At 46.0% G+C, this 57,671-nt stretch carries 32 protein-coding genes (1 of these 32 running past the window's edge); 9 read left to right on the forward strand and 23 right to left on the reverse strand.

Annotated elements, in window-relative coordinates:
* On the reverse strand, positions 1–1,104 hold the full coding sequence (locus tag BT112_RS17875; protein WP_072316171.1) for an IS4 family transposase: 1,104 nt from the start codon (positions 1,102–1,104) through the stop codon (positions 1–3).
* 203 nt (positions 1,105–1,307) lie between these two features.
* On the opposite strand from BT112_RS17875, the gene BT112_RS17880 reads away from it, so the two are divergent.
* Both BT112_RS17880 and BT112_RS17885 read left to right on the forward strand, forming a co-directional pair.
* Complete coding sequence (locus BT112_RS17880; RefSeq protein WP_072318835.1) at positions 1,308–2,363, forward strand: GntR family transcriptional regulator; 1,056 nt, start codon at positions 1,308–1,310, stop codon at positions 2,361–2,363.
* A 39-nt stretch (positions 2,364–2,402) separates the two neighbouring features.
* Complete coding sequence (locus tag BT112_RS17885; RefSeq protein WP_072318836.1) at positions 2,403–3,326, forward strand: DUF6807 family protein; 924 nt, start codon at positions 2,403–2,405, stop codon at positions 3,324–3,326.
* 4 nt (positions 3,327–3,330) lie between these two features.
* Here BT112_RS17885 and BT112_RS17890 read toward each other — a convergent pair whose 3' ends face one another.
* On the reverse strand, positions 3,331–4,248 hold the full coding sequence (locus BT112_RS17890; protein ID WP_072318870.1) for an alpha/beta hydrolase: 918 nt from the start codon (positions 4,246–4,248) through the stop codon (positions 3,331–3,333).
* A 467-nt stretch (positions 4,249–4,715) separates the two neighbouring features.
* Here BT112_RS17890 and BT112_RS17895 point away from each other — a divergent pair, with 467 nt between their 5' ends.
* From BT112_RS17895 to BT112_RS17905, 3 genes are all read left to right on the forward strand, one after another.
* Positions 4,716–6,842: a M3 family metallopeptidase gene (locus BT112_RS17895; RefSeq protein WP_072318837.1), complete on the forward strand. Its 2,127-nt coding sequence runs from the start codon at positions 4,716–4,718 to the stop codon at positions 6,840–6,842.
* A gap of 83 nt (positions 6,843–6,925) precedes the next feature.
* Positions 6,926–7,990: an NADH:flavin oxidoreductase/NADH oxidase gene (locus BT112_RS17900; protein WP_072318838.1), complete on the forward strand. Its 1,065-nt coding sequence runs from the start codon at positions 6,926–6,928 to the stop codon at positions 7,988–7,990.
* A gap of 274 nt (positions 7,991–8,264) precedes the next feature.
* On the forward strand, positions 8,265–10,004 hold the full coding sequence (locus BT112_RS17905; RefSeq protein WP_072318871.1) for a thiamine pyrophosphate-dependent enzyme: 1,740 nt from the start codon (positions 8,265–8,267) through the stop codon (positions 10,002–10,004).
* Between the two features lie 68 nt (positions 10,005–10,072).
* Here BT112_RS17905 and BT112_RS17910 read toward each other — a convergent pair whose 3' ends face one another.
* From BT112_RS17910 to BT112_RS17940, 7 genes are all read right to left on the reverse strand, one after another.
* Positions 10,073–11,038 (reverse strand): helix-turn-helix domain-containing GNAT family N-acetyltransferase, encoded by a 966-nt coding sequence (locus BT112_RS17910; RefSeq protein ID WP_072318839.1) that lies wholly within the window; start codon positions 11,036–11,038, stop codon positions 10,073–10,075.
* Between the two features lie 92 nt (positions 11,039–11,130).
* Positions 11,131–11,784: an HAD family hydrolase gene (locus BT112_RS17915; RefSeq protein ID WP_072318872.1), complete on the reverse strand. Its 654-nt coding sequence runs from the start codon at positions 11,782–11,784 to the stop codon at positions 11,131–11,133.
* Positions 11,785–11,944: 160 nt separating this feature from the next.
* Positions 11,945–12,709 (reverse strand): LytR/AlgR family response regulator transcription factor, encoded by a 765-nt coding sequence (locus BT112_RS17920; RefSeq protein WP_072318840.1) that lies wholly within the window; start codon positions 12,707–12,709, stop codon positions 11,945–11,947.
* Positions 12,710–12,888: 179 nt separating this feature from the next.
* Entirely contained in the window at positions 12,889–14,208 is a 1,320-nt protein-coding gene (locus tag BT112_RS17925; protein ID WP_072318841.1) for a RagB/SusD family nutrient uptake outer membrane protein, read from the reverse strand.
* A gap of 10 nt (positions 14,209–14,218) precedes the next feature.
* Positions 14,219–17,560, reverse strand: a complete 3,342-nt coding sequence (locus BT112_RS17930; RefSeq protein ID WP_072318842.1) for a SusC/RagA family TonB-linked outer membrane protein — start codon at positions 17,558–17,560, stop codon at positions 14,219–14,221.
* 21 nt (positions 17,561–17,581) lie between these two features.
* On the reverse strand, positions 17,582–20,128 hold the full coding sequence (locus BT112_RS17935; RefSeq protein WP_072318843.1) for a zinc-dependent metalloprotease: 2,547 nt from the start codon (positions 20,126–20,128) through the stop codon (positions 17,582–17,584).
* 106 nt (positions 20,129–20,234) lie between these two features.
* The gene (locus BT112_RS17940; protein WP_072318844.1) at positions 20,235–21,893 is read right to left on the reverse strand and encodes a sensor histidine kinase; all 1,659 of its coding nucleotides are present in this window, start codon (positions 21,891–21,893) and stop codon (positions 20,235–20,237) included.
* A 102-nt stretch (positions 21,894–21,995) separates the two neighbouring features.
* Here BT112_RS17940 and BT112_RS17945 point away from each other — a divergent pair, with 102 nt between their 5' ends.
* Positions 21,996–22,616 (forward strand): hypothetical protein, encoded by a 621-nt coding sequence (locus BT112_RS17945; protein WP_072318845.1) that lies wholly within the window; start codon positions 21,996–21,998, stop codon positions 22,614–22,616.
* Positions 22,617–22,832: 216 nt separating this feature from the next.
* On the opposite strand, the gene BT112_RS17950 is transcribed toward BT112_RS17945, so the two are convergent.
* The 7 genes from BT112_RS17950 to BT112_RS17980 form a co-directional block, all read right to left on the reverse strand.
* Positions 22,833–25,052 carry a hypothetical protein gene (locus BT112_RS17950; RefSeq protein WP_083564986.1) on the reverse strand — a complete coding sequence of 740 codons (2,220 nt, stop codon included), beginning with the start codon at positions 25,050–25,052 and terminating at the stop codon, positions 22,833–22,835.
* 109 nt (positions 25,053–25,161) lie between these two features.
* A complete protein-coding gene (locus BT112_RS17955; protein WP_072318847.1) occupies positions 25,162–26,718 on the reverse strand; it encodes a DUF6850 family outer membrane beta-barrel protein in 1,557 nt (518 codons plus the stop codon).
* An 18-nt stretch (positions 26,719–26,736) separates the two neighbouring features.
* Positions 26,737–27,948 (reverse strand): DUF4876 domain-containing protein, encoded by a 1,212-nt coding sequence (locus BT112_RS17960; protein ID WP_072318848.1) that lies wholly within the window; start codon positions 27,946–27,948, stop codon positions 26,737–26,739.
* A gap of 19 nt (positions 27,949–27,967) precedes the next feature.
* Positions 27,968–30,724 (reverse strand): TonB-dependent receptor, encoded by a 2,757-nt coding sequence (locus BT112_RS17965; RefSeq protein ID WP_072318849.1) that lies wholly within the window; start codon positions 30,722–30,724, stop codon positions 27,968–27,970.
* Positions 30,725–31,046: 322 nt separating this feature from the next.
* Positions 31,047–32,069: a phytase gene (locus BT112_RS17970; RefSeq protein WP_072318850.1), complete on the reverse strand. Its 1,023-nt coding sequence runs from the start codon at positions 32,067–32,069 to the stop codon at positions 31,047–31,049.
* 31 nt (positions 32,070–32,100) lie between these two features.
* Positions 32,101–34,950 carry a TonB-dependent receptor gene (locus BT112_RS17975; protein WP_175545820.1) on the reverse strand — a complete coding sequence of 950 codons (2,850 nt, stop codon included), beginning with the start codon at positions 34,948–34,950 and terminating at the stop codon, positions 32,101–32,103.
* Positions 34,951–35,160: 210 nt separating this feature from the next.
* Positions 35,161–36,744, reverse strand: coding sequence for a tetratricopeptide repeat protein (locus BT112_RS17980; protein ID WP_139276301.1), 1,584 nt, complete (start codon positions 36,742–36,744; stop codon positions 35,161–35,163).
* Between the two features lie 147 nt (positions 36,745–36,891).
* On the opposite strand from BT112_RS17980, the gene BT112_RS17985 reads away from it, so the two are divergent.
* The 3 genes from BT112_RS17985 (at position 36,892) to BT112_RS17995 (ending at position 40,525) form a co-directional block, all read left to right on the forward strand.
* Entirely contained in the window at positions 36,892–37,530 is a 639-nt protein-coding gene (locus BT112_RS17985; RefSeq protein ID WP_072318852.1) for a DUF4377 domain-containing protein, read from the forward strand.
* A gap of 373 nt (positions 37,531–37,903) precedes the next feature.
* Entirely contained in the window at positions 37,904–38,743 is an 840-nt protein-coding gene (locus BT112_RS17990; RefSeq protein ID WP_072318853.1) for a sialate O-acetylesterase, read from the forward strand.
* Between the two features lie 45 nt (positions 38,744–38,788).
* On the forward strand, positions 38,789–40,525 hold the full coding sequence (locus BT112_RS17995) for a glycoside hydrolase family 43 protein (RefSeq protein ID WP_072318854.1): 1,737 nt from the start codon (positions 38,789–38,791) through the stop codon (positions 40,523–40,525).
* Between the two features lie 371 nt (positions 40,526–40,896).
* Here the strand turns inward: BT112_RS17995 and BT112_RS18000 are convergent, their stop codons facing one another.
* From BT112_RS18000 to BT112_RS18030, 7 genes are all read right to left on the reverse strand, one after another.
* Positions 40,897–43,038: an endo-1,4-beta-xylanase gene (locus BT112_RS18000; RefSeq protein ID WP_072318855.1), complete on the reverse strand. Its 2,142-nt coding sequence runs from the start codon at positions 43,036–43,038 to the stop codon at positions 40,897–40,899.
* A gap of 17 nt (positions 43,039–43,055) precedes the next feature.
* Positions 43,056–44,087 (reverse strand): DUF5627 domain-containing protein, encoded by a 1,032-nt coding sequence (locus BT112_RS18005; protein WP_072318874.1) that lies wholly within the window; start codon positions 44,085–44,087, stop codon positions 43,056–43,058.
* A 30-nt stretch (positions 44,088–44,117) separates the two neighbouring features.
* Complete coding sequence (locus BT112_RS18010; protein WP_072318856.1) at positions 44,118–45,857, reverse strand: RagB/SusD family nutrient uptake outer membrane protein; 1,740 nt, start codon at positions 45,855–45,857, stop codon at positions 44,118–44,120.
* A 16-nt stretch (positions 45,858–45,873) separates the two neighbouring features.
* Positions 45,874–48,897, reverse strand: a complete 3,024-nt coding sequence (locus BT112_RS18015; RefSeq protein WP_072318857.1) for a SusC/RagA family TonB-linked outer membrane protein — start codon at positions 48,895–48,897, stop codon at positions 45,874–45,876.
* Positions 48,898–49,043: 146 nt separating this feature from the next.
* Positions 49,044–50,924: a RagB/SusD family nutrient uptake outer membrane protein gene (locus BT112_RS18020; RefSeq protein ID WP_072318858.1), complete on the reverse strand. Its 1,881-nt coding sequence runs from the start codon at positions 50,922–50,924 to the stop codon at positions 49,044–49,046.
* Between the two features lie 11 nt (positions 50,925–50,935).
* Complete coding sequence (locus BT112_RS18025; protein ID WP_245777067.1) at positions 50,936–54,148, reverse strand: SusC/RagA family TonB-linked outer membrane protein; 3,213 nt, start codon at positions 54,146–54,148, stop codon at positions 50,936–50,938.
* 1,095 nt (positions 54,149–55,243) lie between these two features.
* A protein-coding gene (locus tag BT112_RS18030) for an ABC transporter permease/M1 family aminopeptidase (RefSeq protein WP_072318859.1) crosses the window boundary here: on the reverse strand, positions 55,244–57,671 show its 3' portion. It continues 746 nt past the right edge of the window; 2,428 of the gene's 3,174 nt are visible here — the last part of the coding sequence; its start codon lies beyond the right edge, outside the window; the stop codon is at positions 55,244–55,246.

Consider the following 57,671-nt stretch of genomic DNA (forward strand, 5'->3'; position numbering starts at 1 on the left):
CTAAGTACATGACAAAAAATTTATGAAATTGATTTTCAATTTGTTAAAATTTGTCAGCAACCAATTAGATAGGCAATCCAGTCCATTTTTAAAGACACTCACGGCCCTTCGCCCATGTTTTTTGATGGTAATGGGTTTAATGTTCCTATCGATAAAGTCCCCAATTTTGTAACACCATACAAAGGCAATCATAGTAAGCATAAAAAGCTTTTCCACCCTGTCTAATTGTGTTACATGGGTGTCCTCAATATTGAACCCGCTTGATTTGAGTGCTTTAAACAAGGTTTCAATTTGCCATCTTTCCCGATAATATTCCAAAGCTTCTTCAGGTTTGTTATAAGAGACAATGATCAGGTATTCTATGTTCCCGTTCCTTACGGTCTTAACCCCTGAAAGGTAGCACAATTCCCCATGCATCCTGACTATTTTCGGGGAATGGCAACATTGGTTTATCTTCAGATGGTGGAACCAATGAAAGGCCGTTACCTTCCTGTTCTTTTTAAAGCAATAGACCTTAAAATTGTTCCGGATACGGATGTGATACCGAATGCCATTTTCATTGAGGAACCCTATCCAATGTTGGCCAACAAACTCCCTATCAGCTAACAGGCAATCGATACGCTCGCGGCCAAACCACTGGATAAACCGCTTCACAAGCGCAATGCGTTCTTCCTCGTTGGAATTTCCCCTTTTGTCCAGCATAGTGAACATCAGTGGGAAAGCCACATTCCGGTAACTCACTCCCAACATTAGTATATTGATGTTTTTTTGGCCGAACTTCCAATTGGTCCTATCCATGACCAATGTAAGGGCACTTTTTTCAGGCAATAGCTCAAAGATGAACTTAGCCACCATTTCCATAGAAAGGCTGGACTCAGCCATGAAGCGTTGAATACGCCTAAAACAGCTTAAAGTCGAGGCCTTACTGTCAAATCCAACACTAAGTTTGGAATAATTGACAGACTTTACCTTGCATAAAGCCGTGATAAAATGACAGATCAGGCGGATCCTGGACAAATGGAGTTCCCCTTTAAAATGGGCTTTAAATATTGATAGCAATTGCGTATCTTCCGTGCGGAGACTGGTATTCTTTTTTAAAGGCAATTTGTGGTGAATTTTCCTTTAATATACTGAATATCAGTCTTTTTGACAAATTATCAAAGAGCTATTTTATTGGTTTTTAATCAATTAGAGTGTTTTGTCATGTACTAAAAAAAAATACATAAAATTATTTAATTTTACTTTTAATAATCAAACACAGGCTAAAAAATCAAAATTACTATAAATTAACACAAAAACCGCCAACTATGAATACCATTCCGGCTATTGCTGATATCAGGATAAATGAAGATTCCCGGGTGCCGAAATACAAACAGATCGTAGACTCTATCATAGAAGGTATTGCCAGGGGAGACCTCAAAATCGGACAAAAGATCCCCTCTATCAATGAACTCAGTGAGGAGTGCTATCTTTCCAGGGATACCGTGGAAAAGGCCTACCGGCTTTTAAAAGAGAAAAAGATCATTGTGTCGGTAAAAGGCAAAGGATATTACACCGCGCGTACGGATCTTATTTCGCGGATTAATATTTTTTTTATGGTAAACAAGCTGAGCTCATACAAAATGCGTATCTACAACTCTTTTGTAGACCGCATAGGGGTTAACGGACATGTAAACCTGTTTATCTATCATTGTGAAGAAAGCCTTTTTGTCAGAACGCTTGAAAAAAATATAGGAGCCTATGATTATTACGTGATCATGCCTCACTTTAAAAATGAAAAGATGATGCACGTGAGTAATACGGACGAAGTGGTCAACGCACTGGAAAAGATCCCTAAAGACAAACTCCTCTTGATGGATAACCGGAAACCGGCTGTTTCCGGAACATACGCCTCGATCTTCCAGGATTTTGAGAACGACATCTACCAGGCCCTCACGGAAGGCCTGGAAAAACTAAACCGCTACGACAAGCTCATCCTGGTATATCCGCAAAAATCGGTATATCCTTATCCGCTTCGCATACTTCACGGGTTTCGCAAATTTTGTGTGGAATATTCCTTTGATTTTGAGATCCTGGATGAAATTTACGATGATATGCCCCTGCAATCGCGCGATGCCTACGTCATTATAGAAGAAACAGACCTCGTTAACCTGGTAAAGCAGGTACGGGAAAAAAGGCTTCGACTCGGAAAAGACATCGGGATTATTTCCTATAACGACACCCCACTGAAAGAATTACTGGGCATTACTGTTATCAGTACAGATTTCAAGGTTATGGGCGAAACTGCGGCCGATATGATCCTCGCCAACAAAAAAGACCAGGTGAGAAACGTATTTCGCTTTATGGACAGAAACTCTGTTTAGACAACTTTCATAATCACTGTTATTTCAACGTATACACTTATGCCCTATTTAAAAAATGTCTGTTCATTGCTGCTGTTTTCCATGGCATGTTTTTCGTGTTATGCCCAACAATTACATTTTGAGCGGGAGAACGACATCATAACATTGTACGATGGTACGGAACCCTGCTTTTCATACCAGATAGAAACCAAAACCCTAAAAGGAAAATACGGCAGGGCCAATTATATTCATCCGCTTTATGACAGGAACGGGGTCATACTCACCGAGGACTTTCCGAAAGATCATCCGCACCATCGGGGTATCTTCTGGACCTGGCACCAGTTATTTGCCCGTGGTGAGCGAATGGCTGATCCTTGGTTATGCGAGGGAATTACCTGGGATGTAGATAATGTACATACCGAAATCAAAGAGCATTCGGCAATACTACACACTGTGGTGTACTGGATGAGCGGAAGGGATAAAGACCAGCCGGTCATCCGGGAAAACGGCACGATTACCTACACCCGGAACGGGGATTATGATCTGGTAGATTTCGATATTACACTGACGGCTCTTACAAACGATGTAAAAATCGGCGGGTCGGAAGACGAGAAAGGCTACAGTGGCTTTTCGCCGAGGATCAGGCCCGGAGAAGGCCTTACTTTTTTCAATACGCAGGGAGAAGTTTCTCCTAAAAACACTCCGGTAAAGGCCGGGGGATGGATAGAAGCTGTCCCGGACTACGACACTTCAAAAAAGGAGCAGGTCAGGATCGTTATGATGTGCAATCCGGAAACACTCCCCTCTTTTCAGGGCTGGATATTGCGAAAAGACAATAGCATGCAGAATGCCGCTTTCCCGGGAAGAACCCCTATATCCATCCCGAAAGACCAACCCCTGCATTTTCGCAATGCACTCCTTATCCATTCCGGAACACTTACTGCCCCCGAGGTTACGGACATTTATAACAGCCTCTTCCGTTGACTTTTTACAGCCAGCCGTTCATTTTCATCCAGCGCTCCAGTGCTCCGGGCCACGAAGACTCGGTATTTTGGGATCTTCCCATACCGTACCCGTGTCCTCCGTTTGTGTACACATGCATTTCCGCAGGTACCTTATGGTTTTTCAAGCCCAGGTAATAACGGATACTGTTCTCTACCGGAACAGCCGTATCATCGGAAGAATGTACCAGAAAAGCAGGTGGTGTTTCCCCGGTGATCTGAAGTTCATTTGAAAAGCGCTTTGCAAGTTCGGCTGAAGGGTGTTCTCCTATAAGATTGTTTCTCGACCCTATATGCGTGATCTCCGTATCCATGGAAATTACCGGGTAAATCAGGATTGAAAAATCCGGCCGTGCTGTTGTACCGTCATCTGCATATACCCGATCCATATAATGGGTCGAGGCCGTAGATGCAAGATGCCCCCCTGCAGAGAACCCCATGACCCCGATCTTTCCGGGGTCTATATGCCATTTTCCCGAATTTCTGCGAAGTATCCGCATCGCTTCCTGGGCATCCTGTAAGGGACCGATACTCTTGTCTTCCATAATGGCATCGCTGGGCAAACGGTATTGCAGGACAAATGCGGCAACTCCCATATTGTTAAACCATTTCGCCACATCCCGACCTTCATGCCCTATGGCGAGCATCGCATATCCTCCTCCCGGACAAACAAGTACCGCAGTACCGTTGGCAAGATCTTCAGGAGGAAGGAAAACCTCGATGACCGGATCGGTAACCTTGCTGATCCTGGAAGACTGATCATTACCTTTTGAGATTTCCTGCTGGTGGTATTCCGAATTATCAATCGCTCCGGGAATACCGCTATTCCATACGGGAATAACCGTTTCCTGTCCGTACAGTATCATTGTGGAAAACAGGGAGAACAAGATATAATGTGTTTTCATAATTTCGGGCTTTACCCGTAAATATACATCAAAAGCTGTTAGCGAGGCACTTCTGTACATAATGCACGGCAATTGTTATTTTTCCAGCTTCACATAGCTTTATTACTTCTCTTTTAAAAAAATACATCTCCCGCACAGCGCTACTTTACCGGTTAACCCATGGAGCACGCACAAAAAACGGCCTGAGATGTACACTTTAACGTTTTAATTCGCTTTTTGTCGAAATAATTATACCGAAAAAAAAGCCTGCATTACATTTGGATCACCATAGCATAAGTAGGTTAAGTTCATGGTAAGATTTGGGGCAAAAAGGTGGAGTTCAACTCCGCCTTTTTTTATGGATACATTTGTAGTCCCGTGCTGCCGTCCTATTATTTCTTTTTTCCGTACTGCTTCGTTCTATTCCGCTGCCTGTTACCTGTTTTTTGCAGAATCTTTTCTAAATTTGATATTCAAAAGATCACAACATGAAAGCGAGGAACATTACATTGTTATCCGTTATTTTGCTTGCATTTTTGAGCTGTAAAGAGAAAAATGAAGCGACAGAATCAAAAAATTATATTGCTGAAGATATGAAAAACAATCCGCTTATTCAGGAAAGTAAGCTCCCTTTCGGGGCTCCCGACTTTTCGAAGATTAAAAATGAAGATTTCAAACCGGCACTGGAATACGCGCTACAGGCAGAAGCGGAAGCCATAACAAAAATTGCAGATAACCCGGAAGCCCCTACTTTTGAAAACACCCTGGTGGCCATGGAGAACGCCCATGAATTACTGGGTAGGGTAAGCAATGTATTCGGTTCACTTACGGGCGCAAATACCAATGAGGTCCTTAAAAAGCTGGATGCTGAAATGTCTCCGAAATTTGCAGAACACCGTGATAATATCCTGTTGAATTCCAAACTTTTTCAACGTATAAAGACACTTTACGGGCAGCGCAACGAACTCGGATTGAAAGCGGAAGCCATCAAACTGATCGAAATAAGGTATCAAAAGTTTATAAAAGCGGGAGCCAACCTGTCCGACGCGGATAAAGCAAAGCTCAAGGCAATCAATGCCCGGCTTGCTTCACTGGAAAACAAGTTTAGTCAAACCCTCCAGGAAGCCAATAATAAAGCTGCATTGATCGTCACAGATTCTATCAGACTGGCCGGACTTTCGGCCGGTGAGATGAGTTCGCTGAAAACAGAAAGTAAAGAGGAATGGAGAATTCCTATCCTGAATACAACACAGCAGCCACTGACACAAACGCTTACGGACCGTGAAACCCGCGAAGAACTTTTTAAGAGAAGCTGGAACAGGACCAACGGCGGGGAATACTCGACTCTCGATATTATCCGGGAGATCACAGGCCTTCGTATCCGAAAGGCAAAACTCCTCGGCTTTGCCGACTATGCTTCATGGAACCTGCAGGATACCATGGTCAAAAACACACAAACCGTCAATGACTTTTTTGCTAAGCTCATTCCCGCTACAGTAGCAAAAGCAGATGAAGAGGCTGCCGAAATACAGAAAATGATCCGATCCGAAGGAGGCTCGTTTTCTTTAGCGCCCTGGGACTGGAATTTTTACGCGGAGAAAGTACGTAAAGCCAAGTATGACCTCGACGAAAACCAGATCAAGCCGTATTTCGAACTAAAAACCGTACTGGAAAAAGGGGTCTTTTTTGCGGCCACAAAACTTTTCGGGATCACGTTTAAACAACGTACGGACATTCCGGTCTATCATCCCGATGTATTGGTTTATGAACTCTTCGAGGAGGACGGATCACCCCTCGGGCTCTTTTACGGAGACTTCTTTGCCCGCGAAAGCAAAAGGGGAGGCGCATGGATGAGCAATTTCGTAACCCAGTCGCACCTGCTGAACAAAAAGCCGGTTATTTATAATGTCTGTAACTTCACCAAACCTGCTGCCGGAGAACCTGCACTGTTAACATATGATGAAGTCACCACCATGTTCCACGAATTCGGGCATGCATTGCACGGATTTTTTGCCGATCAGCAATACCCTTCGATTTCGGGAACCTCAGTAGCCCGGGATTTTGTAGAATATCCTTCCCAGGCCAACGAACACTGGGCCTTGTTTCCCGAAGTGCTGAAAAACTATGCCCTGCACTATAAAACCGGGGAGCAGATCCCGGAAAGCCTGATCGAAAAGATCAGAAAAGCATCGACATTCAATCAGGGATTTGCTTTCGGGGAAGTTCTTGCTGCTGCCGATCTGGACCTGAATTTCCACACGCTGACAGAGATTGACGAAAACCTCGATGTGAATGATTTCGAAAAAATTTCTCTTGAACAAGACCGTCTCTGGATGCAGAATGTCCCCCCGAGATACCGCGCCACCTATTTCAACCATGTGTTCGGCGGAGGATATGCAGCCAGCTATTACGCTTACTTATGGACAGAAATGCTGGCACTCGATACCGGAAAATGGTTTGGTGAAAACGGTGGGTTAACCCGTGAAAACGGCCAACGCTACAGGGATATGATCCTCTCCAGGGGAAATACACTCGAATATAAGAATGCTTACAAATCTTTCCGCGGCAAGGATCCGGGAGTAGATGCAATCCTCGAAGAACGGGGGTTGAATTAAAAATAATTACAGGGTGTAACGGTTATGATCTGACTCCGTTGCACCTTTATCTTCTTTCAGTAACCCGGTAAATACATTTCGTTATGTCCAAACTCTTTGAAACTGTCAGTATTAAAAGTATCCTTTTGAAGAACCGCATTATCGTATCGCCGATGTGCCAGTATTCGGCGACGGACGGTTTTGCAAACGACTGGCACCTGGTGCATCTGGGTAGCAGGGCCGTGGGTGGGGCTGCCATGATCCTTGCAGAAGCTGCAGCGGTTTCTCCGGAAGGAAGAATATCTCCCCATGACCTCGGAATATGGAAAGACGAGCATATCGAAAAGCTAAAACAGATCACTTCCTTTATCCGGGCACAACAGGTCGTTCCCGGAATACAATTGTCGCATGCAGGCCGGAAAGCAAGTACGGCAGAACCCTGGAACGGAAGGGGAGAACTCCCCCCGGAACAAGGAGGCTGGACTACACTGGCACCCTCCGCCTTGCCGTATTCTGACAACTACCCGATGCCGGAAGCCCTCGATGAAAAAGGTATCCGGAATATCATTTCGGATTTTACCGCAGCCACTAAAAGGGCGCTTTCCGCAGGATTTGAAGTTGTGGAAATCCATGCTGCACACGGATACCTGCTGCATCAGTTCCTTTCGCCACTGAGTAATAAAAGAACAGACCGGTATGGTGGAAGTTTCGAAAACCGGATACGTCTCCTGCTCGAAATCCTTCAAGGGGTATATTCGGTATGGCCCGAAGACCTTCCTGTCTTTGTACGGATCTCGGCTACCGACTGGGCAGAAGGAGGCTGGAACGCCGGGGAATCGGTGAAACTGGCTATGATCCTAAAGGAAAAAGGTGTCGACCTTATCGATGTCTCTACTGGGGGGCTCGTACCTCATCAGCAAATACCCGTAGGTCCCGGGTATCAACTGCCTTTTGCTTCTGCCATAAAAAAGGAAACGGGCATACTGACCTCTACCGTAGGGATGATCACCAGTGCCGAACAGGCCGAGACCATCCTGGTCAATCAAGATGCCGACCTGGTGATGATGGCAAGAGAATTCCTCCGAGACCCCTATTTCCCGCTACATGCCGCACAAAGTTTAAAGGCGGATATTTCCTGGCCAAAACAGTACGAAAGGGCAAAACCATAAAGACTGTTCCCAAACAGGTCTTTCCGGTAAAAATATATACGTCCTCCGGATGATCCTAAAGATGAGGTAATGTGGGCCACTTATTGTCCTTCTGCAAATCTTTTTTAATACTGTTTTATTTCTCCGGAACATCGGAATAATAATTTCTACCGGTATGGTGCTGTCTTCCCGTCTGTCATTGACATTCCGTAATAAAAGCCGTATCTTTAACAAAAGGGGGAATTTTTCTTCTTTCCCTGATAACTTCATTAGAGAATCGTTTATCCTGTTTGTTATGGCAAAAAATGTTTCAGATCAGTTAGTGGAAATGCTTGTGGATGCAGGCGTTAAAAGAGTTTATGCGATTACCGGGGACAGCCTGAACCCGGTAAATGACGCCATCCGTCGTGACGGACGTATCTCATGGATCCATGTAAGGCACGAAGAGTCTGCTGCCTATGCGGCGTCCATGGATGCCGAGCTTCACGGTATAGGTTGTTGTATGGGAAGTTCGGGACCGGGACACGTTCACCTTGTCAACGGGCTTTACGATGCCAACCGGGCAGGAAATCCGGTTATCGCTATCGCAAGTACCTGTGCCACTACCAAATTTGCCACCGATTATTTCCAGGAAACCAATCCTTTCTATCTCTTTAAAGACTGCAGCAAATTTGTCTATGTCGCCAATACGCCTAAACAGTTCACCACGATCATGCAGCGGGCTATTCAGACAGCTGTTACCGAGAAAGGCGTCTCGGTTGTAGGATTGCCGGGAGATGTTGCTGCGGCAGCATCTGAAACCATTATCACATCCCGGAAAAATTATCGTACGCAAGCGATCTACCGACCGTGCGACAGTGAACTTGAGGAGCTTGCAGCATTGCTGAATGAAAAAAACAATATAACACTCTATTGCGGGTACGGATGTAAAGATGCGGTTGCAGAAGTCGAAACGCTTGCAGAACGCCTGCAGGCCCCGATCGCCTTTTCGTTCCGGGGCAAGATATTCTTTGACAGGACAGACAGTCCTTTTGCCGTGGGAATGAACGGGCTGCTCGGGCATAAATCCGGATTCGACGCATGTTCCAAAGCCGATGTTCTGGTACTTCTGGGTACGGATTTTCCGTATGCGGAATTCCTTCCCCGAAAAAATACGATCGTGCAGATCGATATCCAGCCCGACCGTATTGGCCGAAGGGCACAGGTAGATTACGGATATGCGGGAGACATCAGGGATACGGTTACGGCCCTGTTGCCCCTGGTTAAAACACATTCCGACGACTCGTTCTTAAAGGAAACGCGGGAGCGGTATGCCAGGATCGAAAAACAGTTTGACAAGCTGGCACATGAAGAAAGTAAACCCATGCAAATCTCCCCGGAATATGTGGCCCGGACTATCGATAGATTCACCGACGATGACGCAGTTTATACCGTAGATACGGGAATGACGGCAGTCTGGGCGGCACGTTTTATCAAAGCGGGTAAAAACCGGTATCTGACAGGATCTTTCAATCACGGTTCTATGGCCAATGCCCTGCCAATGGCTATCGGAGCAGCAGCTTCATGTCCGGACAGACAGGTCATTGCCATGTGCGGAGACGGAGGTCTCTCTATGCTTATGGGAGATCTCGCCGTAATTATGCAATACCAGTATCCGGTAAAAATATTTGTATTCAATAACCGTTCCCTCGGTATGGTAAAAGTAGAAATGGAAGTCGCAGGATATGTGGACTGGCAAACAGATATGGTCAATCCGCCTTTCGATAAAATTGCCGAGTTAATGAACATCAAAGGGATAGAGGTAAAGCGTTCCGAGGACGTGGAATCTTCGATCCGTGAAGCACTCGCCCATAAAGGACCGGTGCTGGTCAATATCTATACCGATTCCAATGCCCTGGCTATGCCTCCTCATATTACCCTGGATCAGATGCAGGGCTTTACCGCCTCTATTCTCAAGAAAATTGGCCTTGGTAAATTCGGAGAGGTCAAAGACGTGATCGATAGTGGCATGGAGCATCTCGGCGAGGTATTCTGAATGTACTGTAAAACCGAAAAACGGGAAGATTACTTCTGAAAAAGTCTTCCCGTTTTTCGGTTTTTTTATTAGTCGGCAAAAGTATGGAGATCTGCAGCCATTTGTATATTACACCGCTTATAGGGAGTAAAATGCCCGGCTATCTTACGAAAGCCCAGTTTTCGATACAGCCCGATAGCGGGTTTGAGTACCGTATTACTCTCTAAGTATATCTGTTTTCCACCGAGTTCCTTTGCTTTTCGCATTACAGCCTGCCCCAGTAAGAAACCGATATTTTTCCCCCGGGCCACAGGAGAAACTGCCATCTTTGCCATCTCAAAATCGTAAGCAGGGTCTTGCATCCTGATCAAGGCACAAACCCCTACGGGCTCATTGTCGTACAATGCAACAAATATGCTACCTCCTTTATCGATAATATATCCTTCGGGATCGTGAAGCGCCTTGTAGTCAGCTTCTTCCATCTCGAAATAGGTGGAGATCCATTCTTCATTCAGCGTTTTGAATGTTGCCCTGTATTGCTCCGCATAGGGGACAATACGGACTTTTTTACTCTCCCTGATCTTCCGTTGCTCCTCCACACGCTGATAGAGCGACTTACGGTCCAGAAGATATTCCCATTCTTCTATAGCTTCCCACAGATTATGTCTTGAACTCGCTATCATATCTTCTACTGCAGCATTTACATCGCTATATTGCTCTTTTATCCGCGCAGTCGCCTCAATACCTTCCGGAGTCAGCGCTACTACATTACGGCGCTTGTCTTCCGTATCATTGTTTTCACTGATCAGCCCGGCAGCTGTCATTTCCCTTACGATCTTGCTCACCGATGGCTGGGAATGTCCGATTTCACCGGCTATTTCGGTAATGGTCTTCTCTCCTTCTTCCGAAAGCACAAAAAACACCGGAAACCATTTAGGCTTCAATCCTATCTCGTAAACATCATAAATAGTTGCTGCATCGTCGGTTAACCGGGCTGTTAATAAACGAAGACGGCTACCCAGGGCCATTTTTCCTGTTCTACTAAAAAAATCCATATATATAACTAATTACATAACCAGTTATGCAAATATATAAAATTTTTTATCCGGAAACTTTTCACAAGCCAAAAAAATGCTACGATTTCAGGTTATCTGATTGTTCTCGGCTCTAACCAATCGAAAAATTCACTGACTTTATAAAAGAGCACATCAGGTGCCCCGGCCTTAAGCGCTTCGGGCTCGGCGGTTTCTGCCCATGCCGCGGCAGCAATAGGGATCCCGGCCTCCCGGCACGATCCGATATCACTGGGAGAATCGCCTACATAAATCACTTCTTCACTATCCGGATTTCCAAAATATTCCAGGCAATTTCTTATTCCATCCACTTTTCGGGGCCCTTTGGGATCACCGGTTTCTGTCTTTTCAAAATAATGGGAAATCCCGAAACGACTCATAGAAATCTCGGCACTTCTTTTGCCTTTTCCGGTAACCATAGCCAACTTCACACCTCTCGATTTCAACAGCTCCAAAAGTTCCCTGATCCCTTCGAAAGGTTCCGGACACATATCGTGGAGCTCTTCGTAGTAATTCAAATAAGATGCTACTCCTTTATCATAATGATCCGGCGCAAGTGCCATAATGGTTCCTTCTTCGGACGGACCGAATGTTGCTACAATCTCGGCATCGGTAACTTTATTTCCCGTAAGGGGTTCTACAGATTTTCTGAATGCTGCAATACACATGGGTAAAGTATTGGCCAGCGTACCGTCCAGATCAAAAATAACGACCTTGATATTTTGCATAATTCCTGTGTTTTTAGCTACAGTCGGCATACATCATTCTTTCCCGTTTTTGTCGCAAATGCCATATATGGATATGGCACAAAGTTACCGGGGCTTTCGTTTCAGACCAATTTAAGCATTACTTATGTAAATTCCAGGTAAATTTTCCAAAGAATACCGCCTATTTCCCCATCCACTCCACAAAACCTCTCACTTCATTTTTGCTTACGAAAACGGGGCCGTCTTCCGGCACATCATGTTTAAGTATGAGTTCAAGCCTTTGGCTCCGGTGTTTCACAACCCTGTCTATGGCTTGTGTATGTACTATATAATTACGGTTTATCCGGAAGAAGATGTCCGGATCGAGTTTGTGTATGAGCTCTTTTACCGTACTGTTGTACAGGTAGCTGTTTCCGTCATTGGTATAGATAAAAAGGTGTTTGCCTGTTGCGTAAAAAAAAGTAATGTCGTTATCTCCTACAGGCTGCAGACGGTGTCCGTGGCTGACCAGAAAACGTCTTTGATAATTCTCTCTCCCTTTACCGAGATGTCTTTTCAGGGCCTCCACGTGATGTATTTCGCTATACTTTTCCTTTATGGAATTGTATTTGCTCAACGCCCGGCAAAGGTCTTCCGTATCAAAAGGTTTCAGGAGATAATCAACGGTAAAATGTTTAAAAGCCTCTAAGGCATATACATCATAAGCTGTGGTAAATATGACCGGGACCGATATACGTACGGCGTCCAGTATGGTCATACTGTTACCATCGGCCAGATGAATATCCAGAAAAACAAGGTCAGGTGTATGTTCCCGGAAATAATCTACGGCTTCTTTTACCGTACTCAACCGGGTTATGGAACCTATGTACAGGATATCCTGGTCTTGCAGACGCTGTTTCAGGCCATGGGCTGCCAGGTCTTCATCTTCTACAATTACAACACGCATGATTTTGCAATTATAGCCCAAAATCACTATCAAAACACAAGAAATCCCTTAAAAAACTCAGAAATCCGGTTAAAAACACATGTCTTATCTCAAACGCTTACCCAAAAAAACCATTGTATAAAAAAGCCCGGATGCGGAATGCATCACGGGCCTTTTGAAAAACTAATTCAAATATGCTTTTACAATTCGGGATTATTGAGTTTGGCTTCCTGCGGGTATAGCAGGGTATAACGCGGGTCATTAGCCTGTAGCGTATATACGTCACCGTTAAAAGTATGCCGGATCTCTTTCTGGTTTGTCCTTCTGAGATCGAACCAGCGATGTCCTTCGAGAGCCAGTTCCCGAGCCCGTTCTTCCATCAATAATGTGGCATACCCGTTGTTGTCCAGAGCTTTAACCGAGTTTTCCAATGCGGGTATATATGCTGTTCTGTAGCGGTTGCGGAGCAGTGCGAGCAATACGGACCTGGACTCTTCGATACGTCCCAGTTCCATCAGGGCTTCTGCCTTAATCAGGTATAACTCCGAGGTACGTATAGAACATTTAAACTGTTGTGCCCCGCCCTTACCCGATTTATAACGGGAACCGGCCTGTACGAAATAAAGACCAAAGCGCAGGTCGTTATCCTTGTCATATCTATCGGTAAGCATCTCCGATACGTATGCGGCATTGTTTACTTCATATTCATAAACATCCTCCAGAGCCAGTACGGACTCGGGCGAATCGTAACGGTTGGGGAGCTGCGGGTCGGTATTCAGGTTGACCAGGCTATTGTTATAGGACAAGGCTTTCTCCGCCGCCTGCAGGGCCTTCTCCCATTGGTTGCTATATAAATTTACCCGGGCCTCCAGGGCGTTAACGGCTGACAGGGAAAAACGGTAATTCATTCCGGTTTCCTGAGTTTCCAGTACCAGTGAAGCTTTGGCCCGATCGATATCCGTAAGTACCTGTTCATATACCTGCGCTACCGAAACCGGGGTGAATACCTGCTCCAGATCGATCTCAAGAGCCAGTGGGACTGCTTTGTCCGAGTCTGCCGTTGCTTCGTCATAAGGGTTGCCATAAAGGTTGACAAGGTCGAAATATGCATAGGCCCTGAGGGCATAAGCCTCTCCGACCAACTGGTTTTTATCCGCTGAGTCCTCTATCGTCTTTTGCCCCTCGTTTATGATGTAATTCGTATAAAAAATCGTGTTGTAAAACTGGACCCACGGATAGGCCGCGGTCTGCGAATCGGGATTGACATCTTTCCAGATGTAAATATCCCTGTAATATGCGGCATCTATACTGAATTCGTCCAGAACGAGCTCATCGGCACGAAATGTAAGGCGCGATTTGTGTGTCGGAAAACCGTTGTATGCTACCGTAATCAACCCCCTGTTCTCTTCGAGTGTTTCCGGAATTACTTTTCCCTGGGGTTCTATATCGAGATAGCTGTCACAGGCCGTAAAATGCAGACCGGTAATAAGGGCTATAAAAAGATAAGTATATTTTTTCATGTGTCGGAATTTAGAATGAAACATTGAGTCCGAGTGCTATGGATTTCGGAATAGGCTGTGCATAAATATTACCGTAGGTCTCCGGATCGAAATATCCTTTATAATCGGTACTTACAACAAAAAGATTTCTTCCTTCTACATTAAACCTGATATGGTCTATTTTCAGTTTGGAGGTTACCGATTTTGGCAAGGTATAGCCCAAACGGAGGCTGGAAATCCTGAGATAGCTCATTTCATCGACAAAAGTATCCAGGTATGACATCGTCTGTATCGGATTGAGATCTCCGAACCATTTATACGCCATCCAGGAATCGCCTGTCCCTGATGTCTCGCCTACGATAGCAGGAAGATTTGACCCTGTATTGTCCGGTGACCAGGCATTGAGGATATCGGTCGTGTAATTCTGCCCCCTGTCTACCTGGGTCGGGTTGTAGGAAGGCCTCTTTACCACCGTTTGCTTCAGGTTAAAGCTGGCCGCTACGGTAAAATCGAAGTTTCTGTAAGAGAAATTGTTTATAATCCCTCCGCTGTATTTCGGATCGCGATCTCCCACGTAAGTGAAAAGGTTCCGGAACTCTTCATTACTCAGGTTAGACTGTGTTAAATACCCGGGGAAAAAGTCTGCCCACGGGTCTACGAGATCGAAAAATTCCACGGCACTGACTTTCTGGTCTCCTTTCCAGAACATCGGGTACCCGTTTTCATCCATTCCGGCAGTTTTCAAGGCAAAAACGGCATTGACCGGCAATCCTTCACGGGAAGGCAGGAAACTGTTCTCCCTGATCTGGATCTTATCGACCTTACTTTTGTTGTGGGATATATTGAAATTCGTACTCCATGTAAAGTTTTCGGAAACAATATTCCTGGTGGTCAGAGACAATTCAAACCCTTTATTGGTTACCTGCGCCCAGTTGAGATTCGTGAATTCAAATCCGTTTTCGAGCGGAATGGATTTCAGGCCGATGAGGTCGGAACTCTTTCTTTTATAGATATCAAAAGCCAGGCTGATCCGGTTATTGAATAAGGCGATATCGGTTCCGAAATTATAGTTCTGTGTCTTTTCCCAACGCAGCTTATCATTAGGTGGAGAAGTAACCACAATGGTTTGTTCGTTATTTCCCGGTAACACCGATGCATTATTGTATTCCCCGATCACAAACGGGGAGGTATTTTTATCTATATTTCCCTGTAAGCCGTACGAAGCCCGTAGTCTCCAGTTGGACACGACCTTACTGTCTTTCAGAAATTCTTCTTCGCTTACCAGCCATGAAGCCGATGCGGACCACAGGGGCAGGTATTTATATTTGGGATCTACTCCGAAAAGGTTAGAACCATCATAACGAACACTTCCGAACACCGTATATTTCCGGTCGTATGTATAGGAAGCCGTCGCATAAAAAGAGGCATAGGCATTTTCTATCTCGCTCTTGTCATACGCCCTGAACCTGCTGTCGCTGGCATCATCCTCACCGGGAAACATGATAGGGTGGGTGGTCAGTGTTTTGGGATCGTAACCAAATCCCTTCGTCGCTATGATCCTGGATTCCGACCTTCGGAGCTCCGATCCGATCATAGCGTCGATTTCGTGTTTTTCACCGATTCGTGTATTGTATTCCAGTAAAGATTTCCAATTGTACTGGAAGAAACTCTCTTCCCAGTTCTGAATAATACCGCCCTCGGGAAGGAAATAGTAATAATCCTGCTGAGCAGCATCATAACGTCGTGTTCTCTCCCGCATTTTGCGGGTGAAATAGGAGTCGGCCGCTGCATATTTCTCCGTACTGTTTTTATCGAGCTGTAACCCGAACTGGGAGGATAGCTTCAGGTCGTTCGTTATCTCATAGGCAGCATCGAAGATCGCTTTCAACGCGTTATTTTTAAGTTCGTAAGAGGTGTTTTCCCGCTCTTCCAGGAAATTGAACGGTACATTTCGTCCTTCGAAACCTTCGATATCCATATCATAACGATATGAGCCGTCTTCGTGATACGGGTCCAGATAGGGGTTGGCATTGCGGGAATAGTTGGCCGGATTGGTAAACGCATCGGTATCGGTCACATAAGAATCCTTTCGGGACTGCGAAGCAAACAGAGCTGCTCCGACCTTGAACTTGTCGGACACCTGGTAATTGTTTTTGAGGGTAATGTTGTAACGCTCGAAGCCTGTACCTATAGTAGTTCCTTCTTCATCGTAATACCCGAGGGAGAAGTAATAATCCGATCTTTCGTTTCCTCCGGAAATACTCATACTATACTGCTTGTTGGCTGCCGCCTGGTAAAGCAGGTCTCCCCAATCGGTCTGGTTATTCCGGAGGCCGTTCAGGGCTGCCTGTGTGGTATTGGACAATGCGCCAAAGCCGTTATCGCGATAATTACCGAGTTCTCCCGCACCGTTGAGTATTCGCATGACCTCGCCTTTATCCGTGCGAAAATCGAGATCGGTTCGCCGGGCAAGCGCCAATTCGAAATCTACTTTCTGCGAGGCATTCATCAGGTTGAGCTTACTGAAGTCGGGGCGCATGGTATAAAAGGTATTTGCAGAAAAGCTGACATTCATCTTTCCTTTCTTTCCTTTTTTGGTGGTAACCACGATAACACCGTTAGCTGCCCGTGCCCCGTATATTGCTGTAGCGGCAGCATCTTTAAGAATGGTTATATCTTTGATATCATCCGGATTGATCCCGGCGATAGCATAATTGCGTAACTGGTCTATATTATCCTTATCTCCGAAATCCGGAACATCATTGCCTTCCAGTGGCAGTCCGTCTACCACCCACAACGGGTCCTGCGGACCTGATAAAGAGGCCGTACCTCGTATACGGATTTTTGCAGGCGCTCCCGGTGCCCCGGTCTGGGGGGTTACCACGACTCCGGCAGCCTGACCCTGCAATAACATATCTACACCGGACACTCCGATCTGCCGGACATCTTCCATATCTACTTTTGCCACAGCCGCTGTCAGCTTTCGCTTTTCGACTTTCTGATATCCCGTAACCACTACTTCGCCGAGCGAACTGGTTTCGGGAGTCAGATGTACCGTATATGTTTTTTTATCGGTAATATATAACGTACGGGCTTCATACCCCATAAAGCTTACGGTCAGCTTTTCTATACTGGCGGGGATATCCAGGCTGAAATTCCCGTCAAAATCGGTTACGGTCCCAATGCTGGTACTTTCTATAATGCCGCTTACTCCGGTTTCGCTGGCTATGGTCTGGGAATCTACGTATACCGATGCCCCAGGCAACGGCATATTATCTTCTCCGGATAATACCTGCCCCGCGATGGTCCTGGTTTGTTGTGCAAACCCCAAAACGGGTAACAGCAGTAATACAAATTGTAATTTTCTCTTCATTGGATTAGGTTTCAAACGGTGTTAGTTGTTAATTGCTTCTTCTATACGGCCCATAAGATCGAGGTAATGCATGCGGGTAGTCCTGTCTCCCTTATTCTTCTTCTTTTGGAGCAATTGAAGCAGCGTGTACAGTTCTCCTTTTTTCACAGAGGTGACCTCGGAGACCCGCTTTATGGACGTGTAATTTATATTTCTTACCGCAGTCTCGCTGTTAACAACCTGGTTGCAAAGGGTTGGAAGCTGCAAAGATGCGGGTATTTGTAGTGATTTCTTTGATGTTTTTTCAAAAAGTTTCAGAAGGTCTACGATAAGGACATCCACATAATTTTTCTGTGCCATCCGCTCGAAAGTAGACAGGGATTTCCCTTTCATAGTCCCGGCAAACACATGATCCCGGGTGCTTCTGAACAGGTCATCTACCCCGAAAGTCTTTTTGTCCGAATACACCGCTGCCTCCAGCAATCGCAACAACCTGTCGTCGCGAAACAGATTGTAGAATACATCGTACTGCAACTCCCTGGCCATGGTGTAAGGTGAATACTCGTAAGGCCCGAGGGGAGAATCTTTCAAAGGATATGTGCGGGTGAGCACATCGTTTACGAAGAGCCATTCGGGCAATGTAAAGACCTGCTCATTCAGATATTTTACCGCGGCTTCCTGTTTGGTGTAAGGCACAGGCACATAAGATGTCTTATGGTCGCCGTGTACGGTATTGTTCAGGTAGATCCCTCCTACGTTATTAAGAACGTGATTATTGTACAACTGCCACTGGCCGATCACAGCCATATACAGTTTACCTGTACGATAGTAGGTATCTCCTTCTTCGTACGTCCAGCGTACCACATTATCGAGCACCCTCTTCAGGTTTTCAATCCCGTATCTGCCGGCCTTAACGGCATCGTTTCCCAGATCTTCGGATTGCGAACGGGGATCGACGACATTTTTATATGATTGTTGTTCTCCGTAAAAATACAGCGGATCATCGGTATGGGCCTCTACCAGCTTTTTCAGTTTTGCGGTTTCCTTGTCTTTTGAAGGGTACCAGGTATACCCCCATTGAATGGCATATTTGTCGTAGATACCGATCCTGGGTGTAATAGCGGTAACCCCATCTCCCGGTTGTGCTACGTAATTATAACGGGCATAATCCATAATGGAAGGTGCAGTCCCTCCCATGCGTGTGGTAAAAGTGGGGGAACGTAAAGAATCGACTTCAAAAGCATAAGATGCCCCCATATTGTGTTTCAGTCCGAAAGTATGTCCTACCTCATGAGAAGACACAAACCTTACGGCCTCTCCCATGTGTTTGTCATCAAATACATTTTTGCGGGCTTTACTGTCTATAGCCCCGGTCTGTACCCGCATCCAGCTGTGGAGCGATGTCATGACGTTATGCCACCAGATAATATCGGCTTCCAGGATCTCTCCGCTCCTAGGATCAACAACCGAAGGGCCCATGGCATTGGACTTTGGCGAAGCAGCATAGGTAATCACAGAATACCGGACATCATCGATATCGAAGTCGGGCTCTTGTTCGGTAGGTTCTTTTGCGATAACCGCATTTTTAAATCCGGCCTGTTCAAAAGCCTCCTGCCAGTCCAGTACTCCCTGCCGGATGTAGCTTCTCCATTTTTCCGGGGTTGCCGGATCAATGTAAAATACAATGGGTTGCCGGGGTTCTACGAGTTCACCCCGGAGATAACGGGCCTGATCTTCCGGTCTGGGTTCTAATCGCCACCGGGTAATGAGTTCCCGCTCTTTCATGGCGTGCTGCTCATCATTGAAATACCAGCGCTTTTTGGTAAAATAACCAATGCGTTTATCCATAAACCGGGGTTCCATAGGACTTTCAGGTAACAATACGATATTACAGGCCACCCCGATAGTTACAGGCAATCCGGCTCCTCCTTCGGATATGGATGTAGTGAGTTCTGACTTTACCATAATATTCCCCGGAAAGGTCTTTACTGCCTCTATATAAGACAGGGCCGGTTTGGCAGCTCCTCCCAGTCCGGTATTACTGAAGACATCGTTAAAACTCTTTTCCTTACCGTCAAATACTTTGTTAACCTTGATGAGAAACGATGATTTTTCCTCATTTCTGGATTTAATATCAAAAGCCTCCAGGATAGAAGAGGAGAAGTTATTATGCACCGAAAGGGTTATGGCATCGTGTTCAGGCGACGTTACCATAGGCACGGATGTACGCACCCAGACCTTGCCAAGGAGGGTGTCTTTCTGAAAGGTGATTACCTTGTTCTCAAATTCCATCCCTTTATTCAGTCCGGCTTCATTGAGTTGCAGCGGCACACGGGAAATTTTATTGACAATGAGAAACTCCCTCCCGAACAAGGAATCGGGAATTTCGAAATAATAATCATTCTTAACTTTTAGGACACTAAAAAGCCCTTCTTTTAATGTGCCTTCTTTGAGCAGTTCACTGTATTTTTTAAGGGAAGACGTATCTGCAGAGTCTTTTTCCTTTTCGTTCTTCTCCTGGGATGTCACCGTGTTCAGGATACTTAAAAACAAGAAAGCGGTTGCAAAGACGCGGTAAACTTTTGTCATGAACAGATTAACTTTTAGTTAAATTTTCTCTAAAAGTCCGTGACATCCGGATAGGCACCAAACAAAAGGGAGTGAACGGGAAAAAAACCGGAGTGAACGGGTGATTTTACATCAGGGGAAGTTCGCAATAAAAAAATCCGTCCTTAATACCGGTCTTAAAACCAGTAACTTTATAAAAGCCATAAATCCGTTTCAGGTACTTCAACCCGAAACGGCTGCCCTCCTGTTCGTATTCCTTGGGCTGATATGTATTCTTCACTACAACCTTATCCGGAAATACGATTATACCGATATACAAAGGGTGTTCTCTGGTGGCCACATTGTGCTTCAACGCATTTTCCACCAGGGTCTGAAGGGAGAGATAAGGAATTTTCCGCTGTAGTGATGCTACTTCCTTTACGGTGGTGGTACATTCGATTTTATCGGCAAAACGGGTTTGTTGCAGAAACAGGTATTCTGCTATAAAATTCAATTCTTTTTCTACCCGGGTGATATTCTCTTCCGGGGCCTGGATCAGGTAGCGATACAACCTGGAGAGTTTAACAGTGAACTTTTTGGACAACGCCTTATCCTGATCGATAAGCGTATGCAGTGCATTCAGTGCATTAAAAAGAAAATGCGGATCGACCTGGTTTTTTAGCTGTTGCAACTGCAGGAGAGCACTTTCTTTCTGAAAGACCTCTTTTTCGAGGGCAAGCCCGGCTTTTTCCTGTCGAAGCTGCTCCTGTCGCCTGTATTGTATCCGGATAGCCCTGGTAAAATAATAGAATATAAAAAGCAGTAGCAGGGTAGAAAGTAAATAAATGTATAAACTGTATTTACTGATACGGTTTATATCCTCTTCATTGATGCTTTTCAGAAAGTTAACAGCTATATAATAGCGCCCCCCGGCAATATGCAAGGGTTTCACATAATTCATGACTTCGAGATCCAGATATTTCGATGCTACGACGCGCTCGTTATGGTCGGATGGTCCGGAAATCGTATCCGAAGGAAGTACCGCAGAAAAGTCGAAGACATTTTTGCCGATATGTACCGTATCCGGATGCAGCAGGCAAACCCCGTCTGCAGTAAAAATATAGGCATAGCTCTGCGTATACTTACCTACTTCCAGTAACAGTTGATGTACTACCCCCAAATCGAGGTCATAGCCGTAAAAAACAGTACCATAGGGGGCTTTAAAATATATGGTCTGTCGCCACAGATACTGGCCGGCAACTCCCGGAAGCACTTTGCCGGTAATCCCGGTTTTGCCTTTCTGCAGCTGTGACCTGATATTTTCCCTAAGCGAGGTAGTATTTCCTTCGGCTCCGTGAACAAAAACGGTTTGCTCTCCCCCTTCGGGCACAATACCATACCAGTTACGCACCACACTGCTGTCGGATATCTGGATGGCACTGAGAATACGCAGACGCTGCAACGAAGTCACCGTATCGGAAGATTCAAGGGCCAGGTTTTCCGCATCGTAAAGCGGTTTCTGAAGTAACAGGAACCGGTTTTGCAGATTATCGTATTTCTTCACGAAACTACTCCTGGAGATATTTGCACTGACATCTTCTACTTCATCAGAGATAAGCCTGTTCAGGATATACGTAACTACTATAGTTATGACCACCACTACAAACAGGATCGCGATGTAGCTCCTTCCCCGCAGTTTTATACCATATATGTGCTTTTGCTCCTGCTTCACCGGGGCAAAGATATGGGAATTCCGCAAGGGTTGTATGCTACGGTGAAATACTGCCCCGGAAACAATAAGGGACATGCTTTCATATGGTGGCCTAACCACTGTTTTTTAGTGATATAATGAGACCCGGATATCCTGATAAAGCGGAGAAAATCGTATTTTTACCGGAAAACACGAATTATGTATGTAAAGTTATTATTGGCCGGGATACTTTCTTTTTTTTCTTTGTCAAACTACGCACAGGAAGACCCGCCTCAGCATATTCTTCCCGGCGAACTACAGATCAAAATAGCCGTGATGGCCGCACCGGAAGCATTCCGGGAAAACGCTACAGTCCTGGGATATGACCCACAGGGAGAACTTATAGAACTACGGAAAGGCTCCAATGATTATATATGCCTCGCCCCCGACTACAGGAGACCTCAGTATTTTGCTTCTTATTGTTATCCGAAGTCTCTGGAACCGATGATGAAAAGGGGGCGTGAGCTCATCGCCGAGGGCAAGCGAAGAGACCGGGATAAAATAAGAGCCCGGGAAATCGAAGAAGGAAAGCTATCCTTCCCAAAACAACCTACAACGTTGTACGGGTATTGGGGAACATTGGATAGCCTGAACCGGGAAACAGGGGAAATGGCAGATGCAAAACGCAGGTATGTCATCTATATTCCGTTTGCCAAGGCAGAAGACCTGGGACTCTCCAATAAGCCCAATAACCTCGGGATGCCCTGGCTGATGGACGAAGGCACCTATAAAGCGCATATCATGATTACGCCTCCAATGGATCATAAACACGGTAGGTAACGAGGAATTACCGTTTGAAAATTGACTATCCGTATTCCTGAATCCAATAATCCGATCCGAATAATATCCCCACTTTTCAACAATACACTAAAAAAACGAGGCTGTCTAAAAAGTCAAGGCAGCCTCATTTTTATTCAGGTAGGTATCCGAGAAAAATCTCAAATACGCAAATCTCAGGGGGTTGAAAAAACTTTTTATACGCCCTCGTTCCTGTTTTCAGAAGGGACGCCGCGAAGCATCCTTTATCGTCTGTAGCGTTTTCTGCGCCCGTTTTTTTATTTCCGCGGCTTCCTTGCCCTTCACCAGGGTTTCGCATAGTTGCAGGATATCGTTTCTGGTGTAAGACCAACCGTACCACGATAATGCCTCAAGGGCGGACAGCCTGGTCTCCTGTGGCATTTTCTCATTTTTCACAATTTTGATAACCGCAGGAATAACTTCGTGATACCTGTATGCCCTCAGGTTCCGCAAAGTATAATTCAATTCCTTCCGGGGAGTATCAGGATTGCCCAGCAGGGCTATTAGCTCTTCAGTTTTCTTTTTTTCTGCGGTAATCCTTGTCACTGCACTGTCGTAAAGTTCTTTTCCGTTATAAACCGCTGTATTATCGTAGAGTTTGGTGTGGAGTTCTTTCAGCAGAACCTCCTTATCCAGACATTGGAAAGACCAGTTAATTTTATGCCGGATACGTTTTAAATGACGTCCATATATATAATTGTCTATAATATCACCGATATATTCGGTAGCTCCCAGCTCTATAACATCGTATATTGCCTTACGTCTTATATACTCGTGGTTATCCCTAAGGGCGAGTTTTAGAACCTGCCTGAAGTTTCCGTTATTGTAGCGTCGCAAAAGAAAATAAGCCTGGGTCCGTACCGCTTCGTACGGGGATGTTCTGAAAAGGTCCGACAGCTTTTCCGAAAGCTTTTCCTCCTCCTGTTTATTCCAGAGTTCGGTAAGGGCATAAGCCTGAAGGTCGGCATCCTGAATTTCCAAAAGCTTTTGCCAGGTATCTTCCGTTGTTTTCCGTGCCCCGAATAGGGTATTGTATTTGTCTGATTCCTCGGCAGCGAAGTGGAATGTGGGATCGCCAAGAATATGGGTTTCCAGGTAGGCTGTTTTTTTCAGGAGGTGCCCTACCCTTACCCCCCGGTGTAAAATCCCTAATAGTTCCGTACCCCATAAATCCTGCAGAACTCCTATCGTATTGGCGATAGCCACTACATTTTTCCCCTGGGAAAAAGGATAATATCCGGCCAGGTAATCTCCTTTGTGAAAAGACCCCGTAAGACACGAATTGAGATAAGCTACCCGGGCATTCACCTGCTTCAAATCGGTGCTGTGAATATCAAGCGCGGCATTGAATACAGAGTCTTCCACAGTACGGGATGCCTCGAAGGCATCGGCAAACCATTTACCATTCAGCCCCAGCCATTCCTGGTAACGTTGTTTAGTCGCTTCCAGGTCTTTCCCGCTATCCCTGGCATTATTCATTTTGGACCGTATATATCTTCCTACATTTTCCATGGACGGTTGCGGATTGGAGACATCGGGATAGCCGTTTATAAACTGTGCATCTACCGTACCATGCCCCGTCATAAATGCCAGGTCCAGATCATCGCGTCGCAATTCAGTGAGTAATGCTTCTTTCATGAATACGGCATTTCTGTAGTTCAGGAATTTCAATGAATTTTCCGGGAGTAACAGTTCCGGAAAAGAGGTGCGCAATGCCATAACTTCTCCTCCCCAGGCAGACATAGCATCGGAATTGTATCCGTGCCCGGTGGAAACGATCATATCGTTAAGAGGATTTTTCTCCTCCCGGATACGGACCAGTTTTTGCAGATAGGCTTTCAACTGCTCCACGGCACTACCCCGGTCTCCGGAAACAGGGGGAAGCATTCTTGCGGAATAGATGTCCATGGATATGTAATGCGGACTTCCCGAAGCCAGATTGTAATAGTGGTAGCGGGTCCGGGTAGTGTCTTCATCCTGTTTGAGATACTCGAACTCCAGGTCAAAATCGTCGTAGAAACGATCAGATGCTACGGAAGATGCTTCCCATCTCACTTTTTCGGGCATCTTAAAGGTAGACGTAAGTTGCTGTGCTCCCCTGATCATAGGAATAGGGATATCACCCATAAAAACAGCTCCTTCCAGCGGATGTTGTTTATGTTCGTATAAATTTTTCAGAACTTTGCGGATATCATCCGGTTTCCGCCAGTTATCGTAGATCACATACGTTCCCAGTCCGTCCGACTCCACGCTGTGTTTGTAAGCCAGAATCTCATTTTTTGCAGCTTCGAAAGTGTCCGGATCGACTATGATGGCAAAACTGCTTCCGGAGCTGATTTCCGGATCGATATAATGCTGGGCAGCTGATATACCGGTGAACAGACCGGAAAGTACCAGTGCCAATACCTTATTTTTCATATATTTCATTTTGTAAACGGTTCAACCTTTAGTATCTCCTCCGGAGGTTTCCGGCCATCCCTTCATAATTGGCGGGCTCCTAAAATGTATGCTCGTTCCTGTTAGGGGATTAATTATATAAACCTACCGTGACCATCATACCGTTATTATGAAGGCCACTGGTATAGTAAGCGTTGTTTTCCAGGGCTGAAATACGTTCGTATGAGGCACGTATATATAACTGAGAGCCTTTATTGTTTAAATAGGGTAAATTTACCTGCATGTACAAACGGTTGGTCCAGGCAGGCATATTTTCATAATAGAAATTGGGAAAAGTGATATTGGCAGCTACAAAATCAGTGGATGCCGTACCGGGAAAGTATACCATAGCACTCTCCAGACTGTTTCTGTACAACGTCTGATACCCCACTTCCACACTGGTCTGCTTCAGATAGATCCATCGTCTGCCCCCCAGCTGTACCTCATAACCGGTCATCTCCCTTCGGCTTTGGGTGGTAGGGTATGTTTCGGTATGATCGTATAAATTGCCGGACACATCCCATCCCCATAACAGGCGTTTTTGTACATCCTTTCTAAGGCCCGAATAATCGAGTGTCCAACGGTCTTTGGTGCGATGATGCATCTCCGAGGCATATAAAACCTCATTTTGACCCGTGGTATTGTTGAACTGCTGAATAAACTCGGTATTATCAGTGTTAAAATGGTTATAGTCCAGGGATATCCGGTGTGACATACGGGATCCGGAGACGAGGTAATCAACACGGAGATCGAAATTCGAATACTTATGATTTCCGGCATAAAAAGGCGAAGATGTTCCATCGGTAACATCCTCATCGTGTTTTTTATATTGTACCCCGGCCTGTATAAACTGACTTTCGCCGGGTGTGTAAGCTACGCTTATGCCGCTCCCGAACGAATTCCCCTTGTACAACCTGGAGACTCCCCCGGTAAGTATGACCGGACCGTTATAAAGATACTCTCCCAGCCCCAGCAGTTTATATATATTACGCGGTCTCTGTGTATTCTCCAGGCTGACGGACAGATCTTCACGAAAACGGAAATAGTAACCGTTAAGTCCCAGTGTCCATTTCGGATTGATGTGATACAATACATAAGGCGTAAGTTCTATTTCCACTATTTTATCGAGGGGGCGCGGATCTCTTTGCCTCGCCCCGTTCCGTATTTCATATCTCATACCCAGTCCGGCACGGAATTTACGGAACAGTAACGGAGAGACTATTTTTGTTTCCAGCAGATAATGTTGCTTTCTCCAGTCGGCCTCTACAGAATCTGCAATTTTATAAGGGTTTTCCCGGTACGGATCTGCCATTGCAGTAAACCTGCTTCCGGAATCTTCGTATTTGGAAAAAGAGAATCTGCCGTAAAAATTCCACCCGTTGACCGAGACAAAACGTTCGGAACGAACATCAAAACCTTGCTGTTTTTCGGGCATGAAAGCATCTCTGAAATCGTTTTTCCCTTCAAAGTACCTTATCGCCGAATTTCCGATATTAACAGCGTCCGTTAAGGCCAGTTTTATCGGTATGGCCTGTGCCGTAACAACAGGCCGGGACAACATCAGTTCATTCCAGGTACGCAAAAACTCATCCTGAGCATATACCTGAAAAACGGACAAAAAGGATATTAAAACGACAGCTTTTCTCATATTCCGGTTATCACTACATTACCATCCCTTGGGGCTTGGCGAATTGTTTACTTCAAAATCGGTAGCGGAATTATTGGTATCCAGCAATACTTTACGTCCCCCGATCTCCTGTTTTACTTTTCTTCTCAGGGAAGTTCCCGTATAGCTTCCTCCCACCGTATTCATTCCGGCATCCAGATTGGTCGGTAACCGTTTCAGTTCGGGGGTTACCGAAGAGTTTGCAACCGCATCGAGGGCATCGACAACATACGCTTTCGGTACTCTTACAAATTCCCTGCTACTGGTAGAGCCGGGTTCTGTCAATCGTTCGAGTTCCCCGGGGTTATCATGACGGAAAATCACAAGTCCGCTTCCGAAAACACCCGGTAAATAATCGAATACCGTTGTAGAATAGCTGTAGATGATCTCTACATTAGGTACATCGGGTGAGTCGGTATCCGGTGTATTGGGGTTGGCATAGAAATAAACCTCAAAGTCTGCTACATCAGGACCGAGGTTTACCGGAGAGTTTGCATTTCCGTTAGGGTCGTCTTTATGGTCTATACCGTCAATGGCAATGACAACAGAGGCGCCGGGTTCTACGGGATAATCGGTTCCATTGCCCGGAATCTGCATGACATAAGCCAGAAAAGCATCTTCGTAACCTTCCGTGATAAACCCGTAAAATGATGTGGAAGAAGAGGATGCGGATTTTGTGGTTCCGAACAACAGGCCGTCTGCGTATTGTACATCCGTAGAGTTGTTATAAATCTCTATAAATCCGTCATAAAAATAGTAGGAGTCCGGAGCGCCGGAATAATAAAACTCTTTAATGACCCAGTCCCCTACCGCACTTCCTTCAAGCTGAATGGTCGTAGCCCCATCTGCCAGAATTTGCAGTTGAGAGAGCGTAGCATTCAGGAAGACTTCAGCCCCGATACCGGTAAGAACTTCTGCTTCGGTAGCCGACAAGGTCCTGGACACCGTAACGGAATAATTCCCCGGGGCGATTTCGGTAAAAGCTGCAACTCCGTCCTCATCGGTAGTCATGGAAGTCTCTATATTCGTCGAAAGATTTTTTAATACGACACTGGCATTTGCGACAACACCTCCACCATAAGATTCCGGGTATTCTATATGAATATCATACCCGAATGTATCGGGACCTGATGACGAATCATCACTGCTGCATCCGGTAAGAACCGCTACGGCAATACATACGGATAGTAAAAAGTGTATTTTGTTTTTCATGTGTAAAAGGATTAATTATTTATAGTCTTATTGATAGTTCCGAACCAAAGAAAAAACTGATATTTCGTTTGTAATACACCGTAGGATACCTGGTACTGCTTTTAAGGGGGCGGTAATTGATAAAATTATTTGCAAAAAAGGAAAAGTTGAGTCCGTTCCGGAATTCCTTGGTCAGCTTGAGATTGAACAGCCATAACGGTTGCCACTTTTCCGTAATGTAAGTAGCCTCATTGATATTCAAATAGATGTCCGGGTCGTCATATTTATTGATTCCCTGACGTTCGGACTCACTAAAAAAGACGATCTCCGGGGTTTCCCCGCTTTCATTGTACGGTATATATCCCACGGGCAAAGACTGGTAGCCCGTATACCTGTTCTTATCCATCCAGATCGTCTGCGCGGAGAGCGTAACGATAAAACTGAGCTTGGGAATATGGTATATGCCCCGGATCGTCGTTACGAAACGCTCTTCTACCGAGCCTCTTCCCGGGGCAAAAACACCCACTCTCGTGGTTGCCCTTCCGGCAATATTTTGCTGCAATATATAGTAGTCGTTTGTTACGGACTTCGTAGACGTATATGCCCCTGTGATATTAAAAGAGGTATTGATAACATCCACCTTTCCGAAATCCGCATTCAGTTCCACGCCTTTATTAACCCTTCGGATATTGTTGGAAGGAGCAAAATAGCTGACAAATCTTGTCATGGAGGACACTTCGTCACTGAGTACGGGCTGTTGCCCTTCGGGCTGACTCTCTATGGCATATACAGGATATTGTGCAAATTTTACCGAATTTAGTGTCGTGGACATGTCATACCCGTTCCGGGTCTTTTCGTAATACCCAGTAACGGAAAGGATCTTTTCACCGTTTTCCCCCCAGTTATAATCCATACCCGCTTCGTACTTGGCTGTTTTGGAAAGTTTGAGGTCGTGGTTTCCCGAATCGAAGACCCTGGTCGTTATCAGCGCCATCCGCTCTTCGGGGCGTTGTGCATAATGGTTGAGACTGTAAAAATCGAAATATGCATTTTCAGGGTATAAATACAACAGGGTAGGTGACTTGGCCGTGACTCCGTAGCCCGATCTCAGCGTCAGGTTGAACGGTGTTTTAACAGACGCATACAACCTGGGAGATAGCGCTTTAAGATCATAACTTTTGTCAAAGGGCTGCATCAGGTCATAACGCAACCCCGCCTGGAGACTTATGGCAGTTTTTCCTATGAAGCCGCTGAACTGATCCTGCACATACAAACCGAATTGGTGCAGGGCGGGTATGTCATTGTATCTGCGCGTGCGGTAAGCGTGAGCAGAAGTGTTTCTGGGTGGACGATTGAAGGTTTTACCCTCACCGAGATTTACATCCATTTTCCATGCTGCCCCGGCGAGGATATTATGGGTATAATCGCCGGTATACCAATTGAAATGATCGGATATCCTGAAATTTGCGGACAAGGGTTTCCCGTTTACCCGCATTTTGCTCAGGTATGATGACGGCAGGTAAGGAACTTCATGGGTACTGTTGGTCAACGCATAGGATTCGGCAGTGATATCGGCCGTATAATATTGCTGCTGATATCCTTTCTGATCTCCGTAATTCAGGGAAGCAGTATACTTGATTTGTTGGGAGAACTTACGGTCGAGAGTAATATTACCATTCGAAGAAAAACGGATAAAATGTTCTCTGGATACTGTCTTGACCGAATCTACCACAAAATCCGGGTCCATATCATAAGAATCTTTACCATAGGTATAGGCTAAGGTCGTATTGGTTCTCCAGTTCTTCTCCTTTCCGAAATGACGGGTGTATTGTGCCGTACCCGAAACCCGTGTATAATTCTGGTATTTGTTGGTTTCGCTATCGTTGTTTTTGGTATAATCCAGATCTACATACAAGGAGCTGCCGTCATTATCCGTATTGAACCCTTTACCCGCCCAGAACTGTGTTAGCGTGGGATTGAACCGGGCTTTTAACGTAAGCGGCTCTTTCCGTGCCTTTGTCTGGACAAGAATAGCCCCGGCATTGAGATCGCCGTATTCTACAGACGGAATACCTCGTATCACCTCTACACGCTCCACATTATCGGCAGAAATCGTACGCAGATCCACTCCGCCACCACTTGATGTGGAAAAAGCAGCTCCACTGCCTGCCCTTGTGGTGTTTATAGCCTGCAGATTGGCGTTGTTGGAAATGGTAGCCCCGTTAATTATAACGGCAGTTCCCAGCGACCCGAGGTTATCCGCTTTATACTGCCTGATATTGGCCTGGTTTGTATTGGTAAAAGTAGGATTCTCTATCAGGTTTCCCGGAACCAATTGCAAAACTTCCCGGAGATTGGTCGCTTGTAAATGCTCTATCGCCTTGCGGTTAATCATCGTAGCAGATGACGGTGTTTTCAGGTCCCTTTTTCCGATGACCACCACTTCATCCAGATCGAGACTATTAGGACGTATGGACAATAGTAATGTACCGTCGGGAATATCAAAAGTCTCTTCGCCCGTAATATAATCCCCGTGTTCCAGGATCAGCGTGAGCGGCCTGACAGGTATATTTTTAAAAGTGAATTGCCCTTCGGCATTGCTGTAACTCTCTATGCCCAGCTCTCTTATTGTTATCCGGACATCCCCTACGGGAGCCCCGGTATACGCATTGATCACCAGGCCGCGGACCACCGGAAGAAACTCCTGATCGCCCCGGGTGGTGACCGGAGCTTGCTGCGCCCATATACAACTCCCCATTACGATGTAAACAAGCGGAAAGAAGATATAAAATTTCATGTATTTCCTACCTTATGAATTGCAGCAAATGTACATTTTATTTGAATTGAGTCCAAATAAAAATAATTGTAAGAAATTGATTATTAGCATGTAATAATGTACGATGTAAGATCATAAGAAAAGTTGCAGCAAACTGAAGTTTGCTCCTGATAATCCCTTCCGGTAGAAACTTCGTATTTCATTGGCATGTAAAATATTGAAGAATATTCCATGGCTCATCGTTGGAAAACGATACTATTCGGTTATTGTAATACAAAAACAGGTAAGCTGGTGATGCTTACCTGTTTTTATATGATAAAATATTCCAGGAAGTAATACCGCTCTACAATCCGAGAGCATTCACATCGTGGTAAAAGAAGTCCCGGGCATCGTTCATGGAAACGAACAGGCCGTTCGGAAACCGGGGGCCGAGGGGCTCCAGGGTAATTTCACATCCGTCTGTGCTGGTGGTACCCAGGTTAAGGGCTTTTACAAAGGTATTATCATCCCTTCGGAAAAGATTGAAGGTGTGTGCCCCCTGGTTCGAGACAATAAGATATCCCTCTCCGCCGGGATAAGCAGCTATGGCAATCCCTTCGTTATCATCTGTAAAATGTTCTCCGCCGAAAAGAGCGAGTTCTTCATTACCTTTTTCAGGATCAGCATAATATTTCCGTATTCCTTCCTGTTCATCACCATAGTAAATGTACCCAAGGGCATCATCGACGGCTATGGCTTCGATCTCCTTTTTACCGCTGAACTTTCCGAACTTCCGTACCAGTCTGGCTTCTACTCCGGAGGTACTTCCTACAAGTTCGTACTGATACAGATAGTTTTCCGGGGGGCCGCTTTTTCTTCCTACGATAACATATACTTTGCCCGTTTGGGGATTTTTGTACATGGAAATTCCCATCGGCTGCTTAAATTCGGGGTTCGTGCCTTCGGCGTCTTCAAAGACCTGGAATCCGCCCCCGTCGAGGGGTTTCATATCGGGTACGGAAAATACACGGATCTGGTTGCGCCCCCTTTCGGTAAAGGCCAGGATATCGGTATAGGTCGAATCGTTGATCTTCAGATCGTACTCCACATCGGCATTATTACAGCGTATAAGACCGGTAATACTTTGTTCCGGGAGAATTTTTCCGTCCAGATCAAAGGCATAGACCCCACTGTCCGGCTGGTCCTGTTGTCCTTTATCCGTTCCGAAGACAATACTTTGCTCCGGGTTTTTGCGGTTTATCCAAATAGCAGGGTCATCGGTGTCGTTAGGAGTTTTTTCAGTAATTACTACAGGTTTTATTTCCGGTAGTTGTTCTTTACAGGCCACCATCATCAAAATACTTCCCAATACTGCTAATTTCTTCATAATTATATCTGTTTTTACTTTATGTTATCTGTCAGAACAAGTCGTATTTCACTCCGAAGGTGATCCTTCTGCCGTAATATTCCATCTGCATGGTTCGGTTTTTTACACCTTGATAAAACCGTAGAGGCTGGTTGGTAATATTATTGACATCGGCATAAATACGCAGGTTTTTATTTACGGTAAACGAAGCGTTAAAATCAAGGAAAAACTGCTGGTCGTAATACCGGTCTTCAAAGCTGTCGCTTCCGAGTTCATTGAGGTATGCCCCCGAATAATTTGCGGAGATACGGGCTCCTATCTTTTTGCCGGAATACGACAAGGAGCCGTTGAACATATGGGGAGCAGACCCGGGCAGATCCAGGTTTCCGCGTTCGTCCCCGTCTTCATTGGTAACTCCTTTGGCATTAGCCTTCAGGTACGTATAATTTACATACACGCCCAGATTCCTGGCAAAACCCGGCAGAAAATCGAGTTGTCGCTGAAAAGAGGCTTCCAAGCCGAAAATGTGGGCTTTGTCCCCGTTGAAAGGCTGAAAGCGCTTATACCCGGTCGTTTCATCTTCGGTGACGAAGGTATAGATAAAGTCTTTCAGGTCCTTGTAAAACACTCCTCCCGAGATTATCCCTACGGAGCGAAAATAATGTTCTGCCATAAGGTCGAAGTTCATCGAGGTGGTTGGATTGAGATCGGGATTTCCCGTAAATATTTCCCGGTCTTCCCTTACGATCCGTTCATAGGGGGCCAGATCTATATAATTGGGACGGGCCAGCGTATTGGTCCATGCCAGCCTCAGCACCGTATTATCATCGAGGTCATACTTAAAGTGCAACCCGGGCAGAACATTGGTATATTGGTGTTTATCCTCAAGGATATTACTTCCTGCAAAATCACCTTCTTCGTCGAGGATCACTTCGTTCCCTTCACTTTCCACCCATGTGCTTTCCACCCGGATCCCGGCCAGCAGGCTCAGCCTGTTCGTTAACTTCTGGTTGGACATGACATAGCCCGCAACGACATTTTCCTTTACCTTAAAGTTTTCTCCCAGATAATCTCCGGGCATATCTTCCTGTTCAAACCGGCTCTCGTCCGAAAACCGGAGCGTCCCCAGGTAGCTTGCGGCAGTGAATGCCCCCGGGACATATTGTTTACCCGCGAGATAATTATCATCGTTGTAGTAAATCAGATCTGTATCTGCCATAGTTTCCAGGTCATACAGCGGCGAATATTCCGCCAGGTGTATATTGTTCGATTTGTTCTTAAAGCGTCCCCGGGCACCGAATTTTACGATACTGTTTCCGTATCCGAAAAAATCAGCGGGGATTTCTACATGGACAAAGGCATTTATATCTTCTTCCCCGGCCTTCGATGTCTTTTCTTCGAAAGTATCAAATTCATAATCGGAAGGGGAAAGTACCGAAATGGCACGATGTATGGGCTTGCGTGTATTCAGCCCGTTGTCCACCGCATAAGGCTCACTGACAAAGGCATATCCTCTTTCCTGTGGTTTTCTCTCCCTGGCTTCGGAATACGCTGTCATCCAGTCGAGCTTTACGATACCCATCAGGTGGTTACCGCCCAGGGTATAATTCTGCATGCGTTGTTCTTCCAGCCGGCGGCTTTTTCCTCTTCGCGAATCTACTCCCCCTTTGAGCGATTTCTCTCCCTCTACGGGAAACCGGATCAGGTTATCGTCAGCGTCCACAGTAAAATCGCCCGGGACAATATCTTCTCCGTCAAGGATCTCGGTAGCCGTGGTATACCGGTTTTCACGATCATCCCTCCAGTTGTACATGGATTTGAAATATACCGTATTGTCAATGTCAAAATTATATTCGAAATTGGCCGATACGCTACGGCGTACACGCTGTACAAGATATTTACGGATCTCTACTTTGGAAGCGTACGGATTGACATCTACCGATTGCAGGTTGTCCTGGTCACCGTTATTGTATTTGAACGAATCACTCCATTCGGCTTCGACATTGTCGCTTCCGAAATCATTATCATTCAAGGAGGCCGATAGCATCCAGCCGAATTTCTTATTCCGGCTTCGATCGCCCAGGAGGAATGATCCGTTGAGGATACGCTTACCGGTTATGGTATTGACCCCCGATCCGGCCGTAGCGGATAGCCTGAAACTTCCCGGAGCTGAACGCGTAACGAGATTTACCGATCCTCCGAGGGCATCGGCATCCATATCGGGAGTTACGGCTTTACTCACTTCAACAGTCTGTATCATATCGGAAGGGATCAGATCCATCTGCACATTACGGTTTGTCCCTTCTGCCGAAGGGATACGGCTTCCGTTAAGCGTTACGGAGTTCAGCTGCGGCGCAAGACCCCGGACTACGATATTACGGGCTTCTCCCTGATCGACCTGCATGGTAATCCCCGGCACACGCTTTACGGCGTCCCCGATGTTGGCATCCGGAAATTTACCCATTTGATCCGCAGATATGATATTGGTAATATTCTGCCTGTTTTTCTGGGTATTCAGCGCCTTGGCCTGACTTCCGAAACCATAACCGGTAAGTACCACCTCGTCCAGCTCGGTATTTTGTTCGGTAAGGGATATTTCGAGACTTACCGTTTTTCCGGCAATGACATTTATTTCCCGGCTTATTGTTAGGTATCCCAGGTATTGCACGGAGAGCGTATGTGCTCCTTCGGAAACATCAACAAAGACAAATTCACCGTCCAGATCGGTTACGGTGCCTTTGTTCATATCTTCGATCAATACGGTAGCACCGGGCACGTATAACCCGGTATCATCGGTTATGACTCCCTTTATATTTCCCGATTCCTGGGCGTGTGTGCACAGGGGTAAAAGGATAACCAGCAGTGTTACAAAAAGTAGTTTCAGGTAATTTTCCGGCCTCATTTTTTTTGGTTTTGATTACGATCCAAAAGTATGTATACCAACATCTTGAATTTAAAATTCAAGAGCAACAAATAGTAAACAACGGGGTGTTTCGGAAGAAACTTAAAAGCAACATTCACTTTTTATTTACATGCGGATAACCTTTACTGAAGAAAGCGCTTTTTTGCAGCCAATGATCACGGTATAACGGTCACAACAATCCGCAAAAGTTTACAGTTCCATCAAGAAACTCACCAGTTCCTGTTTCGGGGGAATAGGAAGTTTTTTACGCAGCCGGTACCGGGCAACACGCACACTGTCCGGGGTAACACGAAGTATGGGGGCTATTTCCTTGGAGGACAGGTTGAGCCGCAATAACATGGCCAGCCGGAGTTCTGCAGAAGAGAGTTTCTCAGTCGCAGTCACAGAAAGTTGCTGGAAGAACCCGGGGTGTATATCCTTAAAGAACCCCATAAATTCATCCCATTCTTCTTCGATCTGCAGGTTATCGTCCAGCTCTTTTGCCAATAATTTTATCCTGGCATGGGCATCCATCTGTGTGCGGGAAGCAATTTTTTTAAGCGCCGATGCCATATCGGCAATGAGCTTGTTTTTTTGTGCCATGTTCAGGCTGTATCTCGATAATGCTGCAGTTTTCAGGTTGATCTCATCCTGTAATCTCCGTTCTTCCATTTCCTTTTTATCGAGTTCCGCACGAAGCAAGCGCTGTTTATACTGCTGCAATTTTGCCTTTACCTGGCGTTTCCTGGAAAAATATACATACCCGAATCCTCCCAGCAGGAGTGTAGCTATCGCGGAAACAAGTATCAGGTTTCGGTTAGCCGTTATAACTTCGTTCTGATGTTTGAGCACCTCTATCTGTGCCTCTTTCTGATTGATCTCATAAGCGGCCTGAAGGGTATTGAAGTTATTAATATCACGGTTTTCATTCATTTCTTTGTACATGACATCATAGACTTGCAGGTGCTCATAAGCTTTGTGGTAATCTCCTAATCCGGCGTAGGCCTCGGCAATATCCTGATGGGCACTTTTCTGTTGATGCAGGTTGCCATTACGCCTGGCCATTTCCAGGGCTTTCTCCGTATATGCGAGAGCTTCTTTATAATTACCCGTTTTCCGGAACATATCACCCATATTGTTCAGCACACTGGTGAGAGCTTCATCGTCACGTCCTTCGAAGTAGGACAGGGACCTGTTGAAATATCCCAAAGCAATATTATATTGCTTCAGGTCTTCGTAGACACTTCCTATATTCTCATGGACAAAGGCTATCCCCCGGAGATCTCCCGTCTGTTCGAAAAGTTCCAGGCTCTTCTGCTGATGTTCCAGAGCCAGCAGATAATGCCCCTCCTTTTCGGCACAGGTACCGAGAAGCCCCTCGGCACGGGCCTGTCCGCTCACATATTTGCTTTGAACAGCAATGGCCTTGCCCTGTTCCAGGTATTGCTTTGCCTTGGAAAATATCTTAAGGGAAAGGTATATTTCTCCTATGCGGAGGTTCAGCATGCACCGGATGCTGTCTTCGCGCATACCGGAACGTGCTTCCAGGGCTTCGTTGTACTGGCCGATCGCCTCCGTAAAGACTTCATTCTTCATGTAGAAATCACCGAGCTGTATATGCTTACGGGCCTCTGTGTCAGGCTCGCCACGCTCCAGGGCCTCCTGCAATTCTTCTTTGTAAACAGACAGCAGGGAATCCTGTAGCACCACACGGGGATGCCTTTCATGTATTTCCTGTTCGTATACCGGAAAGGACAGCAGTGACAACAGTGCGATTTTAATGATGATATGCAAATTTCAGCGCATTGATTTGAACTTCGCAACTTACCATAGTACTGTTAAGTTTAGGTTAGGTGTTTTTCATATTTTGATTAAAAAAACAGCAAGCAACCTTTTCCGGCATACTTGCATCTATATGATAAACCCTTTAACCGAAACCTTATGAAAACCTTTTGCACCGGTGTGCTAATTATTTTGATATCCTGCGTGCTTATCTCCTGCCTGCAGGATGATGACAATAACGGAGATAAAGAAAAAACCGTGGAGATGACCATATATCCGGAAACGGCTTACGGCGAATATTTTATGTCCGATATATGGGGAGAATTCCTGACCTTTTCCGATAGTAATGAGAACACCGTACAAACGATGAGCGGTATTATTACCGAAGGCTTCGCGGATCTGGATTTTAAAAAAGGATATCAGTACGCACTGCGTGTAAAAAAGATATGGATGAAAAACCCGCCACAGGATGTTTCTTCCGTTAAATACAGCTACCTGGAAACTCTTCAGGAAAAGAAAATGATTACGGAAGACCGGGAACTCCTTATGGAACTGATTATAGCCCCTCAAAAAGTAAAATTCATACCACGGGGAGAAAAAGACCTTCAATCTGCCCTTCTGGTCAAAGAAACCGGGGAAACCCGAAAATGGCCTTTGATCCATATCGAAGGATTCGATTTTGAGGAAGGCTATACCTATACCGTCAGGGTGAGAAAATCCATTAGCGCTTCTCCTTACCGAGTACACTATATCCTGAAGGACATCATATCAAAAAAACAGGCAACCGGGAAATCCTGACCGGTATAGATCTTCTCCAGGCCGTATAATCCAACCGGAAATGACCGGCTTAAACACTATAAAGGCCTCCATCCTTTCCGGTCGTTCCGGCCAGTTTTAAACATCCCTCTAAAGTATCTTCCCCTAAGGCTTTCAACATCTCCATTACGGTGTAAATCTTCCGGATATTATAAATTGTCCCGATAATGTAACCGTATCCAAAAGATATGTAACAAAACGGTAATACGCAGGATTGAGGAAAAAGTAAATTGCAGCATATTACTATGAAATAGATTATTCGGGAAGGAAGGATACCAGAGCAGTGCTGAGACCTTCTTTTGTCCTTGGTTACCCTATAGATAATCCCCGTTAAATTATCAGAATCCAAAAAAACATGAAAACATCATTTTCCCTTATCATCTGTATATTACTATCCTTGGCCGGAAGCAGGGCTGTGGCACAGGATCCGAGCTTTTATATTTTTCTGGCCTTCGGTCAGTCCAACATGGAAGGGCATGCCCGTTTCGAACCGGAAGACACCGTAATGACCAACGATCGATTCCGGGTGCTGTCGGCCGTAGACTGCACCGACCCGGACAGGAAAAAAGGGGTTTGGTATATTGCAAAGCCACCACTTTGCCGCTGTGGTACAGGGCTTACCCCCACCGATTATTTCGGACGAACACTGACAGAGCGCCTTCCGGACAGCATCAGGATAGGGGTGATCAATGTATCGGTGGGCGGTTGCAAGATCGAACTTTTCGATAAAAACCATTATACTTCCTACGTATCTTCCGCTCCCGACTGGCTGAAAAGCATGGTACAGGAATACGGGGGAAATCCTTACGAAAGGCTTGTGGAAATGGCAAAAATAGCACAGAAACAAGGGGTTATCAAGGGTATGCTGCTACATCAGGGAGAATCGGATACCGGGGATATCTCATGGCCTGAAAAAGTAAAAACGGTATATGCCAACCTGCTGGATGACCTGTCGCTGAAAGCCGGGGAAATACCACTTCTTGCCGGAGAACTTGTCGGCGAAGCGCAGGGGGGCAAATGTGCAAGTATGAACACCGTGATCCGGACGCTTCCCGAGACTATTCCGACCGCGTATATCATTTCATCGGAAGGATGTGAAGCAGTTGATGACGGCCTGCACTTTTCGGCTGCAGGATACCGCGTACTCGGACAACGCTACGGGGAAAAAATGTATGCCCTGCTAAGTTCCGAATAAAAGACTTCCCGCTTTTATATTTATAAAATCTATTAACCTTAACTCATGAAAAAAATTAAAACAATCCCTCTGGTTATTATAGCCGGACTTCTCTCCTTAGGGGTTCACAGCCAGAAAAGACAAAAAAATTCTCCGGTTTTCTCCGAGGTGACCTACACCGGAGATGATCAGGTGTATAAAGACTATCCTCTGGAGGAAGGTGAGTTTTACAACCCTATTTTACAAGGGTGCTATCCCGATCCGGCCATTACCCGTAAGGGCGATGATTATTACCTGGTGTGTTCGTCTTTCGCCATGTTTCCGGGAGTACCTATTTTTCATTCCAACGACCTTGTAAACTGGACCCAGATAGGCCATGTTCTGGACCGGACATCCCAGCTCGACGTACACGATACGGGGATCAGCAGCGGAGTCTACGCTCCCGGTATTGCATACAATACGCACAATGACACTTTTTACATGATTACCACGGCCTTTGCAGGTGGCCTGGGGAATATCGTCGTCAAAACCAAAGATCCGAAAAAGGGCTGGAGCGATCCTATAAAACTAAATTTTGCCGGTATTGATCCCGATATTTTCTTTGACGATGACGGAAAAGCTTATGTGATACACAACGATGCGCCGGATAAGGGTAAAGAATTGTACAACGGGCACCGTGTAATTAAGGTATGGGACTATGATGTAGAAAAAGACCAGGTCATTGCAGGATCGGACAAGATCATCGTAGACGGGGGTGTAGACCTCTCCAAAAAACCGATATGGATCGAAGCTCCGCATATTTACAAAAAAGACGGACGCTATTTTCTGATGTGTGCCGAAGGGGGTACAGGTGGCAATCACAGCGAGGTCGTCTTTGTAAGTGACCATCCAAGAGGGCCCTACAAACCTGCTCCGGGCAATCCCATACTCACCCAGAGGCATTTTCCGAAAGAGCGCAAAAACAAAGTAGACTGGGCAGGCCATGCCGACCTGGTCAAGGGACCGGACGATACGTATTACGGGGTTTTTCTTGCTATCCGCCCCAATGAGAAAGACCGGGTAAACATCGGGCGTGAAACTTTTATACTCCCCGTAGACTGGTCCGGTGAATTTCCTGTTTTTGAAAACGGACTGGTGCCTATGGAACCAAAGTTGAAAATGCCGGAAGGTGTGGAGAACAAAATGGGACAGGAAGGCTTTTTCCCTAACGGGAACTTTACATACCGGGAAAATTTTACATCCAAAGAGCTGGACTATCGCTGGATCGGATTGAGAGGGCCCCGGGAAGCCTTTATCTCAAAGACCAAAAAGGGATTGCAAATCACCCCTTTTGCCACGGATATCAGAGAATTAAAACCCACTTCAACTCTTTTTTACCGACAGCAGCACAACAGTTTTTCTTTTACGGCTACGATGGCATACAGGCCACAGTCGGAAAAAGACCTTGCCGGGATTGTCTGCTTACAAAACGAATCGTCCAATTATGTATTCGGTATCACCAAAAAGGGTAAGGATTACGTACTGCTGCTCGAAAAAACCGAAAAGACCCGAAGAGACCGTGAAGCTACTTCCGAAATTCTTGCCAGTACGATAATCGATATAAAAAAACCTGTACAATTACAGGTGGAAGCCCGGGGAGATGATTACCATTTTAATTATGCTGTTGACGGATCCGGATTTAAAAATCTCGGTGGAACTGTTTCGGGAGCCATTTTATCCACCAATGTAGCCGGAGGATTTACAGGAGCCCTGCTGGGGTTATATGCAACCTCTGCAAACGCTAACGGCCCGGAAAAACAATAGCGAAAAAGACTCTTTTACTGCACGGCTGCCACTGGGGGTGTAGCCGGTAGTTTTTTAAACTCAGCGGCTGTCATAAAGTTCCGGAATACGGATTTATGACAGCCGCTGATATTTTTATATCCCTAAAAAGATTTACCTGTAAGCCGGATGTCCTCTTGACGGCCCTGGTTAGTCTTCGGGGATCTGCTTTTAACTTAATATCTGTCTCTCTGACAGCTGCTCCGGGTGTTCGGAGGAGATGCTCTTAATTGCCTTCAGGGTTTGGGTATGCCCTAAAACAACAAAACCGTTGCAAACCCTGTACTTTAACATACAGGGTATTAAGCAACAGCTTCAAAAAATCAAATCTAAAAGTGTGTAAAGTTTTCATATTATAAACCCTGCAATCCATCGGCAAAGGAAGCATAAGCGGGTTTTCGGGTATAGTCGAGGTTCCAAAGTCCCTGACGGTCACCGGGAAGCCATGAGGCGTTGTCGGCGCTGTCTGTTACTCCCCAGACCGTTATTCCGTACCGTTGGTCTGCAGGGATGTATTGTTCATACATATCCACTACGTAGCGGTACATATCGGCCTGAGCTTTGAGTTGTTCTTCTGTAGGATTGGATGTTTTTACCGCCACATCAAGTTCCGATACTTTGATGATCTTTCCCGTAGCTGCCAGTAATTCAAACATGGTTGCTATTTTTTCCTTATCGGAATTTATGGTAATATGCATTTGCGTAGCGATCCCATCTACAAGGGCACCCTGCTCTTCAATGTAGTTTACATACGCAATGAGCCCTTTGCATTTATCCAGGTTGTACCCGAGGTTATAATCGTTGATAAACAGCAGATCGTTCTCATTACCATAGGCCCGGGCCATTTTAAAGGCGCTGACCGCATAATCCTGACCGAGGTAATCCTGCCAGTAAAACTCATCGTCCTTCATATCCGATTTACCGATTCCGGATTTCAGTTCGTAAGGACTCCCGTCATCCATCGGTTCGTTGACTACGTCCCATGCTTTTACATAAGGGGCACAATTGGTCACCATCCGGGAGATCCAGTCCTCCAGGGCTGCATGGGTAATAGCGGTTTTCTCTTCCGGGGTTTTCTCTACCACCGTTGTCGAACCTCCGGACACAGAAGCATTACTCAGTTGCACATCATCGATAAATACGGTTCCGGCAAATTCTCCGTAACTGATGATAAACCGGGTTCTGTCCGCCGTAGCGGTAACTGACAACTCCACATGTTCCCACTCCTTGGTCACAGAGACCGAGGGAAATCCGTTGGAAGAATAGTCCGGGCTCTGCAATTCCGGCCTGATCACCCCTTCGGCATCTCCTTTGACCCAAAAGGAAAGGTTATAGGTTTCTCCGCTTTGAAGCGGTTCGGCAAAGGTATATGAAGTCTGTACTTCCCAGAATCCTCCTGTAACGGAAGGATTATACACGGATAACGCCTTTCCCTGGCTATTAATGCCCTGACCGTCTTCGGTAATACCGATCACCACATTATTGCCCCAGCCTCCCCAGGGCTGCCCTGCTTCGAAATCTCCGTTAGCGATCAGATTATTTACAACAGGTTCGCCCTGCGGATCATAGACATAAAAATTATCGATATCCAGGTAATAAGTTACCCCGGCCTCATACCCCAGATTGAGGTGAAGCTGAAACGTATCGGATGTAAATTCGCTGACCCGGAACCTGATTTCGGTCCACGATACTCCTGTTACGAAAGTTTCTGAGGCTTCTCCTGTTCCCGTCCAGTCTTTTAAAGGGGCATTCTCGGCCAGCCCTTCAAAAGTAAAGCTTCCTTCTCCGGGCCGGTCTGATTTGATATAGCATAGCACTTCATATTCCTGGGCTTCTCCTACGGATATACCTGGTGTGCTGAGACGAAGTGCTGTGCCTTCCGCACTGTTTCCGGAAACGAGTTTCACTGCATTTTTTCCTTCTCCCATACCTCCGTCGGCCATGAGCTGTACATCACCTCCTCCGGTCGTATATTCCCATCCGTCAAGGCTCCCCCCCTGCAACGAAGAAAGGTCGAGCGCATTGGCAAAAGGCGGGGCATTGAGCACCAGCGGGGCGAGCAGATTATTGAGATATCCTGCGTTCTGGTTACTGTGCCAGCAAAGCGTATGCCCGTACACCGTAAGGCCCGATTCGCTGCCCGAGGTCAGAAACTCATTGACATTGTCCAGGTCAAGCGTCCCGTCGGATTTTACCACGGCACCGTGTTTCATGCCATAACCCGCAGTCATCTCGTCGAAATTGTTATTCAAAAGCCGGTACATCACACCTTTCCCCCGGTAATCGGACATGGAAACCGCTCCTCCCAGTTTGAAACCGGGATTGCTTTCTCTCGGAACATAGGTTCTAAGGGCATCATAAGCATCGATCTCTTCCTGCTGTACTACACTTTGCGGTTTGTCTACCATAAAGCGTGCATCATCGTCGTTTGCACAGGATACAACCAGGGCACCTATAAAGATAACCCGCATTGCCGTATATATTTTTCTTAACATAGTATATCCTTTAAAAATTATTGGAGTACGGGAGAGAATGTTTCCATCGCCACACCCCTGTCCCTCAGGACCAGGGTATCTGTAGTAGAAACGTGCATTTCTTCGAGGTCTATCTCGTAGCTGAGATAAAGTGCATCCCGGTCTTCCTCTCCCCAGCTTTTCTTCTCGCCGTCCTTGACAAACTTTCCACTTCCGGTAGCCGTATATTCATCGGAATCGGCAGTAACCGTGCAGTTCCCTTCATCGTCGAAAGTGAGCAACAGCGTACATGCCACATTATAACCCTCGCTGTCTTTAAAGACCAGCGGAAATTCTACTTGCTGCAATGTCCTGGTAGACACTTTAAATACCTCATCATTCTCTACATACTGCTTGTGCCTCGTAATGGTCTGATTCAGCCCGGTATTTCCGTTTTTCCCTTCGATCACATCAACACCCCGACGAAGGTAAAATCCGTCCCATGTGTTGATGTATTTAATGGCATATAACACGAAGTCTTTAGGGGCTTCATCCCAATCGCTTCCTATGGTTCTCCGTGGATTATCAACTTTAGGTACACCGGACAAAATGGAGTCTGCCTGCGATACACCTGTCATGACCAGGGGGATGACATAGTTTTTTCCGAGGGAAAGCGTATCGGCAAAAAATGCATCGGTCAGCTGTACTTCGACACCTCCGGCAATTTCTCCCTTGGGAATAATAATGTTATCGGAAGCCAGAGCATAATAGTGCTCGGGCATAGTTATAATCTCATGGTCATTTTCGTTAAAGAGCATACCCTCTGCAAGTGTGGGATCTACTTCTACACGAATGGTTACATCGCGTTTATTGTCGTATACGCCTCCTGTGGTAGCCATGATACGGCACTTGTATTGGTTATCGAGCGTCGTATCGAAAACATCTTCTCCCAGGGTAATGGTACGAACCGGGTACTGATAGGCAAAATAAACGGATTGATATTCGTAGTCATCGAACTCCCATTCTCCGTTTTCACAGGAAGCCATTATGCCCGAAAGGGCTATGAGCGAAAGTAATATGTTGTTTTTCATCTTGATCATTTTATTCTTTGTTGCTATCCGTTACCACCCTTTGTTTTGTATCAGCGCATTAAACTTGAGGATTTCCCCGTAAGGCACAGGTCCGTAATTCATATATTCCAGGTATCGCCTGTTCTCTACGTCTATCGCCTGATGATTTCCGTTTTCTATCTGTACCCCCCTGGCCGTCTCGTTGAGATCTTCCGTCCAGCGACGCAAATCCCAGAAACGAAAGCCTTCGAAACACAGCTCCAGCCGGCGCTCATTCCAGATCAGTTCCCGCATGGCAGCCTTATCGGATTTTACCGATTCGAGGTAATCATCGGGAGCGATCCCTGCCCGACTGCGTATTGCAGCTATGACATCGTATGCAGAAAAACCGAACGAACCACTTCCGGTAGGGCCCCATGCTTCGTTGGCAGCCTCAGCGTATGAGAGATACAGTTCGGTGTACCGTATGCGCGGCTTGTAATGTTTCTGATTGTTGGTAGTCACCGGATTGAGGTTGACATCCTGTCGCAGTAGTTTGCGAAGATAATAGCCGGTTCTCGTAGAGGTCTCTACCTTGTTCAGGGCATCATTGGTATTACCGTCTGCCGCAGTGGTTATCGTTGTATTTCCCGGACCTGCAGTATCTCCGTTAACAAGGATATAGGTCTTTAACCGGGGATCTCTGCCGGTATACGGGTCTGCAGGGTCGTATCCGGAAGCCGCTTCACCGATGGGATATCCGTTGGCCATGGGGAAGGCATCTACGAGGTTTTGCGTGGGATTCAGCCTTCCGTTGCCGTATAATGTGGGCGGAAAATGGTCGGATTCCAGGCCGTTGCTTTCGGAGATATCTCCCCGCCACAATATTTCGGGCGGATTTACCCCGGCTTCCAGACTGTTTATCTCGGAGACATTGGAATACCATGTCCATCCGTTAGGAGCTATACCGCCTACACCCCCGTTTAAGGTGAGGAATTCCCCGGCATAACCGGCAGCATCTGCCCATGTTGTGGTATTTCCGTTGCTATATGCCGGACTGGCAGCCAGCAAGGCAGCCTGCGCACGCACTGCCATAGCAATACGCCCTGACATACGCTGCCGGGCAAAATCCCCGAATACCCGATTGTAATCGTCCAGGTTTCCTTCGAAACCGGAAGGCATTTCACCGGAAACATTCTCAAAATCCAGGGGCAGCAGCGCTGTAGCCTGCTCTATATCGCTATAGAGTTGCTGCATACAGGCTTCGAACGTTGCTCTGGGCTGATTAAAATCGGATTCCGGAGTTTCGGGCTCAAGCAGGATCGGGACCCCAAGCAGTTCCCCGTTTTCTCCCCAGCCTGCATGCGACTGCAGCAGATGGTACATGTACATGGCACGCAGACCATAGGCCTCCCCCTTGAGACGGTCGCGAAACATGTGACTGACTTCTTCGTCATTGGCCCAGGTGACTTTATCGGCTTCGGCCAGGAAAATATTGAGATACTGTATGGCGGCCCTCGAATTGGTCCACTGGTTCACCGGGTTATTGTTTGCGGTCCATTGTCCCGTAGCCATTTTCAGGTAATTATTTCCTGTATTATTACTTACCGCATCATCGGTAGCCACATCGTTAAAAGACCACGATCCTGAAGGGATACGGGTATAACCGTTGAGCAATATACCCTGTGCATACGTAGCTTCTTCGTACATATCGTCGAGTCCCCGGTTATTCTCTATAGCAGGATCGAAAAGGTCATCGCAACCGCTGAGTACAAAGACGATAGCTAAAAAACGGAATAATCTTCTGGTCATCTTTTTGCTTTTAAGGTTAAAATAATGCTTTGATTCCCAGGTTATAGAACCTGGTCTGGGGCGCACCGCCCACATTGAGTTCGAGCAGCTTTCTCTCGGAAGCTATGGTCAGTAGGTTCGCTCCGTTGAGATAGACTCCCATTTCTCGGACAAACGATCCTTTGAAAAGCCTTTCCGGAAGTTTATAAGATACCTGTACCCTCGAGAGATCGAAGCGGTTGGTACTATACATCCAGAAGTCGGAAGAGCGCAGGTTGTTATCGCTGTTGAGTGTGGTTAACCTCGGGTAGTCGGCGGAGTTTGCGGTCTCTTCGGTCCATCGCCCCCGTACTACTTCGGAATACTTGTCTTCTCCGTCTATCCAGAAATAAGAATTGTTACGCATGGCATGTGCTCCGAACCGGCCTGTTGCCAGGGCAAAAAACGTCAGCTCTTTCCATCGTGCCGTAAGGTGCAGCCCGAGCGATAAAGGAGCCCCGCTCCAACCGCCTCTGCCCAGATACACTTCGTCCTGTACATCTATGATACCATCGCCGTTCTGATCTTTATACCTGATATCCCCGGGACGTACTTGTCCGAAACTCTGAGAAGGTGCATCTGCAATTTCATCTTCACTGGCAAAGAAGCCCATACTTTCGAGTCCCCAGATAGCGTCGAGAGGTTTTCCTTCCCTGTTCTGGTAACTGTTCTCATAGATCTCGGCCCTTTTGGTTGCCCTGGTATTGTAGTACATCCCGGATACACCCAAAGTCCAGTCTATGGTCCCGAAGCGCTTATTTACATTGATGTTGAAATCAAAACCTGCACGTCGGTCGTTGTTGTAATTTACGTAGGGAATAAAGGAAGATACCGGCCATCCCGTACTGAAGTAACTTGGGTACAACACGGAAGCCTGAATAACATTCCCCTGGATTTCGTTGAGGAAAAACGAACCTTTGAATTGTAACATTTTGTCAAAAAAAGTACCGTCGAGCCCGATATTGATCTCTTTTCTTTTGGCAAAAGAAAGATCAGGGTTTTCTCCTCTCCTGGAGTCCGTAGACTGCCCCAGTGATCCGTCTCTCCAGTTAAACCAGGCTCCGTCCGTCTGTGTATAGATATTCTGGTAGAGGTAATAATCGGAAATATCCAGATCGGTGTGAAGTATTCCTCCGGATGCAAAGAGCTTGAGATCATCCACCACAGAAGCATCGGCCATAAATTCTTCTTCACTGATTCGCCAGCCGAGCGTCATGACGGGGGAGAAAGCAGCGCGGTTTCCTTTAGGTAAACGAGCCGAATGAATAGCCGCTCCATCAAAATCGACATAATATTTTTGCAGGTAATTATAGCCAAGATGTAACCCGAGATTTGCATTGCTTATCCTGTGATACTCCTGCGATTCGCTTTGCTGATATCCGGATGCGATGAGCATTGCGGAGATATTATGGACTTTGTCTATGGTTTTGATATAATCGAACTGTCCGGAAAACGCAATGGTCTGCTGGTAATAACTGTTGCTGATATTCTGCACCCCGGAACGGGCGTCCTCCCCATATTTGATCAGGCTTCCGATCTGATCAAAACCCGCATAGGTATTCCAGACCGGTTGATAAACCGCATAGTTGTTGTTATAGGACTGGTTATACGAGGTCGAATAATCGACGGCAAACATGGTTTTAAAGCTGAGGCCTTCGAGCAATCCGCCGAGGTCTGCCCGGATAGCGGTATTAAACTGGAACTGTCTGCTCGTGTATTTGTTGTATCCTCCGGCATAGATACTGGCAAACGGGTTGGTCTGATCCAGCTGTGTTCCGCCCAGAAGATATTTTCCGTCGATGAGATAGCTGCTGTTGTTTACGAGGTTCCAGGAATTTTCGTCGCCTTCCTCCAGCATATCCACAGGGACCAGCGGTGTAAAACGATAAGGCCTAAGCGAAGCGGCATTACCCCAGTAATCGGTATTGACGCCCCGGCCGCTGTAATAAATGGCTGTTCCGCCTATAGTACAGGATATAAAGTCGTTGAGATCGATGTCTACATTACCCCGGATATTAAAACGCTGTGTACGGTTGTTCCCGGCTTCTCCGAAATTCAACAGGTCTCCTGCCGTCCAGAAACCCAGATTGGTGTAGTATTTGGCCAGCTTGTTCCCTCCCGATATTTCTACGGTTGCATCATATCGTTCATAAGCCTTCTTCAGGTATTCGGAGGAGTAGTAATCTACATCCGGATAGCGGAAAGGATTATCTCCGGAAGCATAGTTATAAATCGTTTCATCGTTATAGAGAGGCTGTAGCCCGTCATTGACCCTGGCTTCGTTATATAGGGTCATGTATTCTGCCGAACCGAGATATTTCGGATATCGTTTGGGAACATACAATCCGGCATCGACACGAACGTCGATCTGTTGCTTTTGTATTTTACCCTTCTTGGTGGTGATGTAAATTACTCCTTTTGCAGCCCTGCTTCCGTACAGGGATACGGCAGCTATTCCTTTGAGTACCGTTACCTGTTCTATTTCGGTTGGCATCACGGTTCCCGCATCGCGCGGGACCCCGTCTATAAGTACGAGATAACTGTTCATTCCCCAGATATTTCCGTTATACCCTTCGGCAAAAACGTCGAGTCCTTCCAGGCTGTACGTCGTGTAATTCTTATCGAGTATCTCCGGGAGGTTTACTGCCGAAATTCCCCCGATAAGGTCCTTTTCTTCTACCTGCCGGAAAGCCACCTGTATAGGTTTACCATCCTTTCCGGGTTCCAGCACGACTTCGTACATATCGGGTGTAGCAGCTACCGAGGTACTTTTATAACCTTCGGCGCTAATAGCGAGTATGGAGTTGAGAGGGACTTCGATGGCAAACGCTCCCAAAGTATCGGTAAGGACCGAAGCGCCGTTGCTGTAACTCCGTACCGTGGCCCCTACGATAGTCTCTCCGTCGGCACCGTGGACCAATGCTTTGATCTCGACATCATCCTCGTTCTGCGCCTGGAGAAACAGGGAAAACAGGAGTGCGATTAAAGCAGTTACCTTTTTTTGTTGCAATATATATTTCATCTGTTCTTTATATTTGTTTTTCAGCGGTCAGATCTGCCTTCCGGCAGGCGAATGGAATGCCTGAAAACATGATCTGTAGGTTCGCACGAAAAGTTAATAGGCATTTCATTTTCATTCCCGGATTCAATGATACGGACCACGCCATATTACCATCCCGGATTTTGTGAGAATTCCAGGTACATATTAACGTCGGCATTTTTCAGGGGCAGCCAGTAATGCTTACTGCTGAAATCCCTTTCCAGGATAACCTGTTCTCTAAGGTTCAGTACCCTGTTTTCCGAAGGGTCGCTGGTACTGAAGTCGTCTGCTCTGTCAAATTCTACCGATTTTTTAAGGGTATAAGGGCGTTCGGTAAGCAGCAGCCACCTTCTAAGATCATTAAAGCGATGTCCTTCGAAAGAAAGTTCTACGGCACGTTCTCTTCGCAATTCCTCCGTAAAAGCTTCGAGTGATCCGGTAAACCGGGAAGCTACGGCACCTACGGACGCTCTTTCCCGAATGACGTTCACCGCTTCCACGGCGGTACGGGAATAGGCGGGGTCTTTTCCCTGAGGTGAGCTGTACCCCTGTGAAGCCGCTTCGGCATACATCAGGTAGATATCGGCAAGGCGCATATAGGGAATGTGAATATTAAGGCTGTTTCCATAACCGTAGCCGTCGTCGTATTTATTGGCCGTACGCGGGATAAACTTATACAACAGGTATCCTGTACGGCTACCGGTACTGACATTGCGATAGCTTCCTCCCGTGTAGAGGTTGGCATAACGATTGGGTTCGTCGGTCGTGCTTCCCTGGACACATTTTACGCCATCGTACACGATGTCGTTATAGAAACGCGGATCACGGTTCTTCCAGGGGTATTCCGGGTCATAGCCCGATTCGGGATCGGCCTGTGTGATATCTTCGATGGGCAGCCCGTTGGCCATTCCGTAATAATCTACATAATTGGCCGTGGGCAAAAATTTCACATCTCCATCGGCGAGTACGGGTGCAGGCTGATACTGCTTGCTCGTCCCCCAGTTCGATCCGTTAGCTCCGTAATACGGTCCTCGAAATATGGCTTCGGTACTTCCGGGCATTTGCCAGTTCTGGCTGGAGGTATAAAAATTCTTGTAATATTCGGAAAAAGGAACCAACTGGTAAGGGGCTTCACCGCTTTCGCAAAGGTTCAGGGCCTCGGCCAATGCAGCAGCGGCCTTTTTACAGAATTCGGCATTGTAGGTACCGCTCCCCGTAGACTCCTGATTCATCAGCGGGCTACCCGCCCACAGGTAATTCTTTCCGAAATATGCCAGGGCCATTACTTTATTGATACGAAGCTGATTTTTTCCCAGTGTATTTTTACCTGGCGTTGTGTTATCCCAATCGGCCGGAAGAAGGGCCGCCGCCTGCCGGAAATCTTCTGCAGCCCGCTCGGCACACTCCTGGTAACCAAGTCTTGGTAATGTCAGCGGTTCGCTGCTCGGCAATACGGTATCTATATAAGGAAGCCCTCCGAAATACTGCATGAACATAAAATGAAACCAGCCCCGGAAGAACAGTAATTGGCCTTTTACCAGGTTTTTTTCTTCCTCGGTAGCATCAGTCATTTTATCCATATGGGCCAGACCTATATTGGTCTTACGTATCCCGTACCACCCGAGCGACCACAGCGATTTGGTAAAGCGATCGTCATCGGTACTGGTATTATTGCGATCCATCCATCCGGCCTGCCAGCCATCGTGCTCAGACTGCCAGCCCCAGAAATTTCCGTTATCGATTTTACACACAAAGTGAAAATCGCGTGCTGTGGATTGTATTTCATCCTCTCCCCAGTTCCAGGAATTCGTCCAGTATGCATTGGTAAAATCCGGGATACAGTGGTATAGTTCTTCGGTAAAACCCTGGAAATTGGTAAAATTCTTAAATGCTTCCTCTTCAGACACCACAGAATCATCCGCCCTGTCCAGGTAACTTTCACAGGACACCAGTACAAACAGGTTCAATGCCATGCTTCCCAACAATATGTTTTTCAGGTATTTTTTCATAATTAGCAGTTTTAGAAAGTGAAGTTTACACCGAGATTATATCGTCTGACTGTAGGGTATGCTCCCTGAGAAGCCCATCCGGTACCTGCGAAGTTAGACTCCCTGTCGTCGGGCATCTTGGTCCATACATACAGGTTGTTCCCGTTGACATAGACCCTTACGTTCTGAAGTCCGAGATCCTTAACCCATTTGGTCCTGCTATCGAAAGTATAAGCGATCTCGGCATTTTTGAGCCGGAGATAGGAACCGTCGAACATGTACCGGTTACCGCTATTGTACCCGCTGGGTGTGGAAAGCCATCTCGGCATGGGTACATCGGCATTCGGGTTGTTTACAGACCAATAGCTTCCCTCGTCGTAAACCACATGGTTTTGCGAACTCAGGCTGGTAAGCACCACCTGCCGGGTAACGTTATTTACACCGTAGAACTGTACAAATGCACTGAATCCCTTCCAGTCGAATCCCACGGTAGTGTTGAAGGTATTCTGGGGAGAAGAGGAAAATCCGTAAGGTATATTATCGTAAGCATCGATTACACCGTCTCCGTTGTAGTCCAGGATAAAATAATTTCCGGGCAATTTCTGATTGTCATTGGTGTTGAACATCGTACTGGCATAAAGCTCGTCCCAGGTATTGTAATATCCATGACTGACGTGCGAGTAGGTCTGCCCGATCTGTTTTCCGGCTGTTTTCTGATAGTCCGGCAAAAGGGCTGCATCATCGGCATAAAGGATTTTATCCTTGGCATGGGTCATGTTGAAGTTTCCCCACAAGTGTAAGCCGGAAGGCAGGGTATAATTGAGCTTTAATGTCAGCTCGTATCCCTGGTTGGTCACCCTTCCGAGATTGGCCACGGGTGCATCGGTTCCGTAATACGAAGGTATGGCCCTGCGATCTCCGGAAACCAGGACATCGGTACGTTTGTCGCGAAAGAAATCTATACTCCCTTCGACGAAGTTATTGAAGAAACCGAAGTCTACCCCGAGATTTGTCTTTGTTACCTTTTCCCAATGCACATCGGGGTTCCCGACGGATGCTTCTCTGTACCACACATAGGGACTTTGTTCTGCGGCTTCGCCGTTCATTCCCAAACGCGAACGCCCTCCGTAGGCCCATTGCGACATATACAACCACCTTCCGTTGACATTGTCATCTCCTATTTCTCCGTAAGAAGCCCGTATTTTCAGCATGTCTACAAAGGAGAGCGATCTCATAAAATCTTCATTGGAAACAGTCCATCCCACACCTCCGGAGGAGAAAAATGCAAAGCGGTTTTCTTTACCGAATTTTTCCGAGCCACTGTATGATCCATTGTATTCGATCATGTATTTGTTCTTCCAGTTGTATGTCGCCCGGAATACCCAGTCTTCACGATAATGAGGTACTTCGCTACCCGTAGCATTCTCGTTGCGGTTGAAAAGTCCGGTAGCCGCGATATTGTGATCCTGGTCGATCGTTACGGCATAATCCAGCTGCATCTGGTAAAAGAGTTTACGCCAGGTTGCATTATTGTCTACCGTACCGGGACTGGAAGACCATTTGACACCTTCCTGAAAATCGAAACGGTTGCTGTCGTCATAGCTTTGTTTGTAAAGCGGGATTCCTGTTTGCGGATCTATCCATTTTCTCTGGGTATCGTTATAGAGGTCGTTAACCCCCCGGTCTATTTCCAGGAACGTGTTGTCAAGAGCAATGATCCCGGTAAATTTCAGACCTTTTACCAGCATATCGAGGTCCTGATTGATGGTGAAATCGGTAGTGAGCCTGGTCGTTGTCCTGTATTGTACCCCGCTCAATGCCAGCGCAAGCACGGAGTTTTCGGCTTTGCCCTCGTTCGGGGCATAATATCCCCAAGAGCCGTCGGAATATCTTGGAAGGAACACATCGGGAGCAGTGCTATATGCGGCTATCCACATACTGTATTCACCTCCGGTAGCGCCCCAGGGACTCTTTTTTACACCGTATGATCCTGCGAGGTTTACTTTGAGTACGGTAGATTTGGTCAACTGAAAATCGAGGTTACTACGTACGTTCAGACGGTTGAAACCGTAACCGGGCTGATAGCCCCTGTTGTTATCGTATTGCTGCATGAGGTCACCTTCCCTCAGAAAGTCAGCGCTGGCAAAATATTTTACAAAGTCCGATCCCCCGCTGACATTGACATTGGCATTGTAAGACATGGTATAATCACGGAACAAGGTATCGGCCCAGTCTACATTCGGGTAACGCTCTGCTTCCTCCAGGTTGGCCGGGTACCTGTATTTGTCTATGATCTCCTGCGGAAGATAATCGTTCCAGCTGTTCGGTGAAAGTCCGAGCTCGTATTCTATGACCCTGTTGCGGATACGAAGGGCATCATACGCATCGTATTTTCCGGGTAATTTGGAAGGTACCTTCATCGTGGTATTCACTCTTCCCCTTATGGTTGCTTTTCCTTCTTTTCCCCGCTTGGTCGTTATCATTATAACACCATTGGCTCCCCGAACCCCGTATACGGCAGTAGCCGAAGCATCTTTGAGGACGGATATGGACTCTACCGAACCTATATCCACGCTATTCATGGGACGTTCTATACCGTCTACGAGGATCAATGGTGAGGAGTTGTTCCAGGTACTGGTTCCGCGAATAAGGATCTGCGGATCTTCTTCTCCGGGCATTCCGGTACTGGCCGAGGTGATAACCCCCGGAACATTCCCCGTCAGAGCAGCCCCGATACTGGATACGCCCCCGGCCCGCTCAAGTACTTTTCCTTCGGTCTGGGAAATCGCAGCAACAACACTGGCCTTTTTCTGCACACCGTAGCCTACGACTACAACCTCATCGAGCTGGGTTTCGTCGGGGGTCATAATAATATTGATTACCGGGCCTTCGCGGGCACTTATCTCGCGGGTGTTAAAGCCAATATAGCTGAACACCAGGACAACGTCGGAAGACGGTACTTCGATATCGTAATTTCCATCGATATCGGTTACGGTTCCCAGCCCACGGACACCCTTTACCACGACATTGGCACCCGGTATGCCGAGACCATCCTCGGAAGAGGTTACCTGCCCGGATATCCGGATCTGCTGCTCGGGATTTTCAGGAATGCCTGTGTTACGTATTGTTTCACCTTCTTTGCCAGGAAAGAAGTTACCGGCATAGGCATTGTCCTGGTACAACCACAACATGCAAAAGCAAAACAATACCGGTTTTAAAAGAACTTCTGGTAGTAATGATTTCATATATTAAATTTTTCATTCAATGAGTTAATGGTCAGGTTAACAAAATGTATTCAAGAAATACGACCCTTGTGGTTTTACCTGCTTTATACGGTTTATGAAATGGTGCAGACCGTCTCAGAAAGCAACTAAAACGTTATAGTTTTTAAAAAAAGGTAATAGATTTCCTGTGTTTGTCCCTGAAAACATGTGGAAAACACGCAAAAACCATATACACGGCAAACCGGTATTAATACCTCCTTTAATAAAAACAGGCACTATATGCATCGCCTGTCCCAAGAAGCATCATAACTTTATAACGGGTCTTGTATATCCGTAAATCTTTTGTCTGAATACCGTTAGCCGGCAGGAGGTGAAACCGAAGAATAAAAACCGACAGGGGAAGGCCATTTGAAGCGGGTAATAAGCCTTCTTTTGCGAAAAAAAGGAATTGAGTTTTTCATAATTAATTGGTCTTGGTTTTAAAAACAGTTATTCCCGTACAGTTACTTTGGCAGTTGCTGAGAAGAAAGACTGTCTTTAATCGTTATTGGTTCAGTTAGAAGGACAAAATTGTAAAAAATACACTTTTTATAAAGCGAAAACGAACTCCGGGTCCGTCTTCTTTTGTATATTTAAAATTTGTCCGGTTACTTTCGGATTCAAGGTTGTCTTCCAAGTAACCTTACAAAAAAGTATTGCCACATTTTTTGTTTGATATACTTAAAACAATAATCTCTTTTCCGTGTTATTTTAATGTGATAAAATTATTTCTTAAGTAAGAATATCAGCGTTCGTATGGTTACAATTCCTTTTCGATACGTTACAACATCCGCAGACAATTATTTTTTAACAATAAATAACTTACAAAATATAAATATTTGTGATTTTAAACAGGGTTTCAGTAACAAATAATCATTTATCCTTTTACTGTAAAGAAAATATGATATTTATGGCTGTTGAGAAGGCCCACAACCTGTAAAACCGTTCGAAAAGTTTTCCGGAACAAACCGCAAAAAAAATGTGACGGTTGCAGTTTTCTGTATGAAAAGACAAATTTTGGAGAGCGATATCCGGGCGATGTATTTGAGACTTACTTTTTCTTCATTATACGCGATATCAGATTTGTTCGAACAGCTTTCTGATCTCTTCGTGATCTTTTTTAGTACTGACCTTTAAAAATTCTTCTATAACATCTGTAGAAACAGGGGCCTTAGCCGGATATCGATGTTTGAGAAGAAATTCTTTCAGTGCTTTATTTACCTTATCCTCTCCGATAAGTTCACTGAGCCGGACCATAATCACAGCGCCTTTAGCATAGGAGATATGAATATCCTGATCCTGTACTTTATATAAGGGCCGGGGTGTAGCAAAACCTTTTTGCGAATCGTAGATCTGTTGATGTACCTTTATCCTCTCCTGCATTTTTTCACTTCCGTACATTTTCTTATACAACATCATTTCGGTGTACATTGCCAAGGTTTCCGTAAGCATCGCGGCTCCTTCTCTGTAATCGGGGGCAATCCTGTTATTTCCCCACCAGAAATGAGACAATTCGTGCCCCGCCAGCTCGTTGATCACATCCTGTTGTCTGTCGGCACGGATATTCGCATGGAAAACCATATTTTCGGTCATGAAGATTACCCCTGGATATGCGGTTGCGGCAAAGCCTTTCGTAAAGGAAGAAACTTCCGCAAAAGTGACCGAGGAAAAAGGAAATGCTCCGAAATTTGTTATACAATACGATAGTGTTTCGCTGGCATTCCTGACCAGGTGCGCCACATTTTCATCATGCCCGGGATGATAAAGAACCTTGATGCGGATACCTTTGTACGATGCCGTTCTCACTGCATATTTCGCCGATGATACTGCAAAGCGAAACGGAATGGCCTCCCGGGTCCTGTATTCGAAATAATTTCTTCCACCATCCTTCCATTGCTTCACAAGTTCGCCGGTTCCAACAGCAACCTGATCGCCGGTAGTTGAAACGATCATGTTCAGATCCGTAAAGTGATTATCCGTCCGGGGCTCTTCCAGTAACTTTGCGGTTGTCGGTTTTCCGAGACCGTATGCCTTACGTTCGTTCTTACCGGAAATTTCATAATCCTGTTGATACCCCAACTGTGGGTAATAGCGGCTTATACGCATGAAGGATCCGTTTTCTACGATGGCATTGAAAGGATGATGTCCGTTTACAGGAAACCATTGATATCCTAACTCAAATTCTAACGTTGCAGAATGGTCTGGCTGCAATGGTTCTTTCAGGGTGAGTTCCGTTACCTTATCCGATATATTATACTTATTCCCGGATATTGTAAGTACGGCTTTATTTATTTTTAAATCGGGGTGAAAATTCAACAATATGGTACGCATGTCTTTCCCCGATCTGTTCTCTAACACATAATGGCCTTTCAGAGTGTAGGCTTGTTGCCCCGGATACAACGCTATATCGGTCTTCACCCGGGAGATAACGGGCTGCTCTATCTCCTTATATTTACGGTACTGCTGTTCATAACGGGCAGCTTTTTCAAGATCTTCCTTTTCGGATACGGGCATATATCCTTCTGTAAAATTTACGCCACAAAAAACTGAAATTAAGAGGAATATGAGAATACCAGGTATAATTATCTTATAGCTATTTGTGCCATTTATAATACGGTTGATCAGCCATAATATACCTGTTATACTAATTCCGAAAACGATTCTTTTAAGAAACGCAGACATGTACGCTCCATAACCGTTAAAATCACTGTAAGGCAGTGTATATCCCGAAAAGAAAAGCAAGAGTGGTTGTTTTACCAGCACTTGAGCTACAGGGCCGGTAGTGAGCAGAAGAAGCAATACAGAAACGCCCAGGGCCATGTATTTGTGATGAACCCTGTTATTGATCAGCAAAACCATACCTGCAAATAATATCAAAGGGAACGTATTGAACACAAGGACTCCCAGATATGCCTGCCAATCAATCCTGAAATAATGAAATAAAATCTGGAAAATCAAACCCTGAATGATCATAAGTACAGAAAAGATCAATATCATAGCTGTACATGACCACCAATGTCCCGCGATTTTTGTACCGGCAAAAAAAGTACTGTTTTCTATTCCGGAAAACCCTGATGCATGACTTCTCCAGTATAGATCATTGACAAAATAAGTGACGATCCACAACCCCAAAAAGCGAAAATTATCGGAAATTGCCGAGGCCATCAATCCGGAATCCGCATATTGCTGTGGTAAACGGATGCCCTGCTCTATGGCAGCATATATTTCCATCCCTACATAAAAAAGCAACAATACGGAAACAGCAAAAAATACCATACTGCCAAACATGTACCGGATATCTTTCATGGCAAAGGACAGTACGGCCCGCAACCGCGATTTATACCGGAAACAGGTGTTAACCTGTCTAAACAGTATCTCTTTGGGAAAAACACCCGGTATTGTATGTTTCGGCTCCGGCTTTTCAGTTCGTTTGTTGCCGCTGGCGACAAACGAAAAACGCCTGTATCCCAGGATACCGATAAAAACGGAAATAACGGTAAACACT

It is taken from the genome of Sinomicrobium oceani, from assembly GCF_900119185.1.
In the GTDB taxonomy this organism is placed as follows: domain Bacteria; phylum Bacteroidota; class Bacteroidia; order Flavobacteriales; family Flavobacteriaceae; genus Sinomicrobium; species Sinomicrobium oceani.

Bases quoted from the DNA above. Each gene is read 5' to 3' on its own strand.
- BT112_RS17880 (WP_072318835.1), top strand. From the start codon at position 1,308: ATGAATACCATTCCGGCTATTGCTGATATCAGGATAAATGAAGATTCC.
- BT112_RS17885 (WP_072318836.1), top strand. From the start codon at position 2,403: ATGCCCTATTTAAAAAATGTCTGTTCATTGCTGCTGTTTTCCATGGCA.
- BT112_RS17890 (WP_072318870.1), bottom strand. From the start codon at position 4,248: ATGAAAACACATTATATCTTGTTCTCCCTGTTTTCCACAATGATACTG.
- BT112_RS17895 (WP_072318837.1), top strand. From the start codon at position 4,716: ATGAAAGCGAGGAACATTACATTGTTATCCGTTATTTTGCTTGCATTT.
- BT112_RS17900 (WP_072318838.1), top strand. From the start codon at position 6,926: ATGTCCAAACTCTTTGAAACTGTCAGTATTAAAAGTATCCTTTTGAAG.
- BT112_RS17905 (WP_072318871.1), top strand. From the start codon at position 8,265: ATGGCAAAAAATGTTTCAGATCAGTTAGTGGAAATGCTTGTGGATGCA.
- BT112_RS17910 (WP_072318839.1), bottom strand. From the start codon at position 11,038: ATGGATTTTTTTAGTAGAACAGGAAAAATGGCCCTGGGTAGCCGTCTT.
- BT112_RS17915 (WP_072318872.1), bottom strand. From the start codon at position 11,784: ATGCAAAATATCAAGGTCGTTATTTTTGATCTGGACGGTACGCTGGCC.
- BT112_RS17920 (WP_072318840.1), bottom strand. From the start codon at position 12,709: ATGCGTGTTGTAATTGTAGAAGATGAAGACCTGGCAGCCCATGGCCTG.
- BT112_RS17925 (WP_072318841.1), bottom strand. From the start codon at position 14,208: ATGAAAAAATATACTTATCTTTTTATAGCCCTTATTACCGGTCTGCAT.
- BT112_RS17930 (WP_072318842.1), bottom strand. From the start codon at position 17,560: ATGAAGAGAAAATTACAATTTGTATTACTGCTGTTACCCGTTTTGGGG.
- BT112_RS17935 (WP_072318843.1), bottom strand. From the start codon at position 20,128: ATGACAAAAGTTTACCGCGTCTTTGCAACCGCTTTCTTGTTTTTAAGT.
- BT112_RS17940 (WP_072318844.1), bottom strand. From the start codon at position 21,893: ATGTCCCTTATTGTTTCCGGGGCAGTATTTCACCGTAGCATACAACCC.
- BT112_RS17945 (WP_072318845.1), top strand. From the start codon at position 21,996: ATGTATGTAAAGTTATTATTGGCCGGGATACTTTCTTTTTTTTCTTTG.
- BT112_RS17950 (WP_083564986.1), bottom strand. From the start codon at position 25,052: ATGAAAAATAAGGTATTGGCACTGGTACTTTCCGGTCTGTTCACCGGT.
- BT112_RS17955 (WP_072318847.1), bottom strand. From the start codon at position 26,718: ATGAGAAAAGCTGTCGTTTTAATATCCTTTTTGTCCGTTTTTCAGGTA.
- BT112_RS17960 (WP_072318848.1), bottom strand. From the start codon at position 27,948: ATGAAAAACAAAATACACTTTTTACTATCCGTATGTATTGCCGTAGCG.
- BT112_RS17965 (WP_072318849.1), bottom strand. From the start codon at position 30,724: ATGAAATTTTATATCTTCTTTCCGCTTGTTTACATCGTAATGGGGAGT.
- BT112_RS17970 (WP_072318850.1), bottom strand. From the start codon at position 32,069: ATGAAGAAATTAGCAGTATTGGGAAGTATTTTGATGATGGTGGCCTGT.
- BT112_RS17975 (WP_175545820.1), bottom strand. From the start codon at position 34,950: ATGAGGCCGGAAAATTACCTGAAACTACTTTTTGTAACACTGCTGGTT.
- BT112_RS17985 (WP_072318852.1), top strand. From the start codon at position 36,892: ATGAAAACCTTTTGCACCGGTGTGCTAATTATTTTGATATCCTGCGTG.
- BT112_RS17990 (WP_072318853.1), top strand. From the start codon at position 37,904: ATGAAAACATCATTTTCCCTTATCATCTGTATATTACTATCCTTGGCC.
- BT112_RS17995 (WP_072318854.1), top strand. From the start codon at position 38,789: ATGAAAAAAATTAAAACAATCCCTCTGGTTATTATAGCCGGACTTCTC.
- BT112_RS18000 (WP_072318855.1), bottom strand. From the start codon at position 43,038: ATGTTAAGAAAAATATATACGGCAATGCGGGTTATCTTTATAGGTGCC.
- BT112_RS18005 (WP_072318874.1), bottom strand. From the start codon at position 44,087: ATGAAAAACAACATATTACTTTCGCTCATAGCCCTTTCGGGCATAATG.
- BT112_RS18010 (WP_072318856.1), bottom strand. From the start codon at position 45,857: ATGACCAGAAGATTATTCCGTTTTTTAGCTATCGTCTTTGTACTCAGC.
- BT112_RS18015 (WP_072318857.1), bottom strand. From the start codon at position 48,897: ATGAAATATATATTGCAACAAAAAAAGGTAACTGCTTTAATCGCACTC.
- BT112_RS18020 (WP_072318858.1), bottom strand. From the start codon at position 50,924: ATGAAAAAATACCTGAAAAACATATTGTTGGGAAGCATGGCATTGAAC.
- BT112_RS18025 (WP_245777067.1), bottom strand. From the start codon at position 54,148: ATGAAATCATTACTACCAGAAGTTCTTTTAAAACCGGTATTGTTTTGC.